We start from the raw sequence: 57,671 nt of genomic DNA on the forward strand, positions 1-57,671 counted from the left end.
AGAAACTAAAAGCTAACGGCTATAGCACAGATATCATTAATCAATATAGAAGTACTTTTGAGGCCGAGTTGCAAGCTGGATTGGCTTTGGCTGAAGGTATGGGGAATTAGATTATTAGTCTAAAGGTCAGGTGGATTTATGAGGCCATATATTATTGGGAAACAAATTATTGATTTCATACTGGCTTTAATTGGGATTCTCCTGTTATGGCCTTTTTTCTTGATCATTGCTGTTGCTATAAGACTGAATTCTAAAGGACCTATCCTATTCAGACAGAGACGATTAGGAAAGAACAAAACCGAGTTCTATATCCTTAAATTTAGAACGATGCGGACAGATACGCCTAACGAGATGCCAACTCATATGTTGGAAGACCCTGATTTCTTTATAACTAAAGTAGGAAAGTTTCTTAGGAGAACAAGCTTGGATGAATTGCCGCAAATCATTAATATCCTCAAGGGTGAAATGAGTATCGTAGGGCCCCGTCCGGCGCTATGGAATCAATTCGATTTGATAGCTGAACGGGATAAATACGGGGCAAATGATATTAAGCCAGGTTTAACAGGGTGGGCTCAGATTAATGGGAGGGATGAACTTCCCATTGAACAAAAGGCAAAACTGGATGGAGAGTATGTTGGCGATTTCTCACTTTTTTTTGACCTGAAGGTATTTCTATTGACTGTATTAAGTGTCCTTAAATCTGATGGTATAAGAGAAGGCGTAACGGATCAAGAAGTGACTTCAAATACCGAAGGAGCTACTTTATAAATGTCCAAACGAAAAATATTAATTACCGGTAAAGGTAGCTATATAGGAACGAGTCTCATCAAATGGTTAGAGCAATGGCCTGAGCAATATGAAATAGTGGAATTGTCGGTCAGAGGTACTGAATGGAAGCTACATGATTTCTCTATTTATGATGTTGTGCTTCATGTAGCTGGAATTGCACATGTGTCTGCTGATCCTAATTTGGAACAGCAATACTATGAAATTAATCGAGACTTGGCTATTGAGGTTGCTAATAAAGCAAAGAGGGAGAAGGTTAAACAGTTCATTTTTATGAGCAGTATGATTATTTATGGATCTGATAGCAAGATTGGTGAAAACATGGTTATTACCAAGGAAACGAAACCAGATCCTGCTGATTTCTATGGGAGAAGTAAATTGGAGGCAGATATTGCTATTCAGAAATTGAGCAGTGAACAATTTAATACAGTCTTAGTTAGAACGCCCATGGTATATGGTCCGAATTGCAAAGGGAACTTTCCTAGGCTCAAAAAATTAGCTAAGAGCTCCCCAATATTTCCAGACATAGGAAATCAACGAAGTATGATTTTTGTGGATAATTTATGTGAGTTTTTAAGATTAGTCATCGATAAAAAAGTTATAGGGATTTTTTATCCTCAGAATAAAGAGTATGTAAGTACATCCGACATAATTAGAGTAATGGCTAGTGCCATGAATAAAAAAATTAAGCTAGTAAAGATATTCAACCCATCGCTAAAAATAATGTCAAATAAAATAAATATAATTAACAAAATATTTGGAAGTAAGGTCTATGATCAGACATTGCCCCCTTCATTCGATTATTGTGTAGTTGATTTCGAGAATTCAATAAAAATAAGTATGTAACTAGGTGGAAAGAATTCATGAAGAAAAAAGTATTGTTACTTGGGAATCATGGTTTTGTGATCTATAACTTTCGAAAAGAGCTAATCCAAGAACTGCTGAAGGATGGGTATGAAGTATACATTTCTCTACCAATGGATGAAAAGGTTGCAACTATGGTTACCTGGGGATGTAAGTTCATAGAAACGAAAGTGGACAGAAGAGGGACAAATCCTATTTCTGACCTAAAACTTCTTCTACATTATGTTCACATTCTCAGAAAAGTTAAACCAGATGTTGTTCTTACGTATACGATAAAACCGAATCTGTATGGTGGATTAGCAACCAGACTGTTGGGAATACCCTGTATTAATAATATTACTGGACTGGGAAGTGGTTTTAGCCATAATTCGGTGCTCAAGAAATTTCTATCACTACTCTATAAGGTTAGCCTAAAAAAATCATATTGTGTATTTTTTCAGAATACACAGGATCGAAACACTTTACTAGAGAGCAAATCTATTACAAGTAATCACGAGCTGATTCCAGGCTCAGGTGTGAATTTAATGGATTTTGAATACAAGCAATTCCCTCCAGAAGTAACAGCGTTAACATTTATATTCATTGGAAGAATTATGAGGGATAAGGGAATAGATCAATATCTTGAAGCGGCAAAGATAATAACACAGAAATATCCTAATACCATATTTAATCTGATTGGATTTATCGAAAAGACACAGCCTTATTATAACGAAATGATTAATCAATATGCTGAAGAAGGATACATAAAGTATCTGGGATATCAATCTGATGTTAAACCCTTTCTTGAAGAATCGCACTGTATTATTCAAGCATCTCATGGTGGCGAGGGCTTATCAAATGTATTACTTGAGACAGCCGCGACAGGAAGGGTTCTAATTGCTTCTGACATTCCAGGTTGTAGAGAGACTATATCGGAAGGTAACAATGGCTACACATTTCAAGCCAAGAATACCAATAGCTTGGTTAATAAGATTGAAAAGTTTATCCATTTATCTTACCTAGATAAATTACAAATGGGGATAAATTCGCGAACTAAAGTCGAGAGAGAGTTTGATAGAAATATTGTAGTGCAAGCTTATATGAGTAAGGTTAAAGAAATCTGCAGTTAATACCATTGATATGGAGTGTAAATGATGTCTAAAATTGCGGTAGTTGGTACAGGATATGTGGGTTTAGTATCGGGAGCAATTCTTTCTGATTTTGGGCATACGATAACGTGTGTAGATATTGATCAGACTAAAATTGATAACTTAAAGAACGGAATAATTCCTATATTTGAGCCAGGGCTTGATGTCATAGTTCAGAAAAACTATGAGACTAAACGCCTTGATTTCACTACTAATATTAAAGAAGCAGTTGAGAATAATGATGTTATTTTTATAGCAGTTGGCACGCCCCCTGCTGACGATGGCAGCGCAGATTTGAAGTATGTAATTTCTGTAGCGCAAAGTATAGCAACCTATATGAATGGTTATAAAGTGGTTGTTGATAAATCAACAGTACCAATAGGAACGGGTCAAAAGGTGAAGGCTATGATCCAGGATACTCTAAATGAAAGAGGAGTGGAGTATAGGTTCGATGTTGTTTCGAATCCTGAGTTTCTAAGAGAGGGTTCGGCAGTACAAGACTTCACACATCCCGACCGAGTGGTTATTGGAGCTGAAAGTGAGCACGCGATTGAAGTCATGAAAGAGGTCTATAGAGTACTTTATATTAATGAAACTCCTTTTGTGGAAACCAACATTGAGACGGCTGAGATGATTAAATATGCTTCTAATGCATTTCTTGCAATGAAAATCACTTTTATCAATGAGGTCGCTAATGTATGCGAAATGGTAGGGGCAGACGTTCAGAAAGTAGCGAAAGCTATGGGACAAGATGGACGGATCTCACCTAAATTTTTGCACGCAGGACCGGGTTACGGCGGTAGCTGCTTCCCTAAAGATACTTTAGCTCTTGCACGGATTGCACAAGACTGTGGGGAACCGATTTCTCTGATTGAAACTACTGTTCAAGCAAATGAAAGACAAAAATTGAGAATGGTAAAAAAAATTGTGAATGCCATGGGTAACGTTGAAGGGAAGACAATTGCTATACTCGGTGTAACATTCAAACCTAATACAGATGACATGAGAGATGCGCCTTCACTAGTGATTTTACCTGAACTTGCTAAGCATGGTGCGAATCTAAAAGTCTATGATCCTGAAGGTGAAAAGGAAGGTAAATGGAGACTTAAAGATATAGAAGAGAATATTGTCTGGTGTGACGATACATATCAAGCTATTGAAAATACAGACGCAATAGTATTACTTACCGAGTGGAATGAATTTAGAAATCTAGATTTTGATCGACTTAGAGAAATAAATGGTGGGAATTATTTCTTTGATTTGAGAAATATTTATAACAAAGTCACGTTGATCGAAAAAGGCTTTCAATACTTTGGGGTAGGGGTTTGAATATGCTATTAAAACCTGTTGATAATACAAAAACATATCTTATTACTGGTGCTGCCGGCTTTATTGGTATGCATCTATCGCAGAAACTATTAGAGCTAGGCTGCAGGGTTATAGGACTCGATAATATTAATGACTATTACGATATAAACCTCAAGTATAGCCGTCTGGATATATTGAGTAAGTATGATAGCTTTGTATTTCATAAAGCTGATCTGGTTGATAAGGTTTATCTTGAGAAGCTCTTTACAGAGTATAATATTGATATTGTAGTAAATCTTGCAGCTCAGGCAGGAGTAAGATACAGTTTGGAAAACCCGGATACATATATCCAATCCAATATTGTTGGCTTTTTGAATATCCTTGAAATGTGTAGACATCATCAGATAAAACATCTTCTTTATGCATCATCAAGTTCAGTATATGGTGCGAATAAGAAGGTCCCATTTTCTACAGAGGACATGGTTGACCAACCAGTGAGCTTGTATGCAGCAACCAAGAAGTCGAGTGAATTGATGGCTCATACTTACAGTCACCTTTTTGCAATTCCAACCACCGGGTTGCGTTTTTTTACAGTATATGGACCCTATGGTAGACCTGATATGGCCTACTTTTCCTTTACCAAAGCAATTATGGAAGGCAAGCCTATCAAAGTATTTAATAATGGGAATATGTTTCGCGACTTCACTTATATAGATGATATAATTGACGGCATAATTCGGCTTATACCTAATTCTCCTGCACTGATTAAGGTGCCACCTTATAAGATCTATAATATAGGGAATAACAAGCCGGAAAAACTTATGGATTTTATCGAGGCCATTGAATCTGCAGTTGGTAAAGAGGCCATTAAGGAATATCACCCGATGCAGCCTGGGGATGTTTATCAAACCTATGCGGATGTCACTGATCTCATTAATGATGTTGGCTTTAAGCCAGATACTCCTATTCAAGAGGGAATTGGAAGGTTTGTGGACTGGTGGTCTTCCTATCAGAAGTAACGGAGGCTTTTATTATTATGATGTACATAAATATGATAATTAGAGTAATTTATAATCTGTTTAGGCTGAATATCTTGAAACTGTTCCGTCATAAAGGTATTTTCTTTACCCAAATTCAATTTCTGTCTGTGAATACAAGAATAGATATTAGGGGACGGAATTCAAGGTTAACTTTTAAAGGAAGAGTTAGTGCTAGAACTGGTGTAACACTAGCCGTGCGAAACGGGGATTTAGTGATAGGTAATAATGTTTTTTTTAATAATGGTTGTATTGTTACATGTCATGAACGTATAAAAATTGGTGATAACTGCTTGTTTGGACCAAATGTTTTATTCTATGATCATGATCATATTTATGGACACGGGAAAATTGTTAATAAGGAAGGCTATAAGAAAGCACCTGTTGAGCTAGGGAATAATATCTTTGTTGGAGCTAATTCTGTGATTTTAAAGGGAAGTATAATTGGTGATAATTGTGTTATAGGAGCAGGAACTATTATCAAGGGGATTATCCCAGCTAATAGTTTGGTTCACCAAAAAGTGGAAGTTGTTATTAAACCAATAGTTTGATTTTTGAAAGTATACGATCATATGTTGTAAGTAAAAAATGATAGGAAGATGAACTTGAAAACTTATATATTCGTTAGGAATTTGAAATATAGACCGAGTACATATTATAGAATATATCAATATATTCAAGATTATTCTAATGAAAACATATTAATAAGCGAATTCGAAAAAAATGAGTATTATGAAAAAAAAAATAATAAAAGTTTAAGGTTTTTTAATAAGGTTTATTATGGGTTCTTAGCTGGATATATAAGAAGAATTTTATTTTTATTGAAAATGTATCGAAATAAAGGATATATAATATATATTCAGAGAGAGGTCTTTCCAAAATTTATAGGCCCATTAGGGATGTTTCTGCTTAAGAAAGCACTACAAAAGTCTTATCAGATATACTGGGATTTTGATGATAATATTTTCGCGACCAAGGAAATTACACACTATGAAAAGAAAAAACTTTCTGATTCTTCAAGAAGGATAATTGTTGGTAATCAATTCTTAAAAGAAAAGATTGATAAAAAGTATTTTCATAAGATAGATGTTATTAATACTTCAGATATTATGATGAAGAATATTGATATTGAAAGAGTAAATATTGCTAGATTAAAAGAATTTGATGATCAAGTAGTACTTCTATGGGTAGGTACTAAAATTAATTTGATCTATTTAGAAAATATAATAGAAGAATTAGATAAGGCGGCCACACAGTTAAATGAAAAGAAACTAATTCTCAGAATTGTTAGTAATGCAAATATAATTATGAAAACAAAAAAGTTGAAAATTGAGAATATTGTCTGGGATAGAGATAGAGCATTAGATGAAATGCTAAAAGCACATATTGGTCTTATGCCTCTTAGTGACGATGAAATAACAAAAGGAAAATGTGCTTTTAAAGCTGTACAAAACATTGGCTGTGGTTTACCAATTATTATCTCTAATGTTGGAATGAATAAGGAATTAATCTATGATAATGGGTATTTAATAAATGAAAATAATGAATGGATATTTTCGGTAATAGAGTTATGTAATGACAAACAAAGTTGGTTAAATAAATCTCGAGCTTCAAGAAGATTATGGGAAAAAAAATTCAACGCTGAAAAGATTAAAAAGTACTTATTCGAATTGCTACAGATTAATAATATCTAAAATTACAGTATTCGCAACAAAGTAATAGGGTGGGGTAATATATGAATTTAATTAGAAGTGCTATTAAATATATTCCTGGTACATTAATACCTGCACTATTGACACTTATTTCAACTGCTATATTTACTAATCTTCTCGATACATCTGAATATGGTTATTTCATGTTAGCTATGTCAGTGATAAATATATTAACCGCAGTAAGTGCAGAGTGGCTAAAGCAATCTATAGCTAGATATTTACCTGGTGTTATGGAAAACGAGAAAATATTGAAGATAAAAAGCTCGATATTTTTAAGTGTTATATATATTCTAATATTATTCATTTTTGTTTCAATAATTGCTGCACCATTATTTATGGATAAAATTCATTTATATGTCTTTATAGTAATTTTAACTATTTTAAATATTATTTATTTTATCCTTTTAGTAATTTTACAAAGTGAACTAAAATCTGGTTTGTATAGTATTTTTAATTTGATACTTTCAATTTTTAAGTTGGCTTTTCCGATAATATTGATTTACAAATTTAATGAATCCGTGAATCAAATATTATTAGGCTATATATTAGCATTGATTTTTATTATTATACCCATGTTCATTAATGTCAAAATTAGAATTCGAATTACAATAAAAAGTTATAAAGACCCTGTAATAACCCAATACATTAAAAGCTTTGTCAAATATGGTTTACCCATGATAATGTTTTTTTTGAGTGCACAATTGTTAAACTCGGGAGATAGATTCATTATACAGATATTCTATGGAGCGGACCAAGTAGGGATTTATTCTGCTAATTACAGCTTAATATATGGAGGGATTGGACTTATTAGCACTCCGATTATGTTGGCTGTATCACCAATGATTATGAGATTGAAAATATCAAATAGGAATTCTGAGGTGCAAGGTTTAATTTCAAAAATGACAACATATTATTTAGCGGGAGCAATTCCCTTTATAGTATTAATATTTTTATTAGGAAATGACGCAGTATCAATTTTATTAGATCATAAATTTGCAACAAGTAACTATTTAATTGGAATAATATCTATTGGATTTGTGTTATGGCAACTTTCAATGTATGGACACAAAGTTTATGAAGTTTCTGACAAAACTTTAAATATGATGATATATTCTATAATTACAGCAGTAGCAAATATAGTTATAAACTTTCTTTTAGTACCAAGTTTTGGTCTTATTGGTGCTGCTTGGGCTACTTCGCTAAGTTATTTTATATATTGTTGTTTAGTATATTTTGGCTCCAAAAAATTCTTTTTATGGAAAATTTCTTGGGATATTTTAATTAACATTTTTATTGCTTTAATTATTGGTTTGCTCGTAATTTTAATCTTGTTTTTAATCTTTAATAATGATTCTATTTTGTTCAAAATGTTTTTGTGTTTTGTGTTTAATATTACATATTTATTTTATTTAATGTTAGTTTATCGTAAAAAGGTTAAAAGAATATACTACAATAAATTTAAGAAAGGAATAATTTAATGTGGTTTGTATTGTTGTTTGTTGTTCTTGTATTATTATCAATTATTCACTTGTGGAATAAGAGTCCTTATCATCCATTATTGGTATATCTAGGTGTTTGGGTGATAGTGATTGGTTTGTGGTCTCTAGACGAAGTGTTCTCTATAATTGGCTATATAAAGGTTTCTAAAGAGGCTTGGGTAAATCTTTCATTAGCTCATATTTCATTTGTGATAGGTAGTGTTACTGCTACAATAACTCTAATTTATTCACAAAATAGAAATCGGAAATTATTACCTAGAAAAATAATTATTAATAAAAGCGACTCTTTAAAAGCTATGAAAATTTCAAATTTCTTTCTAATCCTAAGTTTTGTGGGATATTTAAGTTACATTTATGTAGTTATCCAATCAGTTGATTTTGGTGCAGGTTTAGCAGTGGCTTTTAAACAATGGAACTACGAAGCATCGTATGGTCAATTAGCTATGTTTGGTGGCTTATCAGGCAGACTTTATAATCTTCCTACTTTGGCTATTCCATATAACGTATTTCTTATATCCATATTTCCTGAACAAAAAAAAAGACTCATTATAATCAGTTGTATAGAAATATTCTTTTTGATTTCTCCTAGAAGAGCAATATTAATTCAAACCTTAATGGTAGTTCTATTTATATTGTTATTAACAAGAACTATTAGAATAAGTATTAAAATACTGGTGATTCCAATTATTTTGCTTATATTATTTTCTTTTTCCCAAGTTGTTTTAAATAAAGGACAAGGTGAAGGGATATTTGGTGGATTAAAAGTCATATATCTTTATATAACAGGAAATATTCCATCATTTGATTTATTGATGGATAGGAACAGAGAAGGTATGGGCTTAATGTCTTTAAGTAATTTTTATAAGTTTTTAAATGCTATAGGTTATCGATTTGAAAATGTTGATCTTAGTATAGACTTTGTAAATATCCCAACCCCATTTAATACAATTCCATATAACTATTACTTTTTAATGGATTTTGGAATACTTGGATCTTCTTTTGTCATCTTTACTGGAGCTTACGGTATTACCTTTTTATATTATAGAACAATGACAATTTTTAAATATTTAAAAATGGAATATTTTACATATATATATATATATTCTTATATTTTGATGGGTATTTTATTCTCATTTAGAGAGAATGTACTAATATCGTATAATGCCCTATTTTTTATTCTCATATCAATTATGGTATCACTATATTTTAAATTTCAAACTAGAATTGTATAAATAGATAAGGGGTGAAAAAAATGCCAAATATATTAATAATAGCGCAGGCAGCTCCTCCAAATGGAGGGTCGCATGCAACTAGATTAACATATTTTATTAAAGAATTAGCAGAGCTTGGATGGAGTGTAGAAGTATTAACAACTAAAATTTATCCAGGAACACCATTAGTAGATAATTCAATGCTAGAGGATATTCCTGGGGATGTTTCCTTTATTAGATCATTTCCTGGCCCACTCCATAGATGGGCTTACAGAAATAAGAAAGTAACTAATAAAATAACAAAAAAAGTAACAAAGTCTGGCTGGAAAAAGAAAATATTACTCCCAGATACTTATATTGAATGGCTCCCTTATGCAGTTTCTGATATTTTATTCAAAAAAAAATTGAAGCAGAAGCCCGACATAATATTAAGTTCTGCAGTACCCTATACATCACATCTTATTGCTCTTATATTGAAGAAAAAGTGGAATATACCATGGGTAGCTGATTATGGAGATCCTTGGGTTTATGATCCGGGAAATCCACGTACAGGATTGAGATATATTATTGAGAAGTGGCTAGAATCAATGGTCATTTCAAATGCTAACGTTATAAGTTTGACTACGGACACTACTAAAGAACTATATATTGAAAAATACAGAATAGATGAAAATAAGATCAAAGTTGTTCCAATGGGGTTTGATAGTAAAGATTTTATTATTCCAGAGTTTGTAAACATATCAGGAAAAACTCGATTTTTATACACTGGGCGTCTTGAACCAGAAAGTAGAGATGCTAATCTCTTTTTTTTAGCTTTGAAATCTTTATATGTTAAAGGGAAATTACATAATTGCATATTTGAATTTATAGGAACATTTCATAATGATATTATACAATTAGTTAATAATTTGGGGTTAAGTGATATTATCAAATTCCATGAATGGATGGATCATAAAGAGTGTATGAAATACTTAGTGACAGTAGATTTTCTTCTTTTATTTGGAAATAATAATAATATACAGATTCCTGGAAAAACATTTAATTATATTGGTAGTGGCACTCCAATTATTTACTTGAGCAATTATGAGGGTGAGAATGACCCTGTAAAAAAAATCCTGGAGGATAGTGGATTGGACTATTGGTGTGTTGATAATAATCAGTTTTCAATTGAAAAAATACTGATTGAAATTAATGAAAATTACAATACAAGTAACCCCAAGCGACCAGATCAGAGCTATAGCTGGAATAGTAGAGTTAAAGATTTATCCTGCATTCTCAAAGATTTGCTTTAAGGGGATTTAGAGTTATTCTATTAGAATGGATTGTGTTGCATGAAAAGGTATAATTCTAGCAGGCGGCATCTGAAATCGCCTATATTAACGGATGGATCACCAAAGAGCATCTGTGGAATTGCGGGAACAAACTGAGCAAGAATGGTTATGGAAAGTATCTGATGAAAGTCGCTACCGGTAAGATCCAATACTAACTGAAAGTGTGGATGAGATGAAGATAACAAAAACGCATTTACAAGGTGTATTGGTTGTTGAACCTGCTGTTTTCGGTGACCATCGGGATGGTTCATGGAAACTTATAGTGACTCTAAATTTAAAGAGCAAGGAATAGACATGGATTTTGTACAAGATAATCAATCCTTCTCGGCGATCAAAGGAACGTTGCGCGGCCTACATTATCAATTAAATCCTAAATCCCAAACGAAGCTTGTACGCTGCACACATGGGGCAATTTACGATGTAGCAGTAGATATTCGTAAGGGCAGTCCAACCTACAGCAAGTGGTTCGGAATTGAACTAAGTGCTGAGAATAAGAAGCAACTACTAATACCTAAAGGATTCGCCCACGGCTTCATGACCCTTACTGAAGATGTAGAAGTACAGTATAAATGCGATGAGCTGTATGCTCCTGAATGTGACGGTGGTATTCTGTGGAATGACCCGGCTATTGGGATTATATGGCCCATTGAGGTTACGCCAGTTCTTTCTGCCAAGGATGAGAAAGCACCTATATTGAAGGATGCTTCCTTGAATTTCACATACAATAACTAATACAAAAGTTATAAAGTTAAGCTAATTGAACTGGGGTGCATATATTTGAATAAGTATAAAGTTCTAATCACAGGTGGTGCCGGTTTTATCGGGGGCAACTTCGTTCAATATATGGTGAATAAATATCCGCACTACGATATAGTGAATTTAGATTTGTTAAGCTATGCTGGTGACTTGACGAAGCATATTCATTTGGAAACCAAAGAAAACTATAGTTTTGTTCAAGCAGATATTGCGGACAGAGAGACGATCATGTCTCTGTTTGAGAAAGGGAAGTTCGATTTTGTAGTCCATTTCGCCGCAGAGAGCCATGTCGATCGCTCCATTACTGATCCTGCCATTTTCGTGCGAACGAATGTAATGGGTACACAAGTGCTGCTAGATGCTGCTAAAGCCTTTGGAATCACAAAATTTGTTCATGTCTCTACGGATGAAGTATATGGAGAACTGGATTTCGATCCAACCGTATTTTTTACTGAAGATACCCCATTACAGCCTAACAGTCCGTATAGTGCAAGTAAGGCATCGTCCGATCTGTTCGTGCGTGCTTATTATGAAACATATGGCTTACCGATGAATATTACACGCTGCTCAAATAATTATGGCCCATATCATTTTCCGGAAAAGCTGATTCCTTTGACCATATCCAAAGTCTTAAATGATCAGAAGGTTCCCGTCTACGGAGATGGCAGGAATATCCGTGACTGGCTGCATGTGTGGGATCACTGTGCTGCCATAGATCTGGTACTGCATGAGGGTGTAAGTGGTGAAGTTTATAATGTGGGTGGACATAATGAACGGACGAACCTAGAGGTTGTTAAGACGATTATTAGTACCTTAGGTAAATCTGAGGATCTTATCGAATTCGTAACAGACCGATTGGGTCATGACAAACGATATGCTATCGATCCATCTAAATTGGAGCGATTGGGATGGAAGCCTACTTACACTTTTGAGACAGGAATTGCCCAGACTATCAAGTGGTATACGGATAATGCAGAGTGGTGGCAACAAATCCTGAGTAACGAAGCGCATAAATGAAAAATTATGTGAAAATTCATAAGAAAAGACAAGCCATATCACCTAAGCAAAGGTTACTAACATATATCTCCGTGCTGCTAATAATTATTCTCTTCCTCACCGCTGGTCGCTTTCTCACCTTATCCCAACCTCCACAACAAGCCGCTGTCATCATCGTACTTAGTGGAGGCTCTGGCAGGGTAGAGAAGGCTGCTGAACTATATAAAGCTGGCTATGCCCCCTATATGATTCTATCCAACGCTAAAGAGTCAACTAGCACAGTTGGAGATATGTTGCAAACGGCCCTTGCCCTCGGTATCCCGCAGGAGGCCATTCTTACCGAAGACTCGGCGCTAAGCACCTATCAGAATGCGGAGTACACACTGCCCATTATGAAGGAGCAGGGTTTCACTTCCGCCATCATCGTCTCCTCAGATTTTCACATGCGGCGGGTGAAGTTCATCTTTGACCATGTGTATAAGAAGTCGGGAATTGAGCTTACTTACGTGGGTTCCAACTCTGACTATAACGCCAAGCGCTGGTGGAGTGACAAGTATAGCCGAGAGACCACGTTCAACGAATATACGAAGATGGTCGGTAATGCCTTTGGCTACAACGGACCGGAAGCCAAAAATGCTCTCGATCAGATCAAAAGCTGGTTCCACTAACTTTTAGCTCACATAACAAAGAGCCCTGCCATAAGGCAAGGCGAAGACCAACACGATACAAACCCCAGACCACGAAGCCATAGCTGTCGTCGGACTGGGGTTCTTTTTCGCTACAGCAGGTAACTCCATTAACTTGCTTCAGTTCTTACTGCTGGTATCTTCTCTGTAAACCATGAAATCAAACCAGTTACTATCTTTTTCAATGCAATGGTTAATAACAGTGTAAGGATAAAACAAATGATATTGAGGATTAAATTATTCATATTAATGTGTTGCTTTTGACGGATCATTGTGTCTAGTTTTAGGAGTCTCTCATGGAAGTGTGATGAAGATGAACGGATACCACCAGAGACAAAAGTCCATAAATAATCAGTGAAATATTTCTGGACTACCACTATTAGTGCCAAACTTACAATTATCATTGCAATGAGTATTGTTAAATGTAATTTTGTGAGTTTCTTGTTTTTGTCTACAAAATAGCCAAATGAATGGGAGGAATCCATGATGAAACCTTCATTAATATAATATGTCGATTGAATATTTTCTTTTTACCTTAACAATCTTATTTGGGACCTTTTATGTCTTCAGAGGTCTTAGCGGTCTATACATTGTGCTTGTGTGGTGTTTGGCCTGCATAACAAACAGCCCTGCCACAAGGCAGGGCGGGAACCCTTGTCTACACCCTCGACCACAAAGCCAGTGGCTGTGGGCGGACTGGGGTTCTTTTCCCATTCAACAGAAAGTGGAGGATGGGAATCTTCCGAACCAATAGATTAAATAATAAAGAGCCGCTCACGGCAATAATGGTGGTGATTAACCAGTTTAGATAGAGATGGAAGACCGTTTGCTCCAGGAAATTGAGCACTAGAATGAAGATTCCATAATGGAAGATTAGGATGGGGAGTGATTCTTGACCTAAATAGGTGAGCAAGCGGGCAAACCATTTGAATGGGGTTAAAGCGTTGGTCATTTTGATGACTAGAATACTTCCGGTTATCCCAGCTACATAAAATAATAAGACATTACCGTATATTCTATTGTTCATATCAACATAGGAATTAAAATAGGCAGTGAGCAGGAACAGAAGGAACAGAACGATGGAGCTTAGGTCGAAGGTATGCAGTTTCTCAATTAATTTATATTGTTTGAGCTTGTAGCCGACGAATACGAACAGCTGCGCAACTAGGGCCACATCGATGTTCCAGGGCAGGAAGAGGATTGTACTCATGAAGAAGCCGCTCAGGCTTAACAGGAGCATTATTCCGAGTTGGAGCTGCCAGCTGAATGAATCCACATATCGCATAACCATGCAGAAGATGATCTGAGTTACAAATAGACAAGTTAGGAACCAGATGGGTACATTGATTAGGTTTCCCTCCAGACTCGTTCCATACACAATCGCGAGGAGTGGCTTGTACCAGACGATATCCCAGCTTTGGCCCTTGGCGATCGTCTGTAAGACGACCCATATAAGATAGGCTAGTATTCCGGCTGAGAAATACGGTACGACAAGACTGAACAACCGAGTCCTGATCAACAATCTCAGATTATGGGAATATTTCGAAGCACTGAATATATAACCCGATACCATAAAGAATAACGGCATTCTAAAGTCTCTGAACAGATCGCCCAGCACAACCGGAGTAAAGTCAGCATGCCCCATTACTACTAACAAAATGGTAATTCCCCGAACCATATCGATTACTGTCAATCGTTTTGTCTTCGTATTACTAGCCTCTGCTGGCAAGGATACTTCTAAAGTCTGCATAATAAGGCGGCTGCCCCCTCCCGAATAGTTATAAAATACCTTATAGGAGTTGGCTATTATTAGCAATAGTACATAGGGTAGATTTCTAGATAGTACCTATAAGTGTAAATTAATAATATTTTTAGCTATTCTACAAATTCCGACAACTAGTACTATCTTCCTAGTGTATAATCTTAATTATTAATCAATAGGAGATAATACCCATGCCGAACTATTATTTCAAGGAAATATGGACACCGTTAAAGTTGGTACATATCAAATTTTTCAAAGATGATGAGAATATGTATTGGATTAAAGTTGGTCATCAGAGTCGTAGACTTCTACGAGATATGCTTAAGAAAAGTGAATAGATATGTTTTCGCTGATCATTGACTTACAATAGTGAACATTGTATCCTTATCCCAACATCATATGGATTCACAAAATGGAGGAGCCTGTCACCAAGGGCGCCTTCTTTGTTTTTTTAGGCATACAATTTTTAAAGTTCAGCTAAGAATCGGAGGAATTAATCATAATGGAGCAACAGGCAATTTGGGCAATCGGAATTTTCCTTGTTATTTATGCACTTATTATTTCGGAAAAGATTCATCGGACGATTGTAGCCATGATTGGTGGTTTACTTATGGTAGGGCTTGGCATTGTTGATCAAGAGACAGCATTGCATCATATTGACTTCAATACGCTCGGTCTGCTTATCGGGATGATGATTATTGTAAGCATTACAGCTGACACTGGCCTGTTTAAATTTATCGCCATATGGGCTGCCAAGAAATCGAAAGGGAACCCGGTCAGCATTCTGATTGCACTGGCGCTCATTACTGCCGTTGCCTCTGCGTTTTTGGATAACGTTACAACAGTGCTGCTTATGGTACCCGTTACCTTTAGTATTACGCGTCAATTGCGTGTGCCGCCGTTCCCCTTTTTATTCACACAGATTATTGCCTCTAATGTCGGCGGTACTGCAACACTGATCGGGGACCCTCCGAATATTATGATCGGCAGTGCAGTTAAGGAATTGACGTTTATGTCCTTTATCAGCAACTTAGCCCCCCTTGCAATTATAGTGATGATTGTTTATGTGCCTATCTTTATCCTGCTGTTTCGCAAACAGATCAAGACGACACCAGCATTAACGAAAAGTATTATGGATATGGATGAGAATGAGCTTATTGCTGATCATAAACTGCTTCGTAAGTGTTTGATCGTATTGGGATTGACGATTCTCGGATTTTTCCTCCATCAGTCGTTTCATCTGGAGTCGGCTACGGTTGCCTTAGCGGGTGCCTTTCTGCTCCTGCTTCTAACCGGTGAGCATATGATGGAGCAGGCGTTTACTAAGGTGGAATGGACTACTATCTTTTTCTTCATAGGTTTGTTCGTTCTGGTGTCCGGCCTCGTGGAGACAGGTGTAATTGCCAAATTAGCGGCCCAGGCTATGGAGTTAACCCACGGTAATCTGGTGGCGACTTCCTTTCTTATCTTATGGATGAGTGCAATCGCATCAGCATTTTTGGACAATATACCTTTTGTAGCAACGATGATTCCGATGATTCAGGAAATGGGCAACATGGGTATCAGCAATTTAGAACCGCTCTGGTGGAGTCTTGCGTTAGGTGCTTGTCTGGGTGGTAATGGTTCGCTGATTGGCGCAAGTGCCAACCTGATTGTTGCCGGCATGTCCGGTAAAGAGGGGCATCCGATTAAATTTATGCAATATCTAAAATATGGCTTCCCACTCATGATCTTATCTATTGTTGTATCGAGCTTTTATATCTACCTTAGGTATTTAATCTAGAGACGAGAGGATTTGAATAGTAAAGATGGAACTAACTTATCGATATCACAAGGATGAATTACAAATTAGCGAAACACTGACTGATACGGATATTGAGTTTGAGATCTGGATTTTAGCGGAAAAACATTGGGCGGGAATAAAGGCGGTACAGCGGTTCTTTGAGGAGGATAAGGTCTATACTGATGTCTTATTTTATGCCTATGAGAACCATCATTATCGAGTGATTGTCCGGCAGGATTACTACGTGGCTTTTATCCTAAGCCTGCTGAAACAGCATCTTATTGAAGCTGCTGAATGGGTTTAACTTAGAATTTCGATCCTATGTATTCTCTATCACAAACAGCCTCACCAATAATCTGGCGAGGCTGTTATTTGTGTCTTATTGGCTAATTAATCCCAAGCTCTGCGGTATCCACAATCCAGACGTCCGGCAGGTGCCGGAATTGTTCGGCATAATCCAGGCCATACCCGACGACGAATTCGTCGGGTATTTCGATGCCGTTGTAGTCGATCTTGATATCGACCAGCCGCCGGGAAGGCTTGTTTAGGATGGTGCAGATCTTGACACTCAGCGCATCGCGGGTGAGCAGATGTGCTTGAAGATGCTGCAGGGTCAAGCCCGTGTCGATCATGTCCTCGACGATGAGAATATGCTTGCCACGGATATCGGTATCGATATCCTTTTTGATGACGATGGCGCCAGAGGAGGTGGAACTGTTGACATAGCTGGACACGGACATATAGTCAACTCCAATGGGGAGCGTGATCTCGCGCATGAGATCGGCCATGAACACGGCCCCACCTTTGAGGATTCCGATCAGAACCAGCTCCTGACCGTGGTAGTCACGGGAGATTTCTGCTCCCAGCTCCTTCACTCTGTGCTGCAGCGTGAGCTTGCTTACAAGAATTTTGGTCAATCCCTTCATGATTGCAGCTCCTTCAAGGATTACGATGATCTATCCTTTTCCTTTAGCATAACATCATGTGCGCCACCTTCGACAATACTTGTAGAGGATACGAGGGTAATCTTCGCATGCTGCTGCAGCTGCGGGATGGTTAATGCGCCACAATTGCACATGGTGGATTTGATTTTGCTGATACTAAGATCCAGATTATCCTTCAAGCGGCCGGCATAAGGGATAAAAGAATCCACGCCTTCCTCGAATTCAAGCTTGCTCTCTTTGTCCTCGTTGCCGAAGTCATACCGTTGCCAATTGCGGGCCCGGCTGGAGCCTTCGCCCCAATATTCTTTAACAAAGTTCCCGCCGACCAGCAGCTTACGGCCCGGGCTCTCGTCAAATCTGGCAAAATAGCGGCCCAGCATCACGAAGTCGGCGCCCATCGCCAAGGCTAAGACGATATGGTAATCATGGACGATGCCGCCATCTGAACAGATCGGCACATAAATTCCAGTCTGGTCATAATACTCCTGCCGGGCTGCAGCGACCTCAATTACGGAAGAGGCCTGCCCTCTGCCGATACCCTTTTGCTCGCGCGTAATACAGATAGAACCGCCACCGATGCCGACTTTGATGAAATCCGCGCCTGCTTCAACTAAATACAAGAAACCTTCCTTGTCCACGACATTACCCGCGCCGACCTTAACAGACTCTCCGAAGGTTTCTTTAATGTAACGGATCGTTTCGGCCTGCCACTCGGAGTAACCATCCGAGGAATCGATGCAGAGAATATCCGCTCCAGCTTCGACGAGTGCCGGAACACGTTCTTTATAATCCCTGGAATTGATGCCTGCACCAACGATAAGCTGTTTATTGGCATCATGCAGCTCCAGCGGATATTCCTGATGGCTGTCGTAGTCTTTGCGGAATACCAGATACATCAGATTGCCGTTGCTGTTCACGATGGGCAGACAGTTGAGCTTATGGTCCCAGATCATGTCGTTTGCTTCAGACAGAGTAATTCCCTCTTCAGCATAGATGAGTGAGGTTAGGGGAGTCATGAACGCTGTGATAGGGCTTTCCGGTGTAAGGCGGTTCTCACGGTAATCCCGGCTGGTGACAATGCCCATCAGCTTCCCTGTGGGGAGACCATTCTCTGTGATGGCGATAGTGGAATGCCCGCTTTTGGCTTTGAGTGCCAGCACATCCTTTAGAGTATCCACTGGCCGCAGGTTGGAGTCGCTGATGACGAAGCCTGCTTTGAATTTCTTCACTCTCCGCACCATCTCGACCTGCTGTTCCACCGACTGCGAGCCATAGATGAAGGAGATGCCGCCGCTTTTGGCCAAGGCGATAGCCATATTATGGTCGGATACAGCCTGCATTACCGCAGACGTCACCGGAAGATTCATGGTTAGTGCGGGCTGCTCCCCTTTTCTAAACTTGGTTACAGGGGTCTTTAAGACGACGTTTCCTGGTGTGCAATCCTTAGTAGTTAAATTAGGGATCAGCAGGAACTCGCTGAATGTTCTGGACGGTTGCTCATAATAAAAAGCCATTCTGCAGCACTCCTTAAAATTTATTATAAAGCTTGCTATCACTAGACCTTGGACAGGAATCGCACAGGGATTTCATAGTCCGCTTCAAGTGCTTTGTAGTGCTCACCTTTGGCTAGAATGGCCTGCACTCCGACCAGGTGGACACCCATTTCTTTCAGCTGCTGGGCAATAGCACGAATGGTTGCACCCGAGCTGATTACATCATCCAGAAGTAGAACGCGATCCCCAGCCTTGAAGCCGTCAAAATAAATATAGTTCTCATTATACGCCGTTTCACGTTTGATGCAGACCTCGTAGTTCTCGTACAGCTCGGTGCTCAGCCTCAGGATGTTCAGGGGCTTCATCAGCTTGTAAGCAGCTAGTATACCCCAAGTATGCCCACCCGGTTCAGGCGAAACGATATAGTCGTAAGCGGGGAATTGTTCAGTAATGCTCACGGCAAGATTATCGGTGATCTCATGGATTAGCTCTGGCGCAATAAAAGTACCACGTTCTCCAAAGGGATACAGCTTGAAGTCATAGGGGGTGTCTTTATTTTTATAAATCCGCACATTCTTGGCTTGATGGATGGACTCTTTGAGTCTCTCGCTGGATGCATGCATAGCCTTCACTCCCAATGTTTAGTAATTGCTTGAATAAATCACAAAAACCCCAGCATACAAGAGGCACGAAAGATCGAAGCAGCACCGCTGGACATCACATCTAACAATGCGAAATCCCACACAGTATCCTTCAGTCAGACAGTGCCTCTTGTAGCCTGGGGCAATTTACGGTTGCCTGTAGAAACGCCCAAACCAAATTAATGGGCTTATACAAGAGTTATTTAATTAGTATATGTCAGGAAAAGTTACTCGGATCATTTGCTTTATGCTATCATTCGTAATATTTTGTGTCAATATCTCATTTTTATGTTATGTTTTATGACTTAGTCCTCTGTGATATATATGACTAAAGAACTATTCGGTATGCATCTTATCCTGTATAATTATTCCTTAGAAGTAGCGTTTTTGCTCTTGATATCATTTTTTCATGAGCAAGGAATAGATTGGCTGCTAATTTTTCTGGGGGCGATGGGATGTACGGAAAAGGATTGAAGGTTATGGCAGCTTGGGTGATGCTGCTAAGTTTGCTGTTTGGGGGAGTGGCGAATGCAGCGACAGTAGTTCAACAGACAAATTCGTATGTGTTTATTGATGTTAAATCTACCTATTGGGCCAATGAAGCGATTGAGAGTATGGCTAATCAAGGAATTATTACCGGCAACCCGGATGGCTCCTTTAAGCCAGAAGAGGCGCTCACACGTGAACAGCTTGCGAAGTTGATTACGCTTACCTTTGGTCTGGATCTTATCTCAGACGGGGTTCAAACGTTCTCGGATGTAAATTCCTCTTCCTGGGCCTATAAATATGTTGAATCGTCCAAAGAATATCTTACAGGGTACTTTCCTGTGAAGGGCAAACCCTTCTTTGACCCGCAAGCTAAGGCTACTCGTGAAGATGTTGCTGTAGCGTTGGTTAGGGCGATGGGGCTTGAAACGGAGAGTATAAATGCAGAGAGTATCCTTAGCTCGAAATTTAGCGATTATGAGGATATTTCGCCACAGCTTGAACAAGAGGTAGCAGTTGCTGTAGATAAGAAGCTGATTCAAGGTTTTCCGAATGGAACCTTTGGACCGAACAGTCCGATTAATAGAGCTTCTGTAGCCACACTACTCTATCGGGTATTGAAATCCTCCTATACGACAGCAACTAAGGATGTACAACTGGATGTAGTACTTCCCGAACAGGTGTCCGACAGTACACTTAAGATTACGGGGAAGGTTAGCGCAGATGCCAAAGTATACATCAATGATGAAGAAGTGGAGAACATCAACGGTTCTTTTGCTGAAGCCTATGACCTGGATCAGGGAGAACGTGTCTATGAATATGTGTTTAAGGCTGTGCTGCCGAACGGACGCTCCAGAACAGTAACCAAACAAGTTACTTATCAAACTACAGCTCCGAAACTAACTGTAAAGGCTCCTGAATCCGCTAGTCAGCCAGATGTCACGATCAGCGGCAAAGTTACGGATAGCACTGATACTTCACCTGTAGTGACGGTTAATGATAAGGAAGTATATGTTTCCTATAATGGTGATTGGAGCACCAAGCTCACTTTAACAGAAGGCATAAACAAAATTGTAGTGACTGCTGTCAACGAACATGATAAGAAGACCGTAATCGAGAAACAGGTTGTTGTTACGCTCGGCGGACCGGAATTGACTTTGGATTTCATACCGGAGACAAGCAATGTCGACAGTGTGACTCTGAGCGGTAAAGCTACTGACAAGAATGATAGTTATCCGAAAATTTATATCAATGATAAGCTGATAAACAGCTATGGTTCTTTTAATGTGAATATGACGCTAAAAGAGGGCGAAAATGTATTTACATTCAAGGCTACGAATAGTCTGGGCAAGAGCTCAAGCATAATCACCAAAAAGGTTATTTTTACTGTGGGCGGACCGGAATTGACTTTGGATTTCATACCGGAGACAAGCAATGTCGACAGTGTGACTCTGAGCGGTAAAGCTACCGACAAGAATGATAGTTATCCGAAAATTTATATCAATGATAAGCTGATAAACAGCTACGGTTCTTTTAATGTGAATATGACGCTAAAAGAGGGCGAGAATGTATTTACATTCAAGGCTACGAATAGTCTGGGCAAAAGCTCAAGCATAATCACCAAAAAGGTTATTTTTACTGTGGGCGGACCGGAATTGACTTTGGATTTCATACCGGAAACAAGCAGTGTCGACAGTGTGACTCTGAGCGGTAAAGCTACCGACAAGAATGATAGTTATCCGAAAATTTATATCAATGATAAGCTGATAAACAGCTACGGTTCTTTTAATGTGAATATGACGCTAAAAGAGGGCGAGAATGTATTTACATTCAAGGCTACGAATAGTCTCGGCAAGAGCTCAGAGGTGATCACTAAGACCATCGTCTTCAGTGTAGGTGGGCCGGAGTTGAAACTGGACTATATCCCGGAGTCAACCAAAAGTGAACAGATTACGCTAAGCGGCAGTGCAACGGATGCCAATGATAGTTATCCCAAAATCTATCTGAATGACAAGTTGCTGAGCAGCTACGGCAGCTTTAATGAGAGAGTGACGTTAAAGGAAGGCAGCAATACCTTTGTCTTCAAAGTCACGAATAGCTTCGGGAAAGTCACCACGATTGAAAAAACGGTAGTGTACACACCTTGAAGCAACAGAGTAAGCGCTTGATGATCTCATTTTAAACATCATATGAACATTCTTGCGGTGAGCAGAGATTATTTCTGTTCGCCGCTTGTTTCTAATGAGAAAGGATAAGCTGGAAGAAAATAACCGATTATACTAATAGAGTTTTCATGGTTTTTTAATTATAATAATTATTATCTGGATTTCATAAAGAGTTCAAAGTTAATGTAAAAAGTCGTATTTTCGTGTGATATACTTAACACAGCGATTTTGAGAATTGTGAAAGTAATACCTACATCAATGAATAGAGACTAGGATGGTGAACTTGCGATGCACATCGTCGTCGTTGGCCTAAATTACCGTACGGCACCTGTAGAGGTGAGAGAACAGTTCGCCTTTGCCGAGAAGGATCTGCCAGCCGCACTCCATCAGTTGATGAAGACGAAAAGTGTTCTAGAAGGGGTCGTCGTAGCCACCTGTAACCGTACGGAAATTTATGTGGTTGTAGACCGTCTTCATATGTGCGGATATTTCATTCGTAGCTATTTGGAGCAGTGGTTCGGAGTAAACAGTGAGCAATTTACACAGCATATGTATATATATGAAGACGAGCAGGCGATTACACATTTATTTCGTGTGACCTGCGGTCTGGATTCAATGGTCATTGGCGAGACACAGATACTGGGACAGGTACGCAGTTCTTTTCTGACGGCTCAGACTGAAGGGGTGACGGGTACCTGGTTCAATCGTCTGTTCAAGCAGGCGGTGACGCTGGGTAAACGTGCTCATAGTGAGACGTCAATCGGCGAGAGTGCAGTTTCGGTCAGTTATGCCGCTGTGGAGCTGGGCAAGCGTATCTTCGGCATGTTCACCGGTAAAAAAGTGCTGATTCTTGGCGCCGGCAAAATGAGCGAGCTTACGGTGAAGCATCTCTACAGCAGCGGTGCGGCTGAGGTGATTGTTGCCAATCGCACCTTGTCGCGTGCCATTGAGCTAGCGGAGAAATTCTCGGGTAGACCGAGTACGATCGAAGATGCCCTAAAGCATCTGGATGAAGTTGATATTATCATCAGCTCAACGGGAGCGGATGGTTATGTGCTGACGGCCGATCAGGTAGCAGAAGGCATGAAGCGTCGGCCTTCACGGCCGCTATTTATGATCGACATCGCCGTACCACGGGACATTGATCCTGCAGCGGCGAGTGTGCCGGATGTGTTCCTGTACGATATTGATGATCTGGAGGGCATAGTGGAGAATAATCTGGAAATGCGCCGGAGTGAAGCTGTGAAGATTGAAGTGATGATTACTGAGGAGCTAGATGAGTTCCAGCTATGGCTGAAGACATTGGGTGTGAGACCTGTGATTCGAGCGCTTCAGGATAAATCTAATGAGATTCATGAGGAAACGATGGAGAGTCTGTTCAACAAGCTGCCTGAGCTGGACGAGCACCAGCGCAAGGTCATTCGCCGATTAACCAAAAGTATTGTCAACCAAATGATGCATGACCCGATCAACGTTATTAAAGAGATGTCCGGTGGTAAGCAAGGAAATGAAGCGCTGGAGTATTTTACGCGAATCTTCGCGTTGCAGGAGCAGCTCGAATCTAGTGCGGACGGCGGCAGCCCTGCGCAAGTGCAACGGTCTGTTGCTGACCGTGATCGTGCCTCCCTTAGCAGCGACTCGCTTGCTCCCAAGGCAGCGTATGCTCCGGCGGGCCTGCAGGGCGGGTGACTGACATGCAACTGCTGAATGGAATATATGATACTGCTATCCTGCTATATGCCCTGAGTCTGCTGTTTTATTTCTCGGATTGCCTCAAACGCAATCCGGGCGGAAAGCGGTTAGGCTCGGGGCTTCTTGTCGCTGTAGGCCTGCTGCAAGCGGTGGGCTTAGCGATTCGCTTCTCGCAGGAGGAAGGGCTGCCGATCTTCACTCCTTATGATTTCCTGTTCTGGTTCTCGTTCAGCATTGTGCTGACCTCCCTCGCTATAGCGTTTACACGTGGTGCGGAGTTTACAATTCTGCTGCTTAGCGTAGCTGGCTTCAGCGTATTTCTGCTTAATCGGGTATGGCTGACGGCGAAGGATCACACGCTGCAGAGCTGGGGAGCTGTACACGGCTGGCTGGTGACGCATATTATTTTGGCGAATTTGAGCTTTGCCGCACTGACACTAGGTACAGTATTTGCGATAATGTATCTATTCCTGCATACCCGCTTAAAGAACAAACGGTGGAATGACCGGATTCGCCGCTTGCCAAGCCTGGAGGTACTGGATAAATACACTTATTATTCAGTGCTGGCCGGTGCACCCTTGCTGTTGGTATCGCTTGTGGTGGCGGGGATCTCAATTGTCGCTGAGGGTCGATTGTTGCTGTTTCAGGATTTAAAGGTCTTGACCACGCTTATTGGGCTCGGTATTTACATAATCTATCTTATATTGAAATGGTCGGGCCGGAGAAGCGGAGTCGATATGGCGCGCTGGGCGGTTGTCGGATATGGCTTCATTATCCTCAACTTCCTCCTAAACTCCTGGTCCAAATTTCATGGCTGGAGCGGGGAGTAAGAATGACGATGTAAGAAGGGTAAGTGGATTTAGGGATGGAAGCTTGAGTGAAGCTGAATGAGAGTCTCAGCAGAGCGAGGAATGGAAGCAGGGAGTGTGGTGGAATGCGGGTTCCGGTGTATTTGCCAATCATGCTGGATTGTGCAGCACAGCGCTGTGTTGTCATTGGCGGAGGTACAGTAGCCGAACGAAAGGTACTTGGACTGCTGGAAGCTGCGGCTGCGGTTATAGTCATTAGTCCGGACCTAACCCCGCGACTGACTGAGCTTGCGACGAAGCATGGAACTGCTGAGTTGGCAGAGCGGCGCGAAACTGCTGAGTTGGTGGGACAGGGCAGACTTACCTGGCTAGCTCGGTGTTATGCCTCGGGTGACATCCGAGGAGCCTTTCTTGTCTATGCGGCCAGTAATGACAGAGTCGTCAATGAAGCTGTCGCAAGTGAAGCACGCAGCTTGGGTATTCCCGTCAATGTGGTCAGTCATGCGGAGGCGGGGAGCTTTATCTCGCCCGGAGTACTGCGCCGAGGCCGCCTTACGGTTGCTGTGTCCACCTCGGGTGCAGGCCCCGTTGCCGCTGGTCAGATTAAGGGCTTGCTAGAAGAAGTACTCGGAGCGGAGTATGAGCCATATCTGGAGTTCTTGCATATGATGCGGACCGAAATCAAGATGAGAGAAGCCGCATCCGAAGTACGTGGACGTCTACTGCGCAAGCTGGGGATGCTGGACGTGTTGAATGAGATCAGACAGAGAACCTTCATAGAGTGGACTCCAGAGTTCATTGACGGCTGGATCGCTGCTAATCGTGAGGAATAGTAGCGCTGGAAGCTGCCTGACTTGTTTACTGTGGCGCTTATACCTAAGGAATATAAGGTGGAGTCGCTTAGCAATTACAATCACAATATCAAAGTAACCCAAGTAATCAGGTCTTATGTTGGGACTAATCCTTTTTTTCGAAAAAAGAGTTAGAGGGAAATTCTCCCTCTAATCCTGAAGTGTAGGGCCTCTAGAGCTGATTAAGGGGAAATCCTCCCCCTATTTTACCCAAAAGTTGCCCAAATAGGCTTATTCCCAGACTTTAGAGGGAGAAAATCCCTCTATTCTTTGAATTGGAGCGATAATCAATTCATTAGAGGGAGATTTTCCCTTTATAATCTATGTTTACTCTTAAGTGTACTTTAAACACGGATTAGTTCTCTCTGAAGACTTCAACGGTCCCACATGCGCCAAATGTAGTATCGTCAACACATTTCATTAGCAGAGACACTTGTAAAGTGGGGATTCTGCGGATTCAGTCGTTCGAGATGGCTTGTTGCAGATGACGTAACCAAACCGGGAGGAATGAAATTATGCGGAAGATTATAGTAGGCAGCAGACAAAGTGCGTTGGCGCTGACCCAGACAGGACAGGTAATTGCGGAGCTTGAACGGTTGAGCCAGGAGCATAACATCGGGTTTACGTTTGAGGTCAAGACGATCCTCACCAAAGGTGATCGCATTCTTGATGTTACGTTGTCCAAAGTGGGCGGCAAGGGGCTGTTCGTGAAGGAGATCGAAGAGGCGATGCTGGCGCAGGAAATTGATATGGCTGTACATAGTATGAAAGATATGCCCTCCGAGCTTCCGGAGGGGCTGATGAATGGTGCAGTACCTAAGCGTGTTGATCCGCGCGATTGTCTAATCTCTAACGGAGGAGTGACGTTGGCGGAATTGCCGCAGGGTGCGCGCGTAGGCACGAGCAGCCTGCGCCGTTCCAGCCAGCTTGCTGCGCTGCGGCCTGATCTCGTGATTGAGCCAGTGCGCGGCAATATCGATTCGCGGCTGCGCAAGCTGGAGAGCGGCGAATACGATGCGATCCTATTGGCAGCGGCGGGTCTCGCGCGTATGGGCTGGCAGGATCGCGTGAGCGCCTACCTGCCGCCCGAGGTCTGTTTGCCCGCTGTTGGGCAGGGCGCACTCGGCATACAGTGCCGAACGGATGACGCCGGGCTGCGGGAGCTGCTGGCGTTATATAATGATCCGGATACGGCGCTGACAGTAGCGGCAGAACGTACTTACCTCGGGGCGCTAAATGGCGGCTGTCAGGTGCCGATTGGAGCTTTTGCAGTATTGAGTGAGGCTACCTCTACGGCTGAACGGATGATAACATTAACCGGAATGGTGGGGGCACCGGATGGTTCAGTTATTTTGAAGGAAACCTGCACCGGAGTGGACCCCGTATTGCTTGGTGAAGAGGTCGCAAGAAAGCTGATCGCCAGGGGCGCAGAGAAGATTTTGGCAGATGTAAGGGGATGAGGAAATGACGGGCAAGGTTTATTTGGTGGGTGCGGGTCCAGGTGACGCGAAGCTGATTACAGTAAAAGGTCTGGAATGTATCCAAAAAGCGGATGTGCTGGTATATGATCGGCTGGCAAGTCCCAGATTGCTGAAATGGATGAAGCCCGGCGGGGAAAAAATATACGTAGGCAAGTTGCCGGACCGTCATACGATGAAGCAGGAAGAAATCAACCAACTGCTCGCCGATCTGGCACTGCAGGGCAAAACGGTGGTGCGTCTCAAGGGTGGCGATCCGACGATTTTTGGCCGAGTAGGTGAAGAAGCGGAGCTGCTGCGTAAGCATGGCATTCACTATGAGATCGTGCCGGGCATTACGTCGGCGATAAGTGTACCGGCTTATGCAGGCATTCCCGTTACACACCGGGATCACGCTTCCTCTGTATCGATTATCACGGGGCATGAAAGTCCGGATAAGCTTGATCAATCCATCGATTGGGCTAAGCTGACGAATGCTACGGGGACTCTTGTGTTCCTGATGGGCGTAGCCAAAATAGGCTATATTAGCGGCCAGCTAATCAAGCACGGGCGGTCGCCAGAAACGCCAGTCGCGCTCGTGCGCTGGGGCACACGCGCGGAGCAGGAGACGATAACGGGCACGCTCGCCGATATTGAGGCATTGGTGCTGGCGGCGGATTTTCAGCCGCCCGCGGTAATTGTTGTCGGCGACGTGGTGCTGCAGCGCCAGACGCTGATGTGGGCCGAGGCGCTGCCGCTGTTCGGCAAGCGCATCGTGGTGACACGGGCCCGCAGCCAGGCGAGCGAGCTGGTGGATGCCATTGAGGAACTCGGCGGGGAACCCTACGAGTTCCCGGTCATCGAGACGATCATGCCGGAAGGCGCGGAGAAGAAGGCGAAGATTGCAGCAGCGCTTGGCGCGCTGGAATCGTACGACTGGGTCTTCTTCACTAGCGCGAACGGCGTGGAGTTTTTCTTCCGCCACCTGGCGGAGCTGGGGGCGGATATAAGAGGGCTGCACCGCGCGCGTATTGCGGCGGTGGGGCCAGCAACTGCAGCCGCGCTAGCGCAGCGCGGGCTGCTTAGTGAAGAGCTTCCGGCGCGGTTCCAGGCGGAAGGTCTGATTGAGAAGCTTGGCGCAGCATTGCTGCCAGGCCAGAGCGTCCTGTTGCCACGCGGCGACCTGGCGCGTGAGTGGCTGGCGGACAAGCTGAGGGAGCTAGGGCTTCAGGTGACCCAAGCAGATACCTACGAGACGGTAGTGACCGGCGAGGATGACGACGAGCTGATGAAGCTGCTGGAGGAGGGACGCATTCATGCGGTCACCTTCACCAGTTCTTCGACAGTGCATAATTTCCTACACATTCTGAAACGGATGGGACTTACTGACCCGTTGCCACTGCTGGCTAAAGTCAAAATCGCCTGCATCGGTCCAGTGACCGAGCAAACTGCAGTCGCCGCCGGCTTGACACCGGGCTTAATTCCTGATGAGGCGACTATTGCGGGTCTGGTGCAAGAGCTCTGCCGCTGGAATGAAGGGACGCGGCTTAGATAGCAGATAGCGAAAAGTAGGTTTGCAGTAATAAGCTGTATGTTAGTTATCAGTTGTATAAGTAGAGATGAGGACATTGTACAGATGTGCTTTAAGTAGGTACTATCTGTTTGATCATTGATCATTGATTATGGATCATTGATTATGGATTGAGTGAGATTAGTGCAGCGGGATAAACTAACTATCCAAGCATGTTGAACTACGTGTGAAGTAGCAGTTAAGTGAGTGGTAAGTGTGATGTGTTGTAAACTAACTATCTGATTATTGCTGAGTTATGTGTGAAGTAACTGTTCCGGTGAGTAGCATGTAAGATGTGTTATAAACAAAATAGTTGGGTATGTGATTAGTGTCAGTTTTGGTTGTTGAATGAGTGCTGCGAGTTGCGCTTAGTTAGAAAGGTCAGTGCGGAGAAGTAGAGGTGTGTTGACTTCGTTGAAATATAACTGCATTTTGTGCTGTTATATTCCACTATTGTTGGCTACAGCGGCATTTAGCTGCATTTTGTGCTGTTATATTTATGGATTTGGGCTAAACAGCTCGCCAGGGCCATATTTAGCAGCACATAATGCAGTTAAACTGGATTTATGTTAGGAAATTGCTGAAATAACAGCACTAAATGCAGCTATTTCGCAAATCACCGTGTACCATGCCGCATCACCAGCCCATGCCACTTAGCAAGTTGAGCCAACGCATGCGCCTTTCGGGCAAACTTCAGCAACCCACGCCACAGGCCAGCCTTTGCCATGGCAGCAAGTCCAGCCAACGCATGCGCCATTCGGGCAAGTTCAGCTAATTTCAGCTAACTTCAACTAGTTTCAACTAACTTCAGCTAGTCAATGCCTTCACACTACGCGCAAGCAAGTGTTTATATATTTTATTTACAGGAGGATGTCAAATGAGTTTTCCAATAACACGGCACCGCCGACTGCGCGGTTCGGCCGGAATTCGCGGAATGGTGCGGGAGACGGTACTGAATGTGCTGGATTTCATCCAGCCGATCTTTGTGACCTATGGAACAGGTGTGAAGAATGAGATCAGCTCGATGCCGGGAGTGTATCATTTTTCGCTGGATACGTTAAAGGAGGAAGTGGACGAGATTGCCTCGCTTGGCATTCCGGCTGTGCTTCTGTTCGGGATTCCCGAAACGAAGGATGCTATCGGTTCATCCGGCTTCGCGGAAGACGGAATAGTGCAGGAAGCTACGCGTCTGATTAAACAGTGGTATCCAGAGCTGCTTGTAGTTGCAGATACCTGCTTGTGCGAGTTCACCGATCACGGTCATTGCGGTATGGTTCATACTCATATTGTAGATGGTGTTGTTCATGGCGATGTGATTAACGACGCTTCACTGGAGCTGCTGACCCGCACCGCTGTATCTCAAGCTAAAGCAGGAGCGGATATTATCGCACCTTCCAATATGATGGATGGATTCGTGCAAGCCATTCGTGCCGGGCTTGATGCGAACGGATTCGAGCATGTGCCGATCATGTCCTATTCCGTAAAATATGCCTCGGCGTTCTACGGTCCCTTCCGGGAAGCCGCAGGTTCTGCGCCACAGTTCGGAAACCGGAAGACGTATCAGATGGACCCAGCCAATCTGCGGGAGGCCATCCGTGAGACGGAATCGGACGTACTGGAAGGTGCGGACATGCTGATGGTGAAGCCAGCACTAGCTTATCTGGACGTGATCCGGACGATCCGTGACCAGTTCGATCTGCCGCTCGTGGCTTATAATGTGAGCGGTGAATATTCCATGGTCAAAGCGGCAGCCATGCAGGGCTGGATCGACGAGCAGGCGGTTGTGCTGGAAATGCTGACCGGTATGAAACGCGCCGGAGCAGACATTATTATTACTTATTTTTCCAAGGATGCTGCCCGCTGGCTGCGTGGATAGGGTTAGGGGCGTTTCAGAGTTAGTTGCTATAACATTGCTTTGCTTGTAAACCAAAGAGAACAAGACAGGAGTGAGGACAGATGGGTAATGTGCCACTGGCACGTCGGGAAGAGGCTTCCCGGGAGGCTTTTGCAGAAGCTAAGCAATATATTCCTGGTGGGGTGAACAGCCCTGTACGGGCGTTCAAATCCGTAGGACTGACACCCATTTATGTGGACCGAGGCGTTGGTTCGCGTATTTATGATATCGACGGCAATAGCTTTATCGACTATGTCTGCTCATGGGGACCGCTTATTATGGGCCATGCTCATCCTGAGGTGGTGAAGGCGCTGCAGGAAACGTTGGTCAAAGGGACAAGCTTTGGGGCTCCAACACTGCTGGAGACGGAAATGGCTAAAATGGTCGTCGAGCGTGTGCCCTCTGTAGATATCGTGCGCATGGTCAACTCCGGTACGGAAGCGACGATGAGCGCGATTCGCTTGGCACGGGGGGTTACGGGCCGCAGTAAAATCCTGAAGTTTGAAGGCTCCTACCACGGTCATGCAGACAGTCTGCTGATTAAGGCTGGCTCAGGTGTTGCTACACTGGGACTTCCGGACAGTCCGGGCGTACCAGAGGGTGTAGCGATGAACACGATTACGGTTCCTTATAACGATCTGGAAGCTGTCAAAATAGCTTTCGAACGCTACGGCACTGAGCTTGCCGCGGTAATTGTGGAACCTATTGCCGGGAATATGGGCGTTGTACCACCGCAGCCGGGATTTCTGGAAGGGTTGCGCAAAGTGACCACAGGCTACGGCTCTATGCTTATTTTTGATGAAGTGATGACTGGCTTTCGCGTGAATCGCAGCTGTGCTCAAGGATTGTTCGGCATCACACCGGATATCACTTGTTTCGGTAAAGTCATTGGTGGAGGGCTTCCGGTAGGTGCCTATGGTGGCAGACGCGATATTATGGAGCAAATCGCTCCAACAGGGCCGATTTATCAGGCAGGGACTCTCAGTGGCAATCCGCTGGCAATGGCGGCAGGACTGACTACACTGAAGTTGCTGACGCCAGTTGTCTATGAGCACTTGGAGTTATTGGGAGCGCGTCTGGAGGCAGGTCTGAAGCGCAATGCAGCAGAAGTTGGCATTCCACTGACCATTAATCGAGTAGGCTCAATGGTTTGCCCGTTCTTTACCGAAGGACCGGTAACCAATTTCGACACGGCCAAGACCAGTGATCTAGACACTTTCCGCCGTTATTTTGGCAAAATGCTAGATCAAGGCATCAGCGTCCCCCCTTCGCAGTTTGAAGGAATGTTCGTCTCTGCTGCGCATAGTGAAGAAGATATAGATGCTACGATCGAGGGCCATTATAATGCCCTGAAGGCACTTTGAGTACCGGGGCCGGAGCTGGAATTCCAACCGGAGGCGGAAAATGGACCCGGCGTGGAGAATGGCTGGAAGCGATGCCAGGCAAGGTTCTTACCGGAGCAGCCGACAGTGAAGCGGCGGTTGATAAGTGGCTGCTGGATACAGTGGGCATGCCTGAGAAGCTCCATATGCGATTGCGTCGTGAGGGGGGCATCCAGTGGAAGGGAGATCGGCTGCGGCTGGCGCTTTTTCCACACCGGGAAGCAGGAATCGAACCGGTATGGCAGGAGCAGGAGCTTGACGTTCTGCATGAGGATGATTTCTGCCTCGTTGTTCATAAACCAGCTGGAATGGCTGTTCATCCGGACGGCAGCGGCGTGGGCGTGACCTTGGATCATCTTGTTGCTGCGCATTATGCGGCTTCTGGTGGTGGAGTTGCTGTTCGCCATATTCATCGGCTGGACAAGGATACAACCGGTCCGGTGCTATATGCGAAGAATGAGTTCGCTCAGCTTGCACTCGATGAGGATATGCGCGAGAAGACGATTTCGCGACAGTATGTGGCCATTGTTAAAGGCGTGGTTCCACCAACGCTTAAGGTGATCGATGCTCCAATTGGCCGTGACCGTCATCATGCGGTGCGCAGAAGGGTCTCACCCGGTGGACAAGCTGCGATAACCCGCATTGTCGGGTGTAAGGTACTGCGTGGCGCAAGTCTGCTGAGCGTGCAGCTGGAGACCGGCCGCACGCATCAGATTCGCGTCCACCTTAGCCATATGGGTCACCCGCTATATGGAGACGAGCTTTACGGCGGACCTGCTTGGGCGGGTGCAACTGGCGTGAGTACTCGTGTTCAGGGCTGGTTGAAGACGGACAGCCCCAGTGGTTCCAGCAGTGCTGATCGCCAGGCGCTGCACGGTGAGTTGCTGACGTTCAGCCATCCCTGGAGCGGTGAGCGGTTGGCAGTGAACGATCCGTGGCCGGAGGATATGCTGCGGTTGCGGGATTTGCTGGCAGGTGGCGCACAGGTTTAGCTTGGAATTCTAGGCGCTCATATGAGCCAGCCTTTTGACACTTTAAAGCTGCTAAAGATAAAAAACGAGCTAGTCTCCGGGTTATTGGAGACTAGCTCGTTTTTGGTTTCGATTCGTAGCAGCAGAAATTTAATCGGTTACACACGATAACTTATCCTTATAATTCTCGAAGAAAGGTGCTTCATCTAGTGCAGTATCTTTATTCTGCAGATAAACTAAGCTCGTTCTTGTAGGAGAGCCGGTTTCTTCCGAGCTTTTTGGACTCCAGCAGCAGCTGATCCGCATAGACATAACCTTTTTCCATGGATATCGATTGGCCAGTCTTGTAGTAGTACAGCCCAAATGAAGCTGAATAAGTGACCGAAATGCTCTGATCTTCGTACTCTGCAGTGACACTGTGGTGATTAACGTTTTCTAGAATCTGTTCAATTAACGAAAAGCATTGCTCAAAGGGCTTATTTCGCAGGAAAAATGTGAATTCTTCTCCACCGCTGCGGAATAAAATATCATCCTCATGCAAATGCGCTTTCAGGGTTTTGGCAAAATGCTGGATGACCCGGTCGCCAACGGCATGGTTAAAGCTGTCATTGATTTTTTTGAATTTATCGATATCGGCTACGACAATTCCGACAAATTCTCCGCTTGGGTTCAGTTCTTTCATCATTTTGTCCATGTAAGCTCGGTTATAGGTGTTCGTTAGAAAGTCTTGATAGGCCATTTGCTCGAATTTGTCCCGTTCAAATTTATTCTGCACGCTTTGGGATTTGGAATGAAAAGAAAGGCTGACGACATAATTCAGTAAGAAAAGACCAATCAGCATATCCCATTTCTCCATTTGCAGTAGGCGTAATAATAAGCCATTAGTAATGGCCACTTTTCCGATGTCGAGCAGATTTCTGCTTCTGAAGATCAGATCGACAGCCTCTTTGCGAGTTGTTATATCTCCAGAAAGTGCAAAGGTAAACACAAGAAAGGAGGAGGACAGAAAGGTGATGATACTGACCACTAGCAGAATCAATATCCAGAAACCGAAGGGAATGCTTTGGAAACTAGGATTAAGAAGCTGGTACAGATAGTAACCAATTGAACCGCTGATCGTAAAGGAACCAATATTATAGAAGGTGTCCAGAAATTCTCCAGGATCTGCCGTCTTGGTCTTCTTTTTGTAAAAAAACACAGTGAAGCGGTAAATGATCTCGAAGATTAGCGTTCCTAGAGGGCCAGCAAAAATGCCGAAAGAAGATGTGTAGCTAATGGCGTAGTCAATGTTCGAATTTCCGCTGCGACTGATTATACGCAATTGGTAATAGAAACTGGAGAACGCCCAATAGAGCAGCAGTGCTTTAATATACGTATTCCCAGGGGGAGTCACTTGTATTGAAGCAGCGACTACAACCAGAGAGAAAAGAAACAGGAATAAGTCAAATAATCTAGCTTTACGCATAGCGGATAATTCCTTTCTGTGGTTACAACGATTATATCGAAGAAATGGCCTGACATTGATAGTTATTTTAAAAAATAAACAGAATGATAGCACTCTTTCAGAATTACGCAAGCTGATTTTCTCACAGTTAGTGGTATAAACCCCTTGTTTACTGGCAAGTTCCACCTTTCTGTTTCGGTGCTCAGTATTAGCGTACTGTTCTTAAGAGCCGTCTAAAGTTGTCATGCCTTCCTATTTGAAGCATATACATGAGTGGAGTAACATTTTGGGCTTATGCTCTGGGCTTGTCTTAGGGTTAGAATAGGCCAAGAAGGAGGACATTTCCCGTGTTTGACCAGTCCCACGGCTTGCGGTTTGATATTTATGAACGCATTCATCTGTCGGAAGAACTTCCGGGAATAGCTGAGCTGGAGGAGGTTGAATTACTTCCGGAAATTCAAGTGATTCAGCGGGAGGACCGAGCTGAGTTATACGGCCAGCTGCTGCTTACCGGACTCTACCGGGGGGAAGATGACCGAACACAGCGTTTGGAGCATGCGATTCCCGTTGAGATTACAGTCCCGCTGACACGGGTCAGCTCGTTTGAAGACATAGGGGTAGAGATCGAGAACTTCGATATTGACCTGCTTACGATGCGCACTGTGAACATAACAGGTGTGCTCTCGCTGCGTGGGATCGGAGGAGCGGAGGCGGTCGCACCCTGGCAGCAGGAAGAATATACAGTAGCTTATTCTCCTGCGGATAGTGAAAGGACCCTTGAGATCTCGTCAGAGATTCGAGAGCCTGAGGGTGATGCTCTTTACGAGAACTCGCTCTGGACGTTTGGGGAGGGTACTGCCGAAGTCACTGAAGTAGAGCGGGAAACTGCTGAGGCTGTAGCTGAAGCCGCGGTTAATCCGTTAATCTCCTCCGATTCAGCGTCTTACGAGTCTTCAGACGATGTTTATTCCGTGCAGCAGAAGGACAAGGAATCTAAACTCCGGACGCATAGTTTGGATTCCCCAAGCGATTCCAAGTCTGAGCTAGCCGATTATTGGCATAAGGCGGAGAAGTGGAATCAGGAGCAGCAGGAGCTGACCCTTGATAAGGGTATCGTAGCTAGAGAAACAGCGGATACTGCGGATATCCATAGTGCAAATCAGGAAGAAGCGCTGCTTATTTCGGAAGTTGAGGCTGAAGATGAGCTGGAGGAGACCTTCAGCGCTGAAGCCGTAAGCCCGAATTCAGGAAATGCTTTTGCGAATGAAGCCTTCGTTTCGCCGGAGATTGTTCCACCTGTAGAGGAGAAACATGATCTGAAGATTGCTCTAGGCAGTAAAAAAGAACAAGAGATCAAGGAAAGGGAGCATCTCACTTTCTCTTCCTTACTGAGCTCCAGCCGTTCCCGCAAGGCACAGGAGATTCAAATCGCTGAAGAAACCGCTCCAGTTGCAGCTGAAGTGGAACCGGGTAATAACACGGAATGGAAGAGCAGATTTATTGGCGGCTTTGAAGGCGCGGATCTGTTCCGCAAGGTCCGGCTCTGCATCGTGCAGCGTGAGGAGACTCTCGATACCATTGCCGAGAAATATCAGCTCAGTGCACGGGAATTGGTGATGTATAACCGGCTGTCTGGACAGAATGTGGAAGAAGGGCAAGTCCTATACATTCCTTAACAAAAGTAAATGTACGGTAGGAACAGGAGTATCTTTTACCGTGTATATTGGCTGTGACTCAGGTTGACTAGGCAACACTCTAAATGTATTATGGAGTAAGCAATATCTAGTCAAAGACTGGGAACGGGAAGAGTAGGCGGTCAGCCCTTCAGAGAGCGGAAATGTAATTGCTGTGATATTCCGCAGGATGCAACCACCGAAGTCGCCCCGGAGTCGCCTTTCTAAAGCTTGTCTTCATTCCTATGAAGCCCAAGTTAGGTTATGGTCGGTCGCAGCCGTTATCTGCATGAGTGTCGCGCTAGGCTTCTAAGAACCGTGAGGGGATAGAGGCATAGGTTTATTTTTCATTGGCGCGAAACAAAGGTGGTACCGCGAAAGAATGGCCTTTCGTCCTTTGAGACGAAGGGCCTTTTTGTATTTTTTTGAGTATTCGTTGATGTGAATGCCAGGTACGAAAGCAGTCACTCGATTTCTAATTTAGAGGGAATTCCTCCTCTTATATTAGCTGAAATGAGGCTGAAACCAACATTAGAGGGAATTTCCCCCTCTAATGTTGGGGGGTTCGTCTTTTAACAGACTAATGATTGAATTTAGCAGGAGGAATTCCCGCTAAATGAAGGAAATGAAGAGTTTTGAGCAGATTAAGGGGAGGAATTCCCCTTAATCCCAGCAGTAGCCAAGTAGCGCACAAAGCGTACAGAGCGCTGTGACCCTCGTCCAATGAACACTGAAAAGTCTGTTGTGTCACGTTAACTTAGCCTGACAAGCTCTAAACCTAGTTTTGAACCACATCACATCATACATCCAAAAATATGATTTACGGAGGTATCAGAGAATGGCTGATCAAGATCACCTAACAGCAGCAGAGCTGCCGAACCTGCAAGATACGACGGAGGATAACACGGCTACGAATGATTCGAAGAGTGATATGCCGACTACATACGATCCTAAAGCGGCAGAACAAAGATGGTACGCCTACTGGGCGGAAGGTGGGTATTTCCGCGCAGGACAACGTCCTGATGCACAACCCTACAGCATAGTAATTCCCCCTCCGAATGTAACGGGGATGCTGCATATCGGGCATGCACTTGATTTCACGCTGCAGGATATCCTGATTCGCACCAAGCGGATGCAGGGTTTTGATACGCTGTGGCTTCCGGGAACGGACCATGCCGGTATCGCTACACAGACGAAGGTGGAGCAGAAGCTACGCCAGCAGGGGATTTCCCGGCATGATCTGGGACGTGAGAAGTTTCTGGAGCAGGTATGGGATTGGAAAGACCAGTATGCCGAAACGATCCATGAGCAATGGGCCAAAATGGGCCTTTCCCTTGATTATTCACGCGAGCGCTTCACGCTGGATGATGGGCTGTCGAAGGCCGTGCGCGAGGTTTTTGTTAAGCTTTATAAGAAAGGCTTGATTTATCGCGGCAAACGTATTATTAACTGGGACCCGGCAGCACGCACAGCGTTGTCTGATATCGAGGTTGAATATAAGGAAGTTAATGGTCACTTGTACCACCTGCAATATCCGCTGAAGGACGGTAGCGGCTCCATTACTGTAGCGACTACACGTCCAGAGACGATGCTTGGCGATACGGCAGTCGCTGTGCATCCAGAGGATGATCGTTACAAACATCTGATCGGCAAAACACTAATCCTGCCCATAATCGGCCGCGAAATCCCGATTATTGCTGATGAGTATGTGGACAAGGATTTTGGCAGCGGTGCGGTTAAAATTACGCCAGCTCATGATCCAAATGACTTTGAGGTTGGCCTGCGTCACAACTTGCCACAGATTAACGTGATGGATGAGAGCGGCACAATGAACGAAGAGGCCGGACCTTACCAAGGACAGGATCGCAGTGACTGCCGCAAGGCTATAACGGCTGACCTGAAGGAGCTAGGTATACTGATCTCCATTGAAGACCATGTACATCAAGTAGGGCACAGTGAGCGCTCGGGAGCTATCGTTGAGCCTTATCTATCGACACAATGGTTCGTAAAGATGCAACCTCTGGCTGAAGTGGCGATCGCCGCACAGAAGGACGGCAGTGGCGTTAACTTTGTGCCGGACCGCTTCGAGAAAATCTATCTGAACTGGATTGAAAATATCCGCGATTGGTGTATTTCCCGCCAACTGTGGTGGGGACATCGTATTCCAGCCTGGTATTCCGAGTCTACGGGCGAGCTGGTTGTAGCTCATGACGAAGAGGAAGCGCGCAGAATTAGCGGATTGGACGATCTGATACAGGACGAGGACGTTCTGGATACCTGGTTCAGTTCCGCGCTCTGGCCGTTCTCAACTCTGGGTTGGCCGGATGAGAGCAGCGAGGATTATCAACGTTATTATCCGAATGATGTACTCGTAACAGGCTATGATATTATTTACTTCTGGGTAGCACGTATGATCTTTACAGCATTGGAGTTTACAGGTGAGAAACCATTCTCTGATGTGCTGATGCATGGTCTGGTGCGTGATTCTGAAGGACGCAAAATGTCTAAATCGCTCGGCAATGGTGTAGATCCGCTGGAGGTTATCGAGAAGTACGGTGCTGATGCGATGCGTTATATGATCTCTACCAGCAGCACAGCTGGTCAGGATCTGCGTTTCCGCTGGGAACGGGTAGAGCAGGCGCGTAATTTTGCCAATAAGATCTGGAATGCTTCCCGCTTCGCACTTATGAATCTGGAGGGTGTGAGCTTTGCGGATATCGACATTTCAGGGGAGCTCAGCACGGCCGACCGCTGGATTCTGCATCGCCTGAACGAAACTTCTCGTGATATTACGCGTCTAATTGACTCATACGAGTTCGGTGAGACAGGTCGTCTGCTCTATAACTTCATCTGGGATGATCTGTGTGACTGGTATATTGAATTCGCGAAGCTTTCGCTTTACGGAACAGACGCCGCGGCCAAAGCCAAGACACAATCTGTATTAGCGTATGTGCTCGACCGCACACTGCGGTTGATTCACCCATTCATGCCATTTATCTCGGAGGAAATTTGGCAGCATTTGCCACATGAAGGCGAGACAATTACACTGGCGGCGTGGCCTGAATATGATGTTTCACTGGAGAGTGCGTCAGCGGTAACCGAAATGAACCTGTTGATGGACATTATCCGCTCTGTTCGTAATATCCGGGCAGAAGTTAACGTACCGATGAGCAAGAAAGTTGAATTGATCATCAAAGCCGGAAATGCCGAAACCTTGAGCATTATTACCCGCAATGACAATTATATCGGACGTTTCTGCAATACTTCATCTTTTGAGGCGGGCCTGAATCCGGCGACTCCGGAGAAGGTGATATCCGCTGTTGTAACAGGAGCAGAGCTTCTTCTGCCGCTGTCGGGACTGATTGATATTGAGCAGGAAATTGCCCGCTTGGACAAAGAAGTGCTGTCGCTAAACAATGAAGTAGAGCGCGTGGAGAAGAAGCTCAGCAATCAGGGTTTCGTCGCTAAAGCACCTGCTAAAGTCATCGAAGAGGAACGGGCCAAGCAGGCAGATTACTCTGCCAAACGGGAAAAAGTGCTGGCCCGCATCGCAGAGCTGAGAGGATAAGAGAAATGGAAGAATTGCATGGGGGCGAGGGTGCCCCTCTAAGAACTTATACAGAAGCAGTGGACTGGATTAACAGCCTTATTCCGTTTGGGATCCGCCCCGGTTTGGAGCGGATAGAGTTGTTAATGGAGCGGCTAGGCTCTCCAGAGCGAAGATTGAAGTTCATTCATGTGGCGGGGACGAATGGTAAAGGCTCAACCTGTGCTTTTTTGACAAGTGTGTTGCTGCAAAGCGGATATTCGGTAGGTACTTTCACTTCTCCTTATATCACTAAATTCACCAACCGCTTTCAGTATAACGCTACGGATATTCCAGAGGCGACGCTTATGGAACTGGCTAATATTTTGCGTCCGGAAGTAGAGAGAATTGCTGAAAGTGAGCTTGGTTCGCCTACGATGTTCGAGGTTGCTACCGCACTGGCTCTTCTCTATTTCGGTAGAGTCACTTATCCCGATGTAGTCGTATGGGAGACGGGTCTTGGGGGAAGGCTGGATGTAACGAACATCGTGAATCCAGTCGTGTCGATTATTACAAATGTCGGGTATGACCATACCGATGTTCTGGGAGATACTCTGGAACAGATTGCGATGGAAAAGGCCGGTATTATTAAACCGGGCGTACCTGTGATCAGCTGTGTAACACAACCGGAAGTCATAGCGGTATTGAAGGCCAAAGCGGCAGCCTGCCGCTCGACGCTTTATCTTGCTGGAGAAGATTTCAGTTATGAAGTCGCAGGAATTCAAGATGGCATGCAGAACTTTAACTTTAAAGGGCCCTTTCGTTCGCTGGAAATAGGGATTGCTATGAAGGGCGAGCATCAGATCAGCAACGCATCCGGAGCCATGATGGCACTTGAAGCGCTGCGCCAGTATATGGCGTTTATGCTGGAGGACGAGGATGTTCAAGAGGGCTTCCGCCATACCTTTTGGGCGGGAAGGCTGGAGGAAATAGGTGATTCTCCGCGAATCATACTGGATGGAGCACATAACCCAGAAGGTGCACAGAGTCTGGCCAAGAGCTTGCCGCAGTACTATAAATACGATCATTTAAATTTGCTTATGGGTATGCTGGCAAATAAGCATCATGAATCGTATTTCAAGCATATACTGCCTATAGTGGATACGCTCATCCTGACCGAACCGGATTTCCGGAAGAAAATGGACGCGGAAGATCTGCAGACCATTGCAGAGAGCCTGCGGGAGAAATATGCCAAAGAGAATTTGGTAATCATAGTAGAACGTGATTGGGGCAAAGCGCTGCAACTGCTGAAGTCAATAACAGCAGAGAATGACCTTGCGGTTATCTCTGGTACCCTGTATTTAATTTCTGACGTACGCAGTACACTTTTGCAGCAACCCGATTCTGAAAAAGGCTGGTGACGAACTGTTGGATACTACTGAACGTGTGCATTTTATAGGGATCGGCGGCTACGGAATGAGCGCTATTGCCCGGGTATTGCTGGAGATGGGATATACGGTTACGGGCTCCGATGTAGCAGCTCAGGAATTGACCGATAAATTGATTGCCAAAGGTGCCAAGGTCTATATTGGGCATACGGCGGAGCAGGTTAAAGGTGCGGACTTGGTTGTATATTCTACAGCCTTGTCTAATGATAATGTGGAATGGGTTGAGGCGGAGCGGTTGAAGATTCCGATTCTGCATCGCTCGCAGATGCTGGCCCGGCTATTGAATCAACGTAAAGGTGTCGCGGTTGCTGGTGCTCATGGGAAGACAACAACTTCTTCTATGATTGCGCTTGTGATGCAAGATTGCGGAGTAGATCCCACCTACATTATCGGCGGGGAAATTATGAATGTTGGCACCAATGCAAAGGCGGGACAAGGGGAGTTTGTGGTGGCTGAAGCGGATGAGAGTGATGGCTCCTTCCTGCATTATCACCCATGGCTGGCCGTTGTTACGAATATTGAAGCAGATCATCTCGAGAATTACGGTGGAGATTTTAACCGTCTGAAGGCTGCTTATGTGCAGTTTATGAATCAACTTCGCGAAGACGGCACTGCTATTGTGTGCTCGGACGATGAGAATATTATCGCTCTATTGCCTGAAGTAACTGGTACGGTGATTACCTATGGTATTAAGTCGCAGACCGCTGATTATATTGCTACCGATATCGTCTTGGGAGATAGACAAGTATCCTATACATTGCACGGTTATGGAGAGGTGCTGGGACGCATTGAGCTGTCCGTTCCCGGACAATATAATCTGTATAATTCGATGGCTGCCATCATCGCTTGCCTGAAGTCAAATATACCCTTCGCAGAAATTGCAGCCGCGATTGTAAAGTTTCATGGTGCCAAGCGCCGGTTTCAGGTGCTTGGAGATATAGATGAGATTCTAATCATTGATGATTATGCTCATCATCCAACCGAGATTCGAGCAACGATCAGCGCTGCCAAAGCGACAGGCAAACGTATTATTGCGGTCTTCCAGCCGCAAAGGTATACACGTACCTTCTTCCTGCTGGATGCGTTCAGCCGTGCCTTTAGTGAAGCTGACGAGGTAATTATCACCGATATTTATTCACCAGCTGGGGAGAAGCAAATCGAGGGTGTGACCTCCGCGAAGCTGGTTGACCTAATTGTCAAAAACAGCAACGCGGGCGCACGTTATCTGCCTACCAAGGAAGCCGTGCTGGCGGATTTGCAGGATCGGATCGCTCCTGGTGACCTAGTGATAACGATGGGTGCAGGTGATATCTGGAAGGTTGGATATGCACTGGTGGATGTATTGAAAAAACGTTAAGTTTGAATTAAATAGCACCTCCGCGAATTCTTGTGGGTAATCTCTTGATTATCTGTTGGAATTCTATGGAGGTGCCTTTTTTTGTATATGTTGCCTATTTTACGATTTAGAAGTGAAATGAAGAAGGAGATTAGCCGATATAGGCATAAGGTACTATTATTCGGACACAATGCTAATTAATTCCTGCACATATGGTGGTGGTACTCATAGACTTCCAGTTTGATATCCAAACGATGATATACTTGTTTATTTTCGGGAATTTATTCATTGCATTGCTCATAACTGCTTATCGTTTCCACTCCCATAAGGATATTGCTACAACGATGTTTATCCAATCCAAGTGGCTGCAGGTGCTCTATTGGTGCTCCATATTGATATGGGATTATGTTCCCCATTTTATCTCCATTCCGCTTAGCAATGCGTTGATTCTTGGAGGCGGCTGTCTGGAAATTATTGCACTATTAATGATGATGGGAATGATGGGACGAAAGGTAAAGCTATATTATTTGGCAATTACAGTATGTAGCACGATAAGTTTTTGCATTATTGCTTTATTTTTTAACCACTCAAGCTTACGTATTGCCTCTGCCTCGCTGTGGGTTATTATGTTTGTTATCTATCCGGCACATCACCTGACTACCAATAAAGACGGGTCACCTCTGCAGCGAATGCTAGGCCTATTGTATTACTGTTTTGCCGCGATTATGTTAGCCCGCACGGCTGTTGCGCTGATCTGGGAGACAGAGATGAATGTGTTTACAGCGAATCTAGCACAGCATCTGTACTATTTAGGCATGTATTTAATATTGATGCTGGGAACTGCCGGGTTTATTCTGCTCTCCAACGAGAACTCTTATGAAACGCTGAAGAGAATTGCTACTTACGATGAAATGACAGGCATCCTTAGTCGCAGGGCCTTTATGATGGAAGCCCACTTAAAGCTGGCGCGTGCAGCTAAAAAAATGAATTATATAACCCTGCTGCTGATGGACCTGGATCATTTCAAAAAAGTGAATGATACCTATGGCCACGATGCGGGTGACAGAGTATTGAAGGCATTCGCGCTTACCATTCAGAGCCAGCTCGGGAATGGTGATTTGTTCGGTAGAGTCGGAGGCGAGGAATTTGCAGTTCTGTTTTGTGGATTAGATGAAGAGCGCAGTGCCCATAAGGCTGAAATTTTGCGGAAGGCTGTTATGAACTCTTTTCAGCAGGGAATTCCTTTACGGTATACCGTCAGTATTGGTACAATTACCGTTTTGCCAACTTCCAACACTCCTCTGGACGCATTATACAAGCTCACTGATAAGGCCCTTTATCAAGCTAAGCAGGAGGGGCGAAATCGTGTAGTTAGAGCTAAATGGCTAGGGTAGAGCCAGTTCCTACTCAAAGGATTATATATGATATTAGAAAAAGGGAGGTGAAATTCATAAGCATCTATTTGGATCTCATGACGCTACAGGTTTGTCTTTTGGCTGGTAATCTGGTTACAGTAGTGCTTGTTCTTGCTTATCGCTCACGTTATGCAAAAGAGAGTACTTCTTCACTGTTTGTAGCCGCAAAGTGCTTGCAGATCTCAGTCTTGATCTTATTGCTGCTGAAGGATTTCATAGACTCTCGAATTACAGCTACACTTAGCAGCCTTCTCGGTCTGGCTGGGGGGACGACGGAGGCCTTGGCGATTCTGATGCTGCTGGGAGTCTATACAACCAAGGTTAAGAGATATTATTATTTGCTGGCTGGATTTTCTGCTGCTGTTATTTTGTTTCTTATTATTCCAGTATCTGATCAGGTACAGTTGCGCATTGCTATGGCCTCTCTTCTTGGCAGCTTATTTATTATCTACCCTGTTTATTGTCTGCTGACGAAAGGAAAGGATTCGCCACTTCAAAAAGTAATGGGTCTGCTGTACTGCATCGTTATGATGGTCCTTATTATCGGAGCCGTTGTAGGATTTATCTCGGTGCCACTAAATACTCATTTTTCCCAATTATTGAATTGGTTCTTTTATATCGGCCTTTATTTGCTTATGTTTCTGGGAACGGCTGGCTTCACGCTGCTCTCCAGGGAACAATCCTACGTAGAGCTGGAGCGGGTGGCGACCTATGATGAACTGACCGGAATTCTGAACCGCAGAGCCTTTGTTTTGCGTGCCCGCCCTTTAATCGCCGCTGCCGCGAAAGAAGGAATTGCTTTTTCTTTTTTACTGCTGGACGTGGATCATTTCAAAAATGTAAATGATACCTACGGCCATGATACAGGGGATAGGGTACTTAAGGATTTTGCTTCCAAAATAGAGCAGCAGCTTGCGAATGGAGACCTGTTTGGGAGATTCGGTGGGGAGGAATTTGCGGTCATTCTGCATCGAGCAGACGAGCAGGCTAGTGATGAGATAGCTGAGCGGCTGCGAACTGCAATCCTGGGAGCGGTGATTAATGGTGTGCCGCTGCATTATACCGTAAGTATCGGAGTCATTACTGTAGTGTCGACGGAGCGGTTCACGTTGAACAATCTGTATAAACTGAGTGACACCGCTCTGTATCAGGCGAAGCAAAAAGGCAGGAACTGTGTTGTTAGAAGCTATGGATAGATGATCCAAAAACCAGGGGATAGACAGTACCTATACCGGATATAAGCAACATCTATTTAACAAACACTTCATTCAGACTCTATAATAACGGCAGAGGTTAATTCCTAGTTAATCAATTGGAATTAAACAATTTGCGAATGGAGTGGAAACATGACTGACGTTAAAGGCAAGGCCAAGAAAGTAATGCTGCTCGGTTTGGACGGTGCAGATCCGAGTCTCATCCGGCGTTACATAGCAGAGGGTAAGCTGCCCAACTTTAAGAGAGCGTTGGATCTGGGCGTGACCACGAATGACCTTGGTATGCAGAGCGTGCTTCCGGCCATTACCCCCCTAACTGGGCATCCATTGCCACCGGAGCCTACCCGGCTACGCACGGGATTACATGCTTTTGGAATCATACCTTAGGCAATGAGCTGGATGTATTGGATTATGGTTTTGATTCGGGGCTATTAAAAGCTGAGACTATTTGGGAATCGTATGCGAGAGCAGGCAAGAAAAGCATTATATTTAATTACCCGACATCTTGGCCTCCGCAGGTAAAGGATGCGATCTATGTCGATGGTACGAGCATTTACACGAACCTGCGTGGATACATTGATTATGAGAAGATTTATGAAGGCAAAACCGGCAATTTTGAACTTATTGAGATCCCGCATGTACTTGACAACACTGGTGCGAATTGCCGCTTTGAAGGTAAGGAGACTTCGCAAAAGGCTGAGATTAGCAAGGATACTTATGAGGGCTTTGGTTATACTCAGCCGGGACTTGTAACTACCACTCAGGATGGAGAGTTATCAGCCGATGTGCCAACTGCCGACCAAATCAAGACTCCGATTCAACCCGCGTCTGGTTGGAGCTTCGCTCCCGAGAATGCCCGTGAGTTCTTAGTACCGGTGAACAACGGCCAGGCCTTGCGCTACGGATTACTGGTGGCGGATAACGGAAACGAATACAACAGAATTCAGATCTATGCCTCCAAGGAAGCGGAAGTGCCACTCGGTGAAGCTACAGCCGGGGAATGGAGCGACAGGATATATGACAACTATACGATCGACGGGCTTAGCATTCCAGTAGCCTACAAAATTCGGGTGCTGCAGCTAGACCCGGCGGGAAACAGCTTCACCTTCTACTCTTCGTATGTACTGGATCTTAAGACTGGAAAGTACTTCTACCCGCAAAGCATCGGTGAGGAACTATACAGTAAGGTAGGGCCCATGCTGCAGCCCTCCAACTACAGCCGATTGAATCCGCTGGCAGATGAAGTGTTGCTTGAATCCATTGAAGAAATGTACCGCTGGCATGTGGAGGCGATTAATTATCTGCTGGACCATAAAGAATGGGATTTGTTCTATACCCACATGCATGGCATTGATATGTTTATGCATTTCTATCTGGATCACACACTGGAGGCTGCGTCACCTGAGTTTGAAAGATATCAGGATATCATCTACCGAATATATGAAATCAGCGACCGTTTTATCGGGGCTCTGTTGGATCGACTGGATGACAATACTACAATCTTTATCGTCTCTGATCATGGCGGAGTGGCCAAGAATCCAGAAACAGATCATCCGTTGATCGGAGATATGTGGGGTATCAATGTAGGTATTCTTGGCGAGTTGGGTTATACGCAGGTTAAGCAGAATAACGGAAACCTCGAAATTGATTGGAGTCGAACTACCGCTGTTGCCCAGCGGGCTACCTTCATTTATCTGAATGTGTTGGGTCGTGATCCCCAAGGGATTGTCGATCCTGCAGATTATGACAAGACGGTTGAGAGAATCATTGATGATTTATACAATTATCGTGATCCCAAGACGGGTAGAAGAGTTATCAGCTTCGCCTTGAACCGGAATGATATGGAGGTAGTTGGGCTTGGCGGTGAGAACAGCGGCGATATATTCTATATTCTGGAGCCCGATTTTACTCGTTGCCATGGCAATGGTCTTAGTAACCACTCGCAGCAAGGCTATTCAATGAAAGCATTGTTTATAGCCCTAGGGGCAGGCGTGAAGGCTGGTGAGGTCATCAATCGTACAGTCAAGGTAGTGGATATTGTACCGACCATTTGTCATTTGAGTGATTCGCCAGTGCCGAACCACGCGGAAGGCGGGGTACTTTATCAGATATTGGCTTAAAAAAATAATTTAATATACGTTCTTTCCCTAGTAGTCACATTGGATTTATGGTTATATAATGAGACTACTACAGGTAGAGAGGGAGATCGTATGCGACTGGAGCAACTCTATCATATTGTGGCCATCGCACAGACCGGCTCAATTTCACTGGCTGCCGAGCGCTCCTACATTTCTCAGCCTGCGCTCAGTTCTTCCGTCTCCAAGCTGGAGCTGGAGCTGGGCATTCCACTCTTCAAACGGAGCAATCAGGGTGTGCAGCTAACGGAGATTGGCGAGGCTGTTATCCTAAAGGCCATGGAGGCTATTGATCTGCTGGAGGATATTAAAGCTATTGCTGAAGAAAGTACCCATGCCCTAACCGGAAGCATTCATTTGGCAGTGGAGCCGTTCATTAGCAATACTATAATGGTGAATATTCTGACCACGTTTAAGCATAGGCATCCTAACGTGAATGTGTTGATGAAGGTAGGGGAGTCGAATAATAACTTGCGAGATATTGCTGCAGGCAAGGCAGATTTCGGCGTGCTTATGAAGACCTGCGAGCTGCCAGAAGAGAAGGACCTCTGTTTAAAGGAACTCTTTAAAGACCAACTGGTATTGCTCGTGAGCCATAACTCCCAACTGGCAGGGCAGCCTTCTGTGACGCTTGCCGAAGCGCTTGCCCAGCCCCTAGTACTGTATAATACTGAATTTTCCACCGACTGCGGCATTTCCGAGCTGCTGAAGAAACATGGCGACTTCAAAGTTGCTTATCGTCTGGACAGTTTTCCCATGCTGGAGGAGGTCATCTCGCTGAATTTATGCGCCGCCTTTGCGCCTAAGTTCATGAGCGATTATTTCCGGAACAAGGGCAGTATCGTACCGCTGGATATCTCTGATGCGCAGTTGGATGTTTCCATTGCTCTGGCGTGGACGAAGAGACATCATCTCTCGCTGATTGAAAAAGAATTGATGGAGACGATCAAATCATTATCCTCCACATGTGAATTCAAATAAAATATAAGCCTACCGGACAACTGGAGGCCTTCTACTACCGGATTTGCGGGATTTCTCCGTACCGGAGCAGGGGGCCTTTCCTCATGTTGGGACGGGAATGGGGAAAGGAACGACTAACGATGCCAAGCAATACTCAGGAGGCCGTATCTCATGAGCCCTTAGAACAAAGAAAAGTCTCCGTAAAAGCAAAGCCGACAGCATCCAAGGAATGGATCTACCGTAGCATTTCTGTGGGATCACTGCTAATCGCCTTTGTACTATGGTGGCTTGTAAGTGAAGAGAAATGGGTCAATTCGTTGTTCCTGCCATCACCGCATGTAGTCTGGACGGCATTTACGGATATTGTTCATGAAGGGTACAAGGGCCAGAGTCTGCTGATTCACATTGCGACAAGCATGAGAAGGCTGTTTCTGGCGCTGGCGCTCGCCTTTGTAACAGCAGTTCCGCTGGGCATTCTATGCGGGCGTTACCGCTGGCTGCGTGCCATCTTCGACCCATTTATTGAATTTTACCGTCCACTACCTCCGCTTGCCTACTACACCTTGCTTATCCTATGGTTTGGGATTACCGACGTGTCCAAGGTAATTCTATTATTTCTAGGCGCATTTGCCCCGCTTTTTATAACTGCGGTATTCAGCGTTCAAAGGCTGAGTAAAGATCGGATTAACGGTGCGAAATCGCTTGGGGCGAGTGGTTGGAGAATGTATGTTTTCGTTATTTTCCCATCCGTGCTGCCCGAGCTGCTGACTGGACTTCGTACCGCCGTTGGTGTGAGTTATGCCACGCTCGTAGCTGCCGAAATGGTTGCTGCAGTATCAGGTGTCGGCTGGATGGTGCTGGACGCGAGCAAATTCCTAAGGAGCGATATTATGTATCTGGGCATTATTATTATGGCGCTGATCGCTATTGCTATTGACCTCATTATACGCAGTTTAATTCGACGGGTATCACCATGGGTGGAGCAATAATTCCACTATCTATTCATGAATTACAGGAATTTATAAGGGAGAGATCAAGATGAGGAATTATCGCAAAGGATTAAGATTTGGAGCATTGATGAGCACCATTGTGTTGCTGCTGGTAGTAACGGCTTGCGGAAATAGCAACAGTAATAATAGCGTGAACAGCGCTGCTGAATCCTCAGCGGCTCCAACGACAGAAGTGGCGGCGTCTACGGCTCCAACCGCGGCTCCTGAAGAGCTGCCGAAAGAAATTCGCATTGGCTATCAGGTATCTCCGAACGGAGAACTGTTGGCCAAAGCACTGGGTCTGCTGGAGAAGAAATACCCCGATGTAAAGATTTCTTGGTTGAAATTTGATTCCGGTCGGGATGTTAACGTAGCTATTGCCAGCGGGGGCATTGATTTTGGTCTGCTGGGTACACCTCCGGGAGCTTCCGGTGTTGCACAAGGGTTGCCGGACCAGATCTATTATATTCATGATGTTATTGGCAAAAGTGAAACTTTGGTCGTTAAGCAGACTTCTGGTATTAATACTCTGCAGGATTTGGCCGGACATAAAATTGCTACGACCTTTGGCTCCACCTCACATTTCAGTCTGCTGTCGGCGCTGAAGCAGGAGAATATTGATCCTTCTACGATCACTATTCTCGATATGCAGGCTCCCGATATTGTAGCGGCTTGGCAAAGAGGAGATATTGATGGCGCTTATACTTGGCAGCCTAGCCAGTCCAAGCTAGTGGAGGATGGCGGTAAGGTTATCATCAGCTCTGCTGATGTGGCGGCAAAGGGCGGCATTACCGGTGAGTTTGGAGTCGTTCACAATGATTTCATTGCAAAATATCCGAACGTTGTAAAAGGGTATATCTCCGTGCTGGACGAAGCGGTGAAATATTACCGTGATCATGCGTCAGAAGCTGCTGCAGCCTTGTCGGAAGAACTGGGTCTGACGCCGGAAGCCACCCTCCAAGCGATGAACGAAATCATAGTGCTGGACGCTTCACAGCAAACATCGGCAGAATATATGGGCACGCCGGAACAACCTGGGGCTTTTGGACAGCTGCTGAAGGATACTGGAGATTTCCTGGTCGAACAGAAATCTATCACGGATTCACCTGATCTGAGCGTTTACCAAAAAGCGCTTCGCAGTGATCTTTATCCGGTTAACTAAACTATATTTATGAGAGGAAACACCATTATGATCTTAGAGGGCAATGTCAACGGGCAAGGTTTGTTGGGTGCAGGAGTTTACGAGGAGAATAGGGACATCAAGAGTGCTTGCGGTCTGGATTCAACCCTAGCTGCGCCAGATATATTGCTCAATAGGGATCATGGCATTTGCTTGGAAGGAATCGGCCTTTCTTATGGAGGTGGGGAGGTCGGGGATCAGGCGTTATACGGAGTAGATTTAAGGCTTGATCCAGCGGAGTTCGTTGTTATATTAGGACCTTCTGGATGCGGTAAAACCTCTCTGCTGAACATTATTGCCGGTTATTTGCGGCCGACGCAGGGGAGTATCACTATTAATGGCAAGCGGCATACCAAGCCTGATGCGGAAGTAGGAGTGGTCTTCCAACAGCCCAACCTTTTTCCGTGGCTGTCCTTGGCCCGCAATATTGAGTTTGGGCTGCGAATGAAGAAGATGCCTAAGGCTGAGCGTCGGGAGCGGGTTGCCTATTTTCTTGACCTGATGGGGCTAAGTTCTTCCGGAGCTTTGCTGCCGCATCAGCTGTCAGGCGGGATGAAGCAGCGTGCAGCAATTGCCAGAACCTTGGCTACAGAACCGGAAATTGTACTGCTGGATGAGCCATTTAGTGCGCTTGATGCATTGACCCGTGAGAATATGCAGGTTCATCTGCGTGCAATCTGGCGGAAGACAGGGAAATGCCTGTTCTTTATTACGCATGATGTGGATGAGTCTCTGCTCCTCGCTAGTCGAATTATTGTTATGCATCCCGGCCCAGGAAGAATCGTGGAAGACTTCCGTAATCCGCTTGCCGCCAGCGGGATAGAACGTCCCTTTGATGAGATCCGGGCGAGCCGTGAATATAAGGAGCTACGCCAGTTTCTAGTCTCACGGATTGGCTCACATCAAGGATAAAAATATTTACCACAGGGTGTCTTCAGATCGCCATTAGGCGAGGGAGGCACCCTATTCTTGTCTCTTCATTTCTGGATTTGCTATATTTCTGCTTGAATTGGGTAATTAGATATAACATCTGTGGTAAGCTCATTATCTTTTTCGTGAAAAGAGATGGTGAAATTTAAATTATTTTACATAAAAGCAAAAAACGACAAAATAATAATAGACTTTAGGGTAATATATCAACAAAGCTAATCTGCAGCAGAATATAAAGATTGATACCGAGAATGGGGAGTCCACGTAATGAGAGAGAAATTACTATTTATATCCGCTGAGAATCCTTTTCCACAGGATAGTGGCGGCAAATTAAGAACAGGGAATATTCTCAATATTGTACTTGCCAAATATGATGTAGATCTCTTAACCTATCGCAATAGCAGAATATCACCAACTGTGGACACAGCAGACAGCGCTCTTACCATACACGAAGTGGATTGTACCGTAAGCTATCGCAAAGCCATGCTGCGTTCACTGTACAAAAGGCGTAATTGCTCCTATATGAGTCATGTGGATTTAGATATGAGTAGCAAGATAAGGGAGCTTTGCAATCAAACTGATTATCGTCATGTGTTTATATCCCATAGTCTGCTGGGGTACTGCATTGATATTGTGACAAGAATTCTTCCGGAGGCCATGATCATATCAGATGCGCATAACTTCGAGAGTGGCTTATCCTTGCAACTGGCCGAGAAGAAGAAGGGTCTCGCCAAGGTTTATTTTACGATGAATGCCTGGTGGACCAAACAGGATGAACTGAAGCTTTTGAAGAGAACGGATCTGTTGCTGACAACCTCTGAGCAGGATGGCCTTTCTTTTAAGGAATTATCACCCCAAAATGCTGACAAAGTGCATGTGATTCCAAATTTTATCCGTATGGACAATTATAGATATGACAAATGCGCAACAAAGGAGGAATGGATCATTCTTCCGGGTAATATGAACTATTTTCCAAACGTCAATGCAGCGACTTATTTCTATGAGGAGATATACCCACTTATCAAAGCCCAAATTCCGGGAATTAAGTGGTATATCGTAGGGCGGGATGTGCATCCTGATGTGGCTGCGCTGGCGGAAAAAGACAATTCGATCGTTATCACGGGTTATGTGGATAGTGTAGCCGATTACATTCGCCGGGCCAAGGTTGTCATTGCCCCATTACGGGAAGGCAGCGGAACGCGCCTGAAGATATTGGAGGCGTGGGCCTTGAAAACACCGGTGGTATCAAGCACCAAAGGGGCCGAAGGCCTGATCTATAACCATACGGGTGATATTTTTATCGCTGATGATCCCCGGAGCTTTGCTGAAAGTGTGGTTACTTTAATGCAGGATCATGATCGAGGGGTTGTGATGGCCGACCGTGCGCATCAGACGATGCTGGCACATTATGAGGCTGAAAGCGTGCGGGATAAGCTGCTGAGTCTGGTATAGAGTAATGTAGGAAAAGGGATTGGTGTTTGTGACTTTTTAAGTACAAAATCTAATAAGTGATTCTTTTCTCTTATAAATCGACAAAGTTTTTGCGGGCGATGAGTTACTATTGAACTGCATCTAAAGTTGCATAAAGGGTGGCGGGGTTCATTTCAACCTGCTTTTTTTCCTATATATACCCCTATTATAAATTTATAAAGTAACAAGGAGACAAGTTCATGCGGGAAAGAATGCTGTTCCTATCAGCTAAGAATCATCAAACACAAGACCTTGAAGGAGATATAAGGACAGGAAGATTTCTTAAGATTTTGCAGGAAAAGTATGAAATTGATCATCTGTTCTACAGGAATTCAAGTAGAGAATTGTCTGTGACTGGCGGGTCTCAATTTATCGCATATAAGGAAAGAGGAGCTCTCACTAGCCGGAGAACAAAGCTGCGTTCCCTATACAAACTGCGGGATTACGCCTATCGGAGCAGTACTGGGAAGAATATGAGGGACAACCTAACAGATTTGTGCCGCTCAAATACATATAGCCATGTCTTTATATCGCATAGTCTGCTCCAAAACTGTATTGATATTATCAGGCATCTGCTCCCTGAGGCAACAATTATCACGGATGCATACCGTTTCAAGGGCGGAATGTCCATTGGAGAAGCCGTTGGGAAGCGTATCTTAATCACCCCCTACCAGAAGCTGAATGCTGCTCTGGTCCGTCGGGACGAGCGAAATCTATTGAACAAAACTGGCTTGCTGCTGGCAACCTCGGAATGGGATGCACTCTCATTTAAGTCCTTGTCATTTGCAGATGCCAGTAAAGTGCATGTGGTGCCGCATTTCATTGATATGCATCAATACGAATATACAGAGCCTGTGCTCAAGGAGAATTCGATTGTTCTATACTGGGATATGAATACGAGCCCGGGTAAGCAAGTCGCCTTATTATTTTTCCATAAGATTTATTCGCGGATTAAGGCAAAGGTACCTGATGTACGCTGTTATATAGTCTGCCGTGAAGTACCTCCTGAGGTAGCAGAACTGGGTAAAGAAGATAATTCAATTAATATCACTGGGCCTTTGGACAATGCTGCTGAATACATACGCAAGGCAAAGGCGGTTATTGCTCCGTTGCTGGATAACTGTGGAGCCCGAATGAGTGTGCTGGAATCCTGGGCCCTCAGAACACCAGTAGTTTCCAGCACTAAAGGTTCGGAAGGGTTAAACTGCGAGCATAACCGAAATATATTACTAGCTAGCACAGCGAAGGATGCCGTAGACAATATTGTGAGTCTGCTGCAGGACTCGGGGCTGGGTGGCCTAATTGCGGATCGGGCGCATCAAACGTTGCTAAAGCATTACGAGGCGAACAGTGTTCGGGCCAAAATTCTCAGTCTGGTATAACAAAGATGAATAAACCCAATCCACATGTAAAATAGCATATCTCCCTCTTATCTATCATATATTTGCTTATAGATTAGATAAGGTGAGGTGTGGCAATTGAATAACGCAAGAATGACATTTCGATTTGATGACAAGCAGGATAAGCTCAAGCCTAAAGCAGAGGATCGTAGTGGGTCAGGCAGGAGTCTGGGAACAGCAACTGATTACATCTCGGAAAGCCTACAGCAGGAATCCGGATTGCTTGAGCCTACTGGGCCTGTAGATTCAGCTTTTCGATTTGCTCAAGAAGAGCCTGTGGATGATGCTGAGACCTATTATTCAACACCTGCTGATCTCCGCAAGCCATACTTTGAGGTGAATAACCATCTTCCACTGGTACCAACAGAGTTGGAAGTTGACAGATATATTACTCAGCCGCTTGGTAATGACAGATTCTCGCAACAGCACGAGGATAATCTACCACGCGAAGATGGTTATGGAGGTTCCTATCATAGTCGCCGTCCCTCCTATTGGTGGAAGTTTGCCCTTTCTGTTGCAGGGGCTGTTGTAACTGGAGTGTTGCTTGGTTATGTGGCGTTGTCTTTTTTTAACGGAGGGAGTACGGGAACGGGGTCCGCGTCAACAACAGGTTCCACCGCTGTTCTGGAGCAGGCTGTGGGAAATACTGATTCGGCAAAAGCGGGGGCTTCCGGTGCTGCCGGTACTGAGTCCGCAGGAATGAATCGTCTCGCAGTGCAGGTGGCAGCGCAGAGCTATTACCTGCTGCAATACGGGGTATTCAGCACATCAGCAGGAGCGGAGCAGGCGCAGCAGGAGTTGCTTGATGCTGGACTGGCTGCTGCCCTGGATCCTGCAGATGGAAATCGCGTCTACGCTGGCCTGTCACCGGACCGTGAGCAGGCCAAGCTGCTGAGCAGCGGCCTGAAGAATCAGGGGATTGAGCTATATGTGAGAGAGGTTACATTACCGGCCGCAGAGCAGTTGGCTTTTGGTGGAAACGCAGAAGCTGTGAATAATTATTTCTCTATCAGCGGGCAGTTGCTTGCTGAGCTTGCCAGCCAGTCCGCTTCGTTGCTCAGTACAGCTCCAGCAAATGCTGCTGCCGATACTTCTCACGTCAGTGATCTTCATATGCAGTGGACGGAGGCAGCTAAGACATTTGAGCAGGGCTTATCCCCTGCGGCGCAGCGAATTTGCGCAGAGTTGGAGAAGTCTATGAGCCAAGGAATCTCAGCGCTGAATGAATATAATAAGAATATGGCAAAGGGTCTTCTCTGGGAAGTGCAGGAGTCGATGATGAGCTTCCTTACCGGCCAGAGACAATTGCTGTCCACCTTAGGCTGAGGGATTAGAATGCTACTTTCTGAAATGCTCAATTTTTTGCGCCAATATTTAGATTTCATATGTTTCATACAATAACTTCACCTTCTATTTCTCGAAGAAACGGGTGCCGTCCTATTTATGGACGGCACCCGTTTCTTCCTGTTTACGTTGCCTTTTATGCTTCATAAGTGGTAATCATATCCATTTTGGATTTAGCGTTTGTATTGAACTCCGTTTCACCGTATAATAATTAAGGTGTCAAAAAATGGCGAGGGACGACTGAAATGAAGAAGAAAAATGTAGGAACACTGCTGTTATTTCTAATTCTGGGCTGGTTAGCCGGAGCGTGGATTGCCAAGTTGCTGCAGCCTGTAAAGGCTCTGTCTTTTCTCACAACATCAACCGTTCTAAAGTGGTCTCCGCAAGCCGATTTGGACATCATAACCTATGACATCACTATTCATTTGAAATTGTGCATGCTTAGTCTAGCTGGTATTATTACTGCCGTATGGCTATACCGGAGACTATAACATTCTTTACTGATTTAGGAAGGAACGATTATAACGTGGATGTCATTATTCTCGCCTCAGGTTCACCGCGTCGTCGGGAACTGTTATCTTTGCTCGGTCTGCCCTTCGAGGTTATAACCAGTGAAGCTGATGAGAGCACACCACCAGATTGGACGCCGGAACAGATTGTATGCAATCTGGCCTTGCGTAAAGCAGAGGCGGTAATACCAGCTGTCGGTGAGCGCAATGCAGTTATCATCGGGAGTGACACAATCGTCGTTCTGGATGATACTGTACTTGGCAAACCGGTGAATGAGCTGGACAGCAAAGCTATGCTTACTGCTCTTCAAGGCCGGAAACATAGGGTGTACACTGGTGTAGCCTGTATTGGACTGCCAGATGGTAAGACATTGGTGGATCACCGGGTAACCTCCGTAACCATGAGAGCCATGAGCGATAACGAGATCGCTGCCTACATAGCTACCGGAGAGCCCGCTGACAAGGCTGGCTCCTATGCGATACAAGGGCTTGGTGCCACCTTGGTAGAAAGAATCGCTGGCTGTTATTTTAACGTGGTCGGGCTACCATTATCACTGCTTGGCGGAATGTTGTCCGGATTTGGCATAACTGTGCTGAATCAGCAGGGAGAGTAAAGGGAAGAGGGATTAGGGATGGAGTCGCAATCGATTATGCTGCGAGACCTCCCCCATGAAGAACGACCTAGAGAGCGCATGATGCATTATGGGGCAGAATCATTAAGTCAAGCAGAGCTTCTTGCTATTCTGCTGCGTACGGGAACACGCCGGGAATCGGCTATTCATATTGCACAGCGAATACTTAACCAAATAGGCAGTCTTCGCCAACTGGCAGACCTTAGCATCGAAGAACTAATGACAATCAAAGGCATCGGCCCTGCCAAGGCGGTGCAACTAAAAGCTGGCATCGAACTGGGAAGGCGCATGGCGAACTCCAGGTTGAATGAACCGGTGACCATACGTAGTCCTCAGGACGCGGCGGAGCTCCTAACCGAGCAACTGCGTTATTTGCAGAAAGAGCATTTCGTCTGCCTGTTCCTAAATACGAAGAATCATGTTGTTGCACAGGAGACGTTATCCATGGGCAGTCTCAACGCCTCAATTGTTCATCCCCGTGAGGTATTTCGGGCAGCCATCAAATGCAGCAGTGCATCTATTATATGCGCACACAATCATCCCAGTGGTGATCCGACGCCGAGTCCAGAAGATATTTCCCTGACTAAGAGATTGCTTCAGGCAGGCGAAATTGTTGGAATCGACGTACTGGATCATCTAATTATCGGAGATAGCAGTTTTGTGAGTTTGAAGGAAAAAGGCTTTATGTAATAAAATCGCATAGATTCACTAGGAAAAGGAGAATACAGCATGTTTGGTGGTTTTACGAAAGACTTAGGAATTGACCTTGGGACGGCGAATACGCTCGTCTATGTACGCGGCAAGGGTATTGTTGTTAGAGAACCTTCCGTGGTGGCCATTAATACAGATACCA

At 44.5% G+C, this 57,671-nt stretch carries 50 protein-coding genes, 1 pseudogene, 1 riboswitch and 1 other annotated feature (2 of these 53 running past the window's edge); of the genes and pseudogenes, 45 read left to right on the plus strand and 6 right to left on the minus strand.

Annotation, left to right across the window (positions count from 1 at the left end):
• The 14 genes and pseudogenes from H1230_RS07585 to H1230_RS07650 form a co-directional block, all read left to right on the plus strand.
• A protein-coding gene (locus H1230_RS07585) for a copper amine oxidase N-terminal domain-containing protein (protein ID WP_239714911.1) crosses the window boundary here: on the plus strand, positions 1-110 show its final stretch. The gene continues 916 nt to the left of window position 1, outside the view; only the last 110 of its 1,026 coding nucleotides appear in the window; the start codon falls outside the window, past its left edge; it ends in the stop codon at positions 108-110.
• Between the two features lie 28 nt (positions 111-138).
• Complete coding sequence (locus H1230_RS07590; protein ID WP_239714912.1) at positions 139-768, plus strand: sugar transferase; 630 nt, start codon at positions 139-141, stop codon at positions 766-768.
• Entirely contained in the window at positions 769-1,632 is an 864-nt protein-coding gene (locus tag H1230_RS07595) for an NAD-dependent epimerase/dehydratase family protein (protein WP_239714913.1), read from the plus strand.
• A 17-nt stretch (positions 1,633-1,649) separates the two neighbouring features.
• Complete coding sequence (locus H1230_RS07600) at positions 1,650-2,759, plus strand: glycosyltransferase family 4 protein (protein ID WP_239714914.1); 1,110 nt, start codon at positions 1,650-1,652, stop codon at positions 2,757-2,759.
• Positions 2,760-2,780: 21 nt separating this feature from the next.
• Positions 2,781-4,106, plus strand: a complete 1,326-nt coding sequence (locus H1230_RS07605; protein ID WP_239714915.1) for a UDP-glucose dehydrogenase family protein — start codon at positions 2,781-2,783, stop codon at positions 4,104-4,106.
• A 2-nt stretch (positions 4,107-4,108) separates the two neighbouring features.
• Positions 4,109-5,104, plus strand: a complete 996-nt coding sequence (locus H1230_RS07610) for an NAD-dependent epimerase (protein WP_239714916.1) — start codon at positions 4,109-4,111, stop codon at positions 5,102-5,104.
• Between the two features lie 17 nt (positions 5,105-5,121).
• Positions 5,122-5,673: an acyltransferase gene (locus H1230_RS07615; protein WP_239714917.1), complete on the plus strand. Its 552-nt coding sequence runs from the start codon at positions 5,122-5,124 to the stop codon at positions 5,671-5,673.
• Between the two features lie 54 nt (positions 5,674-5,727).
• A complete protein-coding gene (locus tag H1230_RS07620) occupies positions 5,728-6,816 on the plus strand; it encodes a glycosyltransferase family protein (protein WP_239714918.1) in 1,089 nt (362 codons plus the stop codon).
• A gap of 41 nt (positions 6,817-6,857) precedes the next feature.
• Complete coding sequence (locus H1230_RS07625; RefSeq protein WP_239714919.1) at positions 6,858-8,312, plus strand: lipopolysaccharide biosynthesis protein; 1,455 nt, start codon at positions 6,858-6,860, stop codon at positions 8,310-8,312.
• A complete protein-coding gene (locus tag H1230_RS07630; RefSeq protein ID WP_239714920.1) occupies positions 8,312-9,565 on the plus strand; it encodes an O-antigen polymerase in 1,254 nt (417 codons plus the stop codon). Before H1230_RS07625 ends, H1230_RS07630 begins: the two co-directional genes overlap by 1 nt.
• 20 nt (positions 9,566-9,585) lie before the next feature.
• Positions 9,586-10,836 (plus strand): glycosyltransferase, encoded by a 1,251-nt coding sequence (locus H1230_RS07635; RefSeq protein WP_239714921.1) that lies wholly within the window; start codon positions 9,586-9,588, stop codon positions 10,834-10,836.
• A gap of 211 nt (positions 10,837-11,047) precedes the next feature.
• A pseudogene (gene rfbC / locus H1230_RS07640) lies at positions 11,048-11,607 on the plus strand (dTDP-4-dehydrorhamnose 3,5-epimerase).
• A gap of 45 nt (positions 11,608-11,652) precedes the next feature.
• On the plus strand, positions 11,653-12,648 hold the full coding sequence (gene rfbB, locus H1230_RS07645) for a dTDP-glucose 4,6-dehydratase (protein WP_239714922.1): 996 nt from the start codon (positions 11,653-11,655) through the stop codon (positions 12,646-12,648).
• A complete protein-coding gene (locus H1230_RS07650; RefSeq protein WP_239714923.1) occupies positions 12,645-13,295 on the plus strand; it encodes a YdcF family protein in 651 nt (216 codons plus the stop codon). The genes rfbB and H1230_RS07650 overlap by 4 nt, the downstream gene beginning before the upstream one ends.
• A gap of 676 nt (positions 13,296-13,971) precedes the next feature.
• Here the strand turns inward: H1230_RS07650 and H1230_RS07655 are convergent.
• Positions 13,972-15,063, minus strand: a complete 1,092-nt coding sequence (locus H1230_RS07655) for an acyltransferase family protein (RefSeq protein WP_239714924.1) — start codon at positions 15,061-15,063, stop codon at positions 13,972-13,974.
• Between the two features lie 203 nt (positions 15,064-15,266).
• Between H1230_RS07655 and H1230_RS07660 the strand changes: the two genes are divergently transcribed.
• The 3 genes from H1230_RS07660 to H1230_RS07670 all read left to right on the plus strand — a co-directional run bounded on the left by H1230_RS07660 (position 15,267) and on the right by H1230_RS07670 (position 17,162).
• Complete coding sequence (locus H1230_RS07660; protein ID WP_239714925.1) at positions 15,267-15,413, plus strand: hypothetical protein; 147 nt, start codon at positions 15,267-15,269, stop codon at positions 15,411-15,413.
• 164 nt (positions 15,414-15,577) lie between these two features.
• Positions 15,578-16,858 carry an ArsB/NhaD family transporter gene (locus H1230_RS07665; protein WP_239714926.1) on the plus strand — a complete coding sequence of 427 codons (1,281 nt, stop codon included), beginning with the start codon at positions 15,578-15,580 and terminating at the stop codon, positions 16,856-16,858.
• Between the two features lie 25 nt (positions 16,859-16,883).
• Positions 16,884-17,162: a hypothetical protein gene (locus tag H1230_RS07670; RefSeq protein ID WP_239714927.1), complete on the plus strand. Its 279-nt coding sequence runs from the start codon at positions 16,884-16,886 to the stop codon at positions 17,160-17,162.
• An 82-nt stretch (positions 17,163-17,244) separates the two neighbouring features.
• Here the strand turns inward: H1230_RS07670 and hpt are convergent, their stop codons facing one another.
• The 3 genes from hpt to H1230_RS07685 are packed head-to-tail and all read right to left on the minus strand — an operon-like array spanning position 17,245 to position 19,918.
• Positions 17,245-17,784 (minus strand): hypoxanthine phosphoribosyltransferase, encoded by a 540-nt coding sequence (gene hpt / locus H1230_RS07675; protein WP_239714928.1) that lies wholly within the window; start codon positions 17,782-17,784, stop codon positions 17,245-17,247.
• Positions 17,785-17,804: 20 nt separating this feature from the next.
• A complete protein-coding gene (locus H1230_RS07680) occupies positions 17,805-19,316 on the minus strand; it encodes an IMP dehydrogenase (protein ID WP_239714929.1) in 1,512 nt (503 codons plus the stop codon).
• A 41-nt stretch (positions 19,317-19,357) separates the two neighbouring features.
• Positions 19,358-19,918, minus strand: a complete 561-nt coding sequence (locus H1230_RS07685; RefSeq protein WP_239714930.1) for a phosphoribosyltransferase — start codon at positions 19,916-19,918, stop codon at positions 19,358-19,360.
• A gap of 131 nt (positions 19,919-20,049) precedes the next feature.
• Positions 20,050-20,152, minus strand: a riboswitch (purine riboswitch).
• Between the two features lie 239 nt (positions 20,153-20,391).
• Here H1230_RS07685 and H1230_RS07690 point away from each other — a divergent pair.
• From H1230_RS07690 to cobA, 6 genes are all read left to right on the plus strand, one after another.
• Entirely contained in the window at positions 20,392-22,569 is a 2,178-nt protein-coding gene (locus tag H1230_RS07690; RefSeq protein ID WP_239714931.1) for an S-layer homology domain-containing protein, read from the plus strand.
• A gap of 306 nt (positions 22,570-22,875) precedes the next feature.
• The gene (gene hemA, locus H1230_RS07695; protein WP_239714932.1) at positions 22,876-24,276 is read left to right on the plus strand and encodes a glutamyl-tRNA reductase; all 1,401 of its coding nucleotides are present in this window, start codon (positions 22,876-22,878) and stop codon (positions 24,274-24,276) included.
• 5 nt (positions 24,277-24,281) lie between these two features.
• Positions 24,282-25,109 carry a cytochrome c biogenesis protein CcsA gene (gene ccsA, locus H1230_RS07700; protein ID WP_239714933.1) on the plus strand — a complete coding sequence of 276 codons (828 nt, stop codon included), beginning with the start codon at positions 24,282-24,284 and terminating at the stop codon, positions 25,107-25,109.
• A 47-nt stretch (positions 25,110-25,156) separates the two neighbouring features.
• Positions 25,157-25,921 carry a precorrin-2 dehydrogenase/sirohydrochlorin ferrochelatase family protein gene (locus H1230_RS07705; protein WP_239714934.1) on the plus strand — a complete coding sequence of 255 codons (765 nt, stop codon included), beginning with the start codon at positions 25,157-25,159 and terminating at the stop codon, positions 25,919-25,921.
• Between the two features lie 533 nt (positions 25,922-26,454).
• Positions 26,455-27,399, plus strand: a complete 945-nt coding sequence (gene hemC, locus H1230_RS07710; protein ID WP_239714935.1) for a hydroxymethylbilane synthase — start codon at positions 26,455-26,457, stop codon at positions 27,397-27,399.
• Positions 27,400-27,403: 4 nt separating this feature from the next.
• Complete coding sequence (cobA, locus tag H1230_RS07715) at positions 27,404-28,951, plus strand: uroporphyrinogen-III C-methyltransferase (protein ID WP_239714936.1); 1,548 nt, start codon at positions 27,404-27,406, stop codon at positions 28,949-28,951.
• A 631-nt stretch (positions 28,952-29,582) separates the two neighbouring features.
• Here the strand turns inward: cobA and H1230_RS07720 are convergent.
• Positions 29,583-29,723: a hypothetical protein gene (locus H1230_RS07720; protein ID WP_239714937.1), complete on the minus strand. Its 141-nt coding sequence runs from the start codon at positions 29,721-29,723 to the stop codon at positions 29,583-29,585.
• Positions 29,724-29,843: 120 nt separating this feature from the next.
• Here H1230_RS07720 and hemB point away from each other — a divergent pair, with 120 nt between their 5' ends.
• From hemB to H1230_RS07735, 3 genes are all read left to right on the plus strand, one after another.
• Positions 29,844-30,842, plus strand: coding sequence for a porphobilinogen synthase (gene hemB / locus H1230_RS07725; RefSeq protein WP_239714938.1), 999 nt, complete (start codon positions 29,844-29,846; stop codon positions 30,840-30,842).
• Positions 30,843-30,922: 80 nt separating this feature from the next.
• A complete protein-coding gene (gene hemL, locus H1230_RS07730) occupies positions 30,923-32,224 on the plus strand; it encodes a glutamate-1-semialdehyde 2,1-aminomutase (RefSeq protein WP_239714939.1) in 1,302 nt (433 codons plus the stop codon).
• Between the two features lie 71 nt (positions 32,225-32,295).
• Positions 32,296-33,234 carry an RluA family pseudouridine synthase gene (locus H1230_RS07735; RefSeq protein ID WP_239717177.1) on the plus strand — a complete coding sequence of 313 codons (939 nt, stop codon included), beginning with the start codon at positions 32,296-32,298 and terminating at the stop codon, positions 33,232-33,234.
• 199 nt (positions 33,235-33,433) lie between these two features.
• On the opposite strand, the gene H1230_RS07740 is transcribed toward H1230_RS07735, so the two are convergent.
• Positions 33,434-34,678, minus strand: a complete 1,245-nt coding sequence (locus H1230_RS07740; protein WP_239714940.1) for a GGDEF domain-containing protein — start codon at positions 34,676-34,678, stop codon at positions 33,434-33,436.
• Positions 34,679-35,004: 326 nt separating this feature from the next.
• Here H1230_RS07740 and H1230_RS07745 point away from each other — a divergent pair, with 326 nt between their 5' ends.
• The 19 genes from H1230_RS07745 to H1230_RS07835 form a co-directional block, all read left to right on the plus strand.
• Positions 35,005-36,333: a LysM peptidoglycan-binding domain-containing protein gene (locus H1230_RS07745; protein ID WP_239714941.1), complete on the plus strand. Its 1,329-nt coding sequence runs from the start codon at positions 35,005-35,007 to the stop codon at positions 36,331-36,333.
• A gap of 110 nt (positions 36,334-36,443) precedes the next feature.
• Positions 36,444-36,731: a binding site (T-box leader), on the plus strand.
• 530 nt (positions 36,732-37,261) lie between these two features.
• Positions 37,262-39,898: a valine--tRNA ligase gene (locus H1230_RS07750; protein ID WP_239717180.1), complete on the plus strand. Its 2,637-nt coding sequence runs from the start codon at positions 37,262-37,264 to the stop codon at positions 39,896-39,898.
• A gap of 5 nt (positions 39,899-39,903) precedes the next feature.
• Positions 39,904-41,277, plus strand: a complete 1,374-nt coding sequence (locus H1230_RS07755) for a bifunctional folylpolyglutamate synthase/dihydrofolate synthase (protein WP_239714942.1) — start codon at positions 39,904-39,906, stop codon at positions 41,275-41,277.
• A gap of 7 nt (positions 41,278-41,284) precedes the next feature.
• Entirely contained in the window at positions 41,285-42,661 is a 1,377-nt protein-coding gene (murC, locus tag H1230_RS07760; protein WP_239714943.1) for a UDP-N-acetylmuramate--L-alanine ligase, read from the plus strand.
• Positions 42,662-42,984: 323 nt separating this feature from the next.
• Positions 42,985-44,034, plus strand: coding sequence for a GGDEF domain-containing protein (locus H1230_RS07765; protein WP_239714944.1), 1,050 nt, complete (start codon positions 42,985-42,987; stop codon positions 44,032-44,034).
• A gap of 47 nt (positions 44,035-44,081) precedes the next feature.
• Positions 44,082-45,251, plus strand: a complete 1,170-nt coding sequence (locus H1230_RS07770) for a GGDEF domain-containing protein (RefSeq protein WP_239714945.1) — start codon at positions 44,082-44,084, stop codon at positions 45,249-45,251.
• 150 nt (positions 45,252-45,401) lie between these two features.
• Positions 45,402-45,656 carry a hypothetical protein gene (locus H1230_RS07775; RefSeq protein WP_239714946.1) on the plus strand — a complete coding sequence of 85 codons (255 nt, stop codon included), beginning with the start codon at positions 45,402-45,404 and terminating at the stop codon, positions 45,654-45,656.
• Complete coding sequence (locus tag H1230_RS07780; RefSeq protein WP_239717182.1) at positions 45,629-47,389, plus strand: alkaline phosphatase family protein; 1,761 nt, start codon at positions 45,629-45,631, stop codon at positions 47,387-47,389. Before H1230_RS07775 ends, H1230_RS07780 begins: the two co-directional genes overlap by 28 nt.
• A 90-nt stretch (positions 47,390-47,479) precedes the next feature.
• Positions 47,480-48,385, plus strand: coding sequence for a LysR family transcriptional regulator (locus H1230_RS07785; protein WP_239714947.1), 906 nt, complete (start codon positions 47,480-47,482; stop codon positions 48,383-48,385).
• Between the two features lie 83 nt (positions 48,386-48,468).
• A complete protein-coding gene (locus tag H1230_RS07790) occupies positions 48,469-49,353 on the plus strand; it encodes an ABC transporter permease (RefSeq protein WP_239714948.1) in 885 nt (294 codons plus the stop codon).
• Between the two features lie 49 nt (positions 49,354-49,402).
• A complete protein-coding gene (locus tag H1230_RS07795; RefSeq protein ID WP_239714949.1) occupies positions 49,403-50,515 on the plus strand; it encodes a taurine ABC transporter substrate-binding protein in 1,113 nt (370 codons plus the stop codon).
• A 27-nt stretch (positions 50,516-50,542) separates the two neighbouring features.
• Positions 50,543-51,445, plus strand: a complete 903-nt coding sequence (locus H1230_RS07800; protein WP_239714950.1) for an ABC transporter ATP-binding protein — start codon at positions 50,543-50,545, stop codon at positions 51,443-51,445.
• A 285-nt stretch (positions 51,446-51,730) separates the two neighbouring features.
• On the plus strand, positions 51,731-52,915 hold the full coding sequence (locus H1230_RS07805; protein WP_239714951.1) for a glycosyltransferase family 4 protein: 1,185 nt from the start codon (positions 51,731-51,733) through the stop codon (positions 52,913-52,915).
• Between the two features lie 218 nt (positions 52,916-53,133).
• Positions 53,134-54,315 (plus strand): glycosyltransferase, encoded by a 1,182-nt coding sequence (locus tag H1230_RS07810; protein ID WP_239714952.1) that lies wholly within the window; start codon positions 53,134-53,136, stop codon positions 54,313-54,315.
• Between the two features lie 96 nt (positions 54,316-54,411).
• On the plus strand, positions 54,412-55,659 hold the full coding sequence (locus H1230_RS07815) for an SPOR domain-containing protein (RefSeq protein WP_239714953.1): 1,248 nt from the start codon (positions 54,412-54,414) through the stop codon (positions 55,657-55,659).
• A gap of 263 nt (positions 55,660-55,922) precedes the next feature.
• Positions 55,923-56,168 carry a DUF4321 domain-containing protein gene (locus H1230_RS07820; RefSeq protein WP_154121712.1) on the plus strand — a complete coding sequence of 82 codons (246 nt, stop codon included), beginning with the start codon at positions 55,923-55,925 and terminating at the stop codon, positions 56,166-56,168.
• Positions 56,147-56,800: a Maf family protein gene (locus H1230_RS07825; protein WP_481857123.1), complete on the plus strand. Its 654-nt coding sequence runs from the start codon at positions 56,147-56,149 to the stop codon at positions 56,798-56,800. Before H1230_RS07820 ends, H1230_RS07825 begins: the two co-directional genes overlap by 22 nt.
• Positions 56,801-56,818: 18 nt before the next feature.
• Positions 56,819-57,508, plus strand: coding sequence for a RadC family protein (gene radC, locus H1230_RS07830; protein ID WP_154121714.1), 690 nt, complete (start codon positions 56,819-56,821; stop codon positions 57,506-57,508).
• A gap of 39 nt (positions 57,509-57,547) precedes the next feature.
• On the plus strand, positions 57,548-57,671 hold the start of the coding sequence (locus H1230_RS07835; RefSeq protein WP_154121715.1) for a rod shape-determining protein. The gene runs 914 nt beyond the window's last position; only the first 124 of its 1,038 coding nucleotides appear in the window; its start codon is at positions 57,548-57,550; its stop codon lies beyond the right edge, outside the window.

It is taken from the genome of Paenibacillus sp. 19GGS1-52 (assembly GCF_022369515.1).
Taxonomy (GTDB): domain Bacteria; phylum Bacillota; class Bacilli; order Paenibacillales; family Paenibacillaceae; genus Paenibacillus_AQ.

Coding starts and splice junctions, on each gene's coding strand:
- hemB (WP_239714938.1), top strand. CDS start 29,844: ATGAGTTTTCCAATAACACGGCACCGCCGACTGCGCGGTTCGGCCGGA.
- H1230_RS07805 (WP_239714951.1), top strand. CDS start 51,731: ATGAGAGAGAAATTACTATTTATATCCGCTGAGAATCCTTTTCCACAG.
- H1230_RS07660 (WP_239714925.1), top strand. CDS start 15,267: ATGCCGAACTATTATTTCAAGGAAATATGGACACCGTTAAAGTTGGTA.
- radC (WP_154121714.1), top strand. CDS start 56,819: ATGGAGTCGCAATCGATTATGCTGCGAGACCTCCCCCATGAAGAACGA.
- H1230_RS07755 (WP_239714942.1), top strand. CDS start 39,904: ATGGAAGAATTGCATGGGGGCGAGGGTGCCCCTCTAAGAACTTATACA.
- H1230_RS07600 (WP_239714914.1), top strand. CDS start 1,650: ATGAAGAAAAAAGTATTGTTACTTGGGAATCATGGTTTTGTGATCTAT.
- H1230_RS07625 (WP_239714919.1), top strand. CDS start 6,858: ATGAATTTAATTAGAAGTGCTATTAAATATATTCCTGGTACATTAATA.
- H1230_RS07615 (WP_239714917.1), top strand. CDS start 5,122: ATGATGTACATAAATATGATAATTAGAGTAATTTATAATCTGTTTAGG.
- H1230_RS07740 (WP_239714940.1), bottom strand. CDS start 34,678: ATGCGTAAAGCTAGATTATTTGACTTATTCCTGTTTCTTTTCTCTCTG.
- H1230_RS07670 (WP_239714927.1), top strand. CDS start 16,884: ATGGAACTAACTTATCGATATCACAAGGATGAATTACAAATTAGCGAA.
- H1230_RS07665 (WP_239714926.1), top strand. CDS start 15,578: ATGGAGCAACAGGCAATTTGGGCAATCGGAATTTTCCTTGTTATTTAT.
- H1230_RS07605 (WP_239714915.1), top strand. CDS start 2,781: ATGATGTCTAAAATTGCGGTAGTTGGTACAGGATATGTGGGTTTAGTA.
- H1230_RS07720 (WP_239714937.1), bottom strand. CDS start 29,723: ATGGCGCATGCGTTGGCTGGACTTGCTGCCATGGCAAAGGCTGGCCTG.
- hemL (WP_239714939.1), top strand. CDS start 30,923: ATGGGTAATGTGCCACTGGCACGTCGGGAAGAGGCTTCCCGGGAGGCT.
- H1230_RS07785 (WP_239714947.1), top strand. CDS start 47,480: ATGCGACTGGAGCAACTCTATCATATTGTGGCCATCGCACAGACCGGC.
- H1230_RS07680 (WP_239714929.1), bottom strand. CDS start 19,316: ATGGCTTTTTATTATGAGCAACCGTCCAGAACATTCAGCGAGTTCCTG.
- hemA (WP_239714932.1), top strand. CDS start 22,876: ATGCACATCGTCGTCGTTGGCCTAAATTACCGTACGGCACCTGTAGAG.
- H1230_RS07650 (WP_239714923.1), top strand. CDS start 12,645: ATGAAAAATTATGTGAAAATTCATAAGAAAAGACAAGCCATATCACCT.
- H1230_RS07590 (WP_239714912.1), top strand. CDS start 139: ATGAGGCCATATATTATTGGGAAACAAATTATTGATTTCATACTGGCT.
- H1230_RS07775 (WP_239714946.1), top strand. CDS start 45,402: ATGACTGACGTTAAAGGCAAGGCCAAGAAAGTAATGCTGCTCGGTTTG.
- H1230_RS07595 (WP_239714913.1), top strand. CDS start 769: ATGTCCAAACGAAAAATATTAATTACCGGTAAAGGTAGCTATATAGGA.
- H1230_RS07750 (WP_239717180.1), top strand. CDS start 37,262: ATGCCGACTACATACGATCCTAAAGCGGCAGAACAAAGATGGTACGCC.
- H1230_RS07655 (WP_239714924.1), bottom strand. CDS start 15,063: ATGCAGACTTTAGAAGTATCCTTGCCAGCAGAGGCTAGTAATACGAAG.
- H1230_RS07735 (WP_239717177.1), top strand. CDS start 32,296: ATGCCAGGCAAGGTTCTTACCGGAGCAGCCGACAGTGAAGCGGCGGTT.
- H1230_RS07795 (WP_239714949.1), top strand. CDS start 49,403: ATGAGGAATTATCGCAAAGGATTAAGATTTGGAGCATTGATGAGCACC.
- H1230_RS07825 (WP_481857123.1), top strand. CDS start 56,147: ATGGCTATACCGGAGACTATAACATTCTTTACTGATTTAGGAAGGAAC.
- H1230_RS07685 (WP_239714930.1), bottom strand. CDS start 19,918: ATGCATGCATCCAGCGAGAGACTCAAAGAGTCCATCCATCAAGCCAAG.
- H1230_RS07810 (WP_239714952.1), top strand. CDS start 53,134: ATGCGGGAAAGAATGCTGTTCCTATCAGCTAAGAATCATCAAACACAA.
- H1230_RS07610 (WP_239714916.1), top strand. CDS start 4,109: ATGCTATTAAAACCTGTTGATAATACAAAAACATATCTTATTACTGGT.
- H1230_RS07635 (WP_239714921.1), top strand. CDS start 9,586: ATGCCAAATATATTAATAATAGCGCAGGCAGCTCCTCCAAATGGAGGG.
- H1230_RS07630 (WP_239714920.1), top strand. CDS start 8,312: ATGTGGTTTGTATTGTTGTTTGTTGTTCTTGTATTATTATCAATTATT.
- H1230_RS07800 (WP_239714950.1), top strand. CDS start 50,543: ATGATCTTAGAGGGCAATGTCAACGGGCAAGGTTTGTTGGGTGCAGGA.
- ccsA (WP_239714933.1), top strand. CDS start 24,282: ATGCAACTGCTGAATGGAATATATGATACTGCTATCCTGCTATATGCC.
- hpt (WP_239714928.1), bottom strand. CDS start 17,784: ATGAAGGGATTGACCAAAATTCTTGTAAGCAAGCTCACGCTGCAGCAC.
- H1230_RS07820 (WP_154121712.1), top strand. CDS start 55,923: ATGAAGAAGAAAAATGTAGGAACACTGCTGTTATTTCTAATTCTGGGC.
- cobA (WP_239714936.1), top strand. CDS start 27,404: ATGACGGGCAAGGTTTATTTGGTGGGTGCGGGTCCAGGTGACGCGAAG.
- H1230_RS07765 (WP_239714944.1), top strand. CDS start 42,985: ATGTTTATCCAATCCAAGTGGCTGCAGGTGCTCTATTGGTGCTCCATA.
- H1230_RS07790 (WP_239714948.1), top strand. CDS start 48,469: ATGTTGGGACGGGAATGGGGAAAGGAACGACTAACGATGCCAAGCAAT.
- H1230_RS07690 (WP_239714931.1), top strand. CDS start 20,392: ATGTACGGAAAAGGATTGAAGGTTATGGCAGCTTGGGTGATGCTGCTA.
- hemC (WP_239714935.1), top strand. CDS start 26,455: ATGCGGAAGATTATAGTAGGCAGCAGACAAAGTGCGTTGGCGCTGACC.